This window comes from Streptomyces virginiae (genome assembly GCF_040638905.1).
Lineage (GTDB): Bacteria > Actinomycetota > Actinomycetes > Streptomycetales > Streptomycetaceae > Streptomyces > Streptomyces virginiae_B.
Genome location: NZ_JBEZYV010000017.1, coordinates 115,343 through 159,707 on the forward strand (window position 1 = coordinate 115,343; position 44,365 = coordinate 159,707).

Annotated in this window: 38 protein-coding genes and 2 pseudogenes (1 of these 40 only partly in view); 22 read left to right on the forward strand and 18 right to left on the reverse strand. The window is 72.5% G+C overall.

Features of this window, described 5'->3' with window-relative positions; translation table 11 throughout:
- Together AB0F82_RS23110 and AB0F82_RS23115 are read left to right on the forward strand one after the other, a co-directional pair.
- Positions 1 to 1,389, forward strand: the 3' portion of a protein-coding gene (locus tag AB0F82_RS23110) for an ABC transporter ATP-binding protein (RefSeq protein WP_362630871.1). It extends 633 nt beyond the left edge of the window; 1,389 of the gene's 2,022 nt are visible here — the last part of the coding sequence; the start codon falls outside the window, past its left edge; its stop codon occupies positions 1,387 to 1,389.
- A 109-nt stretch (positions 1,390 to 1,498) separates the two neighbouring features.
- On the forward strand, positions 1,499 to 3,715 hold the full coding sequence (locus AB0F82_RS23115) for a terpene synthase family protein (RefSeq protein ID WP_362630874.1): 2,217 nt from the start codon (positions 1,499 to 1,501) through the stop codon (positions 3,713 to 3,715).
- Between the two features lie 80 nt (positions 3,716 to 3,795).
- Here the strand turns inward: AB0F82_RS23115 and AB0F82_RS23120 are convergent, their stop codons facing one another.
- From AB0F82_RS23120 to AB0F82_RS23150, 7 genes are all read right to left on the reverse strand, one after another.
- Positions 3,796 to 5,040, reverse strand: coding sequence for a GNAT family N-acetyltransferase (locus AB0F82_RS23120; RefSeq protein WP_362630877.1), 1,245 nt, complete (start codon positions 5,038 to 5,040; stop codon positions 3,796 to 3,798).
- Positions 5,041 to 5,177: 137 nt separating this feature from the next.
- Complete coding sequence (locus AB0F82_RS23125; protein WP_362630880.1) at positions 5,178 to 6,410, reverse strand: YncE family protein; 1,233 nt, start codon at positions 6,408 to 6,410, stop codon at positions 5,178 to 5,180.
- A 152-nt stretch (positions 6,411 to 6,562) separates the two neighbouring features.
- Positions 6,563 to 7,714, reverse strand: coding sequence for an XdhC family protein (locus tag AB0F82_RS23130; protein WP_362630883.1), 1,152 nt, complete (start codon positions 7,712 to 7,714; stop codon positions 6,563 to 6,565).
- 107 nt (positions 7,715 to 7,821) lie between these two features.
- Entirely contained in the window at positions 7,822 to 9,285 is a 1,464-nt protein-coding gene (locus tag AB0F82_RS23135; RefSeq protein ID WP_362630886.1) for an NCS2 family permease, read from the reverse strand.
- 324 nt (positions 9,286 to 9,609) lie between these two features.
- A complete protein-coding gene (pucD, locus tag AB0F82_RS23140) occupies positions 9,610 to 12,009 on the reverse strand; it encodes a xanthine dehydrogenase subunit D (RefSeq protein WP_362630888.1) in 2,400 nt (799 codons plus the stop codon).
- A gap of 2 nt (positions 12,010 to 12,011) precedes the next feature.
- Positions 12,012 to 12,611 (reverse strand): (2Fe-2S)-binding protein, encoded by a 600-nt coding sequence (locus tag AB0F82_RS23145; RefSeq protein ID WP_356814146.1) that lies wholly within the window; start codon positions 12,609 to 12,611, stop codon positions 12,012 to 12,014.
- A gap of 2 nt (positions 12,612 to 12,613) precedes the next feature.
- On the reverse strand, positions 12,614 to 13,507 hold the full coding sequence (locus AB0F82_RS23150) for an FAD binding domain-containing protein (protein ID WP_356814147.1): 894 nt from the start codon (positions 13,505 to 13,507) through the stop codon (positions 12,614 to 12,616).
- A gap of 253 nt (positions 13,508 to 13,760) precedes the next feature.
- On the opposite strand from AB0F82_RS23150, the gene AB0F82_RS23155 reads away from it, so the two are divergent.
- Together AB0F82_RS23155 and AB0F82_RS23160 are read left to right on the forward strand one after the other, a co-directional pair.
- Entirely contained in the window at positions 13,761 to 15,440 is a 1,680-nt protein-coding gene (locus tag AB0F82_RS23155) for a PucR family transcriptional regulator (RefSeq protein WP_362630892.1), read from the forward strand.
- Between the two features lie 180 nt (positions 15,441 to 15,620).
- Complete coding sequence (locus AB0F82_RS23160; protein ID WP_362630951.1) at positions 15,621 to 16,409, forward strand: hypothetical protein; 789 nt, start codon at positions 15,621 to 15,623, stop codon at positions 16,407 to 16,409.
- Positions 16,410 to 16,591: 182 nt separating this feature from the next.
- On the opposite strand, the gene AB0F82_RS23165 is transcribed toward AB0F82_RS23160, so the two are convergent.
- Positions 16,592 to 17,287 (reverse strand): GntR family transcriptional regulator, encoded by a 696-nt coding sequence (locus AB0F82_RS23165; protein ID WP_436842136.1) that lies wholly within the window; start codon positions 17,285 to 17,287, stop codon positions 16,592 to 16,594.
- Positions 17,288 to 17,380: 93 nt separating this feature from the next.
- Here AB0F82_RS23165 and AB0F82_RS23170 point away from each other — a divergent pair, with 93 nt between their 5' ends.
- Entirely contained in the window at positions 17,381 to 18,241 is an 861-nt protein-coding gene (locus AB0F82_RS23170) for a (2Fe-2S)-binding protein (protein WP_362630897.1), read from the forward strand.
- Positions 18,242 to 18,439: 198 nt separating this feature from the next.
- Complete coding sequence (locus AB0F82_RS23175) at positions 18,440 to 19,498, forward strand: DUF2637 domain-containing protein (protein ID WP_362630900.1); 1,059 nt, start codon at positions 18,440 to 18,442, stop codon at positions 19,496 to 19,498.
- A gap of 43 nt (positions 19,499 to 19,541) precedes the next feature.
- On the opposite strand, the gene AB0F82_RS23180 is transcribed toward AB0F82_RS23175, so the two are convergent.
- The 4 genes from AB0F82_RS23180 to AB0F82_RS23195 form a co-directional block, all read right to left on the reverse strand.
- Positions 19,542 to 20,099 carry an ATP-binding protein gene (locus AB0F82_RS23180; protein WP_362630903.1) on the reverse strand — a complete coding sequence of 186 codons (558 nt, stop codon included), beginning with the start codon at positions 20,097 to 20,099 and terminating at the stop codon, positions 19,542 to 19,544.
- A gap of 31 nt (positions 20,100 to 20,130) precedes the next feature.
- Positions 20,131 to 21,873: a pyruvate dehydrogenase gene (locus AB0F82_RS23185; RefSeq protein WP_362630906.1), complete on the reverse strand. Its 1,743-nt coding sequence runs from the start codon at positions 21,871 to 21,873 to the stop codon at positions 20,131 to 20,133.
- A 28-nt stretch (positions 21,874 to 21,901) separates the two neighbouring features.
- Positions 21,902 to 23,773, reverse strand: coding sequence for a protein phosphatase 2C domain-containing protein (locus AB0F82_RS23190; RefSeq protein ID WP_362630909.1), 1,872 nt, complete (start codon positions 23,771 to 23,773; stop codon positions 21,902 to 21,904).
- Between the two features lie 100 nt (positions 23,774 to 23,873).
- Entirely contained in the window at positions 23,874 to 24,068 is a 195-nt protein-coding gene (locus tag AB0F82_RS23195; protein WP_362630911.1) for a hypothetical protein, read from the reverse strand.
- Positions 24,069 to 24,515: 447 nt separating this feature from the next.
- On the opposite strand from AB0F82_RS23195, the gene AB0F82_RS23200 reads away from it, so the two are divergent.
- The 4 genes and pseudogenes from AB0F82_RS23200 (at position 24,516) to AB0F82_RS23215 (ending at position 26,745) form a co-directional block, all read left to right on the forward strand.
- Positions 24,516 to 25,496: a helix-turn-helix domain-containing protein gene (locus AB0F82_RS23200; RefSeq protein ID WP_362630913.1), complete on the forward strand. Its 981-nt coding sequence runs from the start codon at positions 24,516 to 24,518 to the stop codon at positions 25,494 to 25,496.
- Between the two features lie 24 nt (positions 25,497 to 25,520).
- A pseudogene (locus AB0F82_RS23205) lies at positions 25,521 to 25,751 on the forward strand (DUF456 family protein); the annotation flags it as partial.
- A gap of 78 nt (positions 25,752 to 25,829) precedes the next feature.
- Positions 25,830 to 26,447: a GNAT family N-acetyltransferase gene (locus tag AB0F82_RS23210; protein ID WP_362630953.1), complete on the forward strand. Its 618-nt coding sequence runs from the start codon at positions 25,830 to 25,832 to the stop codon at positions 26,445 to 26,447.
- A 142-nt stretch (positions 26,448 to 26,589) separates the two neighbouring features.
- Positions 26,590 to 26,745, forward strand: a complete 156-nt coding sequence (locus AB0F82_RS23215; RefSeq protein WP_362630916.1) for a hypothetical protein — start codon at positions 26,590 to 26,592, stop codon at positions 26,743 to 26,745.
- A gap of 136 nt (positions 26,746 to 26,881) precedes the next feature.
- On the opposite strand, the gene AB0F82_RS23220 is transcribed toward AB0F82_RS23215, so the two are convergent.
- From AB0F82_RS23220 to AB0F82_RS23235, 4 genes are all read right to left on the reverse strand, one after another.
- The gene (locus AB0F82_RS23220; protein WP_362630918.1) at positions 26,882 to 28,468 is read right to left on the reverse strand and encodes a hypothetical protein; all 1,587 of its coding nucleotides are present in this window, start codon (positions 28,466 to 28,468) and stop codon (positions 26,882 to 26,884) included.
- A gap of 364 nt (positions 28,469 to 28,832) precedes the next feature.
- Positions 28,833 to 29,939 (reverse strand): ribosome small subunit-dependent GTPase A, encoded by a 1,107-nt coding sequence (rsgA, locus tag AB0F82_RS23225; protein WP_362630921.1) that lies wholly within the window; start codon positions 29,937 to 29,939, stop codon positions 28,833 to 28,835.
- Between the two features lie 316 nt (positions 29,940 to 30,255).
- A complete protein-coding gene (locus AB0F82_RS23230) occupies positions 30,256 to 30,798 on the reverse strand; it encodes a GNAT family N-acetyltransferase (protein WP_356815563.1) in 543 nt (180 codons plus the stop codon).
- A 9-nt stretch (positions 30,799 to 30,807) separates the two neighbouring features.
- On the reverse strand, positions 30,808 to 31,134 hold the full coding sequence (locus AB0F82_RS23235; protein ID WP_362630924.1) for a hypothetical protein: 327 nt from the start codon (positions 31,132 to 31,134) through the stop codon (positions 30,808 to 30,810).
- A 168-nt stretch (positions 31,135 to 31,302) separates the two neighbouring features.
- Between AB0F82_RS23235 and AB0F82_RS23240 the strand changes: the two genes are divergently transcribed.
- Positions 31,303 to 31,704 (forward strand): VOC family protein, encoded by a 402-nt coding sequence (locus AB0F82_RS23240; RefSeq protein WP_362630927.1) that lies wholly within the window; start codon positions 31,303 to 31,305, stop codon positions 31,702 to 31,704.
- On the opposite strand, the gene AB0F82_RS23245 is transcribed toward AB0F82_RS23240, so the two are convergent.
- Both AB0F82_RS23245 and AB0F82_RS23250 read right to left on the reverse strand, forming a co-directional pair.
- Entirely contained in the window at positions 31,635 to 32,369 is a 735-nt protein-coding gene (locus AB0F82_RS23245; RefSeq protein ID WP_362630930.1) for a helix-turn-helix domain-containing protein, read from the reverse strand. The two genes, AB0F82_RS23240 and AB0F82_RS23245, sit on opposite strands and share 70 nt — an antisense overlap.
- 109 nt (positions 32,370 to 32,478) lie before the next feature.
- The gene (locus tag AB0F82_RS23250; RefSeq protein ID WP_362630933.1) at positions 32,479 to 33,594 is read right to left on the reverse strand and encodes a YihY/virulence factor BrkB family protein; all 1,116 of its coding nucleotides are present in this window, start codon (positions 33,592 to 33,594) and stop codon (positions 32,479 to 32,481) included.
- 17 nt (positions 33,595 to 33,611) lie between these two features.
- Between AB0F82_RS23250 and AB0F82_RS23255 the strand changes: the two genes are divergently transcribed.
- The 11 genes and pseudogenes from AB0F82_RS23255 to AB0F82_RS23305 form a co-directional block, all read left to right on the forward strand.
- Positions 33,612 to 35,255: an acyl-CoA dehydrogenase family protein gene (locus AB0F82_RS23255; protein WP_362630936.1), complete on the forward strand. Its 1,644-nt coding sequence runs from the start codon at positions 33,612 to 33,614 to the stop codon at positions 35,253 to 35,255.
- Positions 35,256 to 35,635: 380 nt separating this feature from the next.
- Positions 35,636 to 36,898, forward strand: a complete 1,263-nt coding sequence (locus tag AB0F82_RS23260) for a GAF domain-containing protein (RefSeq protein WP_362630954.1) — start codon at positions 35,636 to 35,638, stop codon at positions 36,896 to 36,898.
- Positions 36,899 to 36,903: 5 nt separating this feature from the next.
- Positions 36,904 to 37,467 carry a GNAT family N-acetyltransferase gene (locus tag AB0F82_RS23265; protein ID WP_362630938.1) on the forward strand — a complete coding sequence of 188 codons (564 nt, stop codon included), beginning with the start codon at positions 36,904 to 36,906 and terminating at the stop codon, positions 37,465 to 37,467.
- A 646-nt stretch (positions 37,468 to 38,113) separates the two neighbouring features.
- Positions 38,114 to 38,290, forward strand: a complete 177-nt coding sequence (locus AB0F82_RS38735; protein ID WP_157840138.1) for a hypothetical protein — start codon at positions 38,114 to 38,116, stop codon at positions 38,288 to 38,290.
- Between the two features lie 141 nt (positions 38,291 to 38,431).
- A complete protein-coding gene (locus AB0F82_RS23275) occupies positions 38,432 to 40,138 on the forward strand; it encodes a nitrite/sulfite reductase (protein WP_362630940.1) in 1,707 nt (568 codons plus the stop codon).
- Positions 40,135 to 40,314: a hypothetical protein gene (locus tag AB0F82_RS23280; RefSeq protein ID WP_362630942.1), complete on the forward strand. Its 180-nt coding sequence runs from the start codon at positions 40,135 to 40,137 to the stop codon at positions 40,312 to 40,314. Before AB0F82_RS23275 ends, AB0F82_RS23280 begins: the two co-directional genes overlap by 4 nt.
- On the forward strand, positions 40,311 to 41,039 hold the full coding sequence (locus AB0F82_RS23285; RefSeq protein WP_362630943.1) for a phosphoadenylyl-sulfate reductase: 729 nt from the start codon (positions 40,311 to 40,313) through the stop codon (positions 41,037 to 41,039). Before AB0F82_RS23280 ends, AB0F82_RS23285 begins: the two co-directional genes overlap by 4 nt.
- Before the next feature lie 35 nt (positions 41,040 to 41,074).
- Positions 41,075 to 41,620: an adenylyl-sulfate kinase gene (gene cysC / locus AB0F82_RS23290; RefSeq protein ID WP_362630945.1), complete on the forward strand. Its 546-nt coding sequence runs from the start codon at positions 41,075 to 41,077 to the stop codon at positions 41,618 to 41,620.
- Positions 41,617 to 42,570 carry a sulfate adenylyltransferase subunit CysD gene (cysD, locus tag AB0F82_RS23295; protein ID WP_356813572.1) on the forward strand — a complete coding sequence of 318 codons (954 nt, stop codon included), beginning with the start codon at positions 41,617 to 41,619 and terminating at the stop codon, positions 42,568 to 42,570. The genes cysC and cysD overlap by 4 nt, the downstream gene beginning before the upstream one ends.
- 2 nt (positions 42,571 to 42,572) lie before the next feature.
- The gene (locus AB0F82_RS23300; RefSeq protein WP_362630947.1) at positions 42,573 to 43,919 is read left to right on the forward strand and encodes a sulfate adenylyltransferase subunit 1; all 1,347 of its coding nucleotides are present in this window, start codon (positions 42,573 to 42,575) and stop codon (positions 43,917 to 43,919) included.
- 188 nt (positions 43,920 to 44,107) lie between these two features.
- Positions 44,108 to 44,365, forward strand: a pseudogene (locus AB0F82_RS23305) (sulfate ABC transporter substrate-binding protein); the annotation flags it as partial.

Here is a 44,365-nt window from a genome sequence, read left to right on the forward strand (position 1 = left end):
CTGCTGCTGCCCATGCTGCTGCTGATCGCCGCCCCTCGCGGCTGGGGCGCGATGCGCGTGGCACAGCGCCGCTACCTGTCCGTCATCACCTGGGTCGAGCACGTACGGGCCGCCCGGCTCATCGGCCAGCTGCTGATCTCCCGTACGTCGGCCCCCGAGGTGCGGGTGCACGGCGTCGGCCGCTACCTGCTCGGCCACTACCGCAACATGGCCGAGGTCGCCGAGAGCGAGGCCACCCGCCTGGCCAAGGACAAGGCCGCCACCGAGCTGCTCGCCGCCGCGCTCTCCGGCGCCGCGGCGCTGATCACGTACGGGGCGATGATCGCCCTCATCGTCACCGGGCGGATGGACCTCGCCGTCGCCGGCACCGCCGTGATCGCGGTGCGCACCGGGTCGGCGAGTCTCGGCGCGCTGGTGGCCACCACCAACACCCTGCACGAGGAGTCCCTCTACGTACGGGACCTGGAACGGTTCGTCGCCGAGGCCGGGCGGCGGGCCATCCCCGACGGCGGGGTGCCCCTGCCGGAACGGCTGGGGACGGTGCGGCTGGAGGACGTCCGCTTCAGCTACCCCGACCGGGACGAACCCGCGCTCGACGGTGTCTCCCTCACCATCGAGGCGGGCACCGTCGTCGCGCTCGTCGGCGAGAACGGCTCCGGCAAGAGCACCCTGGTCAAACTGCTCGCGGGCCTGCACCTGCCCGACTCCGGTTCGCTGACCTGGGACGGGGTCGAGGTGCGGGGCGCCGACCGGGAGCAGGTCTTCGACCGGGTCGCGCTCCTCACCCAGGACTTCGAACGGTGGCCGGTGACCGCCCGCACCAACATCGCCATCGGCCGGCCCGGGGAGGGCGGGGCCGAGGAGGCGGTGGAGCGGGCGGCGGATGTGGTCGCCGCGGCCCGGTACGCGGGGGCCGACCGCGTGGTCGAGAAGCTCCCGAACGGCTACGAGACCCTGCTGGCGCGGGTGTTCAGGGGCGCCTCGGAGCTCTCCGGGGGGCAGTGGCAGAAGTTCGGGCTGGCCCGGACGCACTACCGGGACGCCCGCGTCATCGTCGTCGACGAGCCCACCTCCGCGTTGGACCCGGAGGCGGAGATCGCCGCCTTCGACAGTATCCGGGGGCTCGCCGGGCCGCAGCGCGCCGTCGTCCTCGTCACGCACCGGATGTCCGGCGTACGGTACGCCGACGTCATCTACGTGTTGCACGAGGGGCGGCTCGTCGAACAGGGCGGCCACGAGGAACTGCTGGCGCTCGGCGGCCGGTACGCGTCGATGTTCCGGATGCAGGCCGAACAGTTCGCCCAGCCCGACCCCCGGTCCCGGCGGTCCGGCTCCTCCCCCATCCCCCGGCAGACCGGCGCGTCGCCGACCGACACTTCCGTCACCTGATGCGGTGAACTCCTCCTTATCCCGGTGACACCACGGGTAGGGCCCTGCTGATCTCTTGCGGGGGCCGGGCCACCGGCCCCCGCACCTTTGACGAAGGGCCTGCCCCGCCGTGACGCAGCCGTTCCAACTGCCGGACTTCTACGTGCCGTACCCGGCGCGGCTGAACCCCCACCTGGAGGAGGCGCGGACCCACACCAAGCAGTGGGCGCGCGATTTCGCGATGCTGGAGGGTTCCGGCGTCTGGGGGGAGAGCGACCTCGACTCGCACGACTATGCGCTGCTCTGCTCGTACACCCACCCCGACTGCGACGCCGAGGTGTTGTCGCTGGTCACCGACTGGTACGTGTGGGTGTTCTTCTTCGACGACCACTTCCTGGAGACCTTCAAGCGCTCCCAGGACCGCGACGGCGCCAAGGCCTACCTCGACCGGCTGGCCGCCTTCATGCCGATGGACCTCGCCTGCGGCTTCCCCGAGCCCACCAACCCCGTGGAGGCCGGCCTCGCCGACCTGTGGCGGCGAACCGTTCCCTCGATGTCCGCCGACTGGCGGGAACGGTTCTCCCTGTCCACGAAGAACCTCCTCGACGAGTCGATGTGGGAGCTCGCCAACATCGGCATCGGACGGGTGGCCAACCCCCTCGAATACATCGAGATGCGCCGCAAGGTGGGCGGCGCCCCCTGGTCGGCCGGCCTCGTCGAGTACGTCGCCGGCGAGGTCCCCGCGCGCGTCGCGCACTCGCGCCCCCTCGGCGTGCTGCGGGACGCCTTCTCGGACGCGGTCCACATCCGCAACGACCTGTTCTCCTACGAGCGGGAGGTCACCGACGAGGGCGAACTCTCCAACGCCGTTCTGGTCCTGGAGACTTTCCTCGGCTGCACCACCCAGGAGGCCGCGGAGGTCTCCAACGACCTGCTGACCTCCCGCCTCCAGCAGTTCGAGCAGACCGCCCTGTGCGAACTGCCGCAGCTGTTCTCAGACTTCGCCCTGGAGCCCGCCGAGATCGCGGCCGTCCTCGCCTACACCAAAGGCCTCCAGGACTGGCAGTCCGGCGGCCACGAATGGCACATGGTCTCCAGCCGCTACATGAACAAGGAGGCCAGGGCGACCGCCCCGCTCACCCTGCCCTTCATGCCGTCCGGGCCGGGCACCAGCGCCCTCGACCTGCGGTCCGTGTTCACGCGGCGCTCGATGGAGCTGCGCCGACGCTCCTTCACCCACGTCCCCTTCGAACGCACCGGGCCCTCCGTGATCCCGGAGATCTACATGCCCCACCGGCTCTCCTTGAGCGCTCATCTGGCGCACGCGCGCGAGGAGTCGGTGGCCTGGGCCTGGCGCACGGGCCTGCTGGAGCCGCAGCCGGGCGATCCCGGTTCCACGATCTGGACCGAGGAGAAGCTGCGCGGCTACGACTTCGCGCTCTGCTCGGCCGGGCTCGACCCGGACGCCACGCCCGCCGAACTCACTCTCAGCGCCTGCTGGCTGACCTGGGGCACGTACGGCGACGACTACTACCCGGTGGTCTTTGCGGGAACCAAGGACCTGGCGGCGGCCAAGGCGGCCACGGCCCGGCTGATCGCCATGATCCCCGTCGACCACGCCGCGCAGCCGCAGCCGGCCACCGCGATGGAGCGCGGGCTGGCCGACCTGTGGGTGCGCACCAGTGCCGCCATGCCGGTGGAGCAGCGCACCGAGTTCCGGGCGACGCTGGTGGAGATGCTGGAGAGCTGGCTCTGGGAGGTGGACAACGCGGTCCACCACCGCATCCCGGACCCCGTGGACTACGCGGAGATGCGACGGCGCACCTTCGGCAGCCGCCTCACCATGTACCTGTGCCGGCTCGGCCACCAGGGCCGGGGCGTTCCCGAGGAGATCTACGCCTCGGGGACCATCCGCTCACTGGAGAACGCGGTCGCCGACGCGGCCTGCCTGATCAACGACATCTACTCCTATCAGAAGGAGGTGGAGTTCGAGGGTGAGGTCCACAACCACATCCTGGTCACGCGGAACTTCTTCGACATCGGCTACCCGGAGGCCCTGCACATCTGCCACGCGCTGATGACCCAGCGCACGGAGGAGTTCGAGCACATCGCGGCGAACCAGCTGCCGCTGCTCTACGACGACTGGAAGCTCGGCGCCGAGGCCCGGACCGCCCTGGACACGTACGTGCAGGAGCTGCGGGACTGGCACGCCGGCATCCTCAACTGGCACGCGGAGTGCCGCCGTTACCGGCCGGAGGACCTGCGCCGGCCCGACGGTGGCCTGTCCGCGGCGGTCCTCGGCGCCGGCTTCGGCATGGCGGCCGCCAGGCTCTCCCTGCCCGCGTGAGCCGGGCGGTGGGGGCGGACCCGCCCGCCCCCACCGCCGAGCCGCGCCCCGCCCGCCGCCCGCCGCCCGCCGCCCGCCGCCTAGAACTCGTCGGCTGTGTGCGGCAGTACGGGCGTGCGCAGGGCGTCGTCCAGGGCCGCCGCCGCCCCGGGCGTGTGCTCCTGCACCAGACCGGCCGCGACGAGGTCGGTGACCCTGGTCCCGCCCAGGTAGCAGGCGGCCAGTTCGCGCACGTCGAGGGCCAGATCGGCGGCGCCGTCCGCGTGCCCGTACGTCGCCCCGTCCGGCCCCGCCTTGAGCCGGAACCGCCCGGCGTTGTCGGGCAGCCGTACGTCATGCACCTCCAGCACCAGTTCCACCGGCGCTGCCCAGGACCGCGCGGTCAGCGCCGCGCGTACGTCGACCAGGCGCAGCCACAGCGCCGGGAACTGGGCGGTGACCCGCACCTGGTCCCGGTCGGCGGCGAAGTGCAGCAGCGGGTCGTCGGCCGGGCGGCCCCACGCGGAGACCTTTCCCGTGAGGTCGACGGCGGCCACGCACTCCCACAGGGCGGCGGCGACCGCCGGGGTGTCCGCCTCCAGCTCGTCGACCCGAACCAGGCCGGTGGTGCGGGCGGCGGTCCCCGCGGCCTCGCCGGCGGACTCGGGCTTCGTGCGGTAGAGGACGTACCCGGCGACGGGTTCGCCCGGTTCCCCCAGGACGATGATCCGGGGCGGACTCAACTCCTCATCCTCCTCGTCCTGTTCGGCGAGCCACTCCTCGCGCCAGCGCTCGGGACTGCGGCTGGGCCGGCCGGCCCGTCCGGCGCGGGCCGCCTCGTGGTGGGGGCCGATCACGTCGACGGCCTCGTCCGGGTCGACGAGCCGCAGCGGGCGCGGGTCCGGGTCGATGCGCAGGGCCAGCGGCCGAGTGGAGTCGATCTCGATGGTGGCGCCGGTGGTGGCTCCGCCGTAGCCGAAGCGGCCGTAGATGGCGGCCTCGGAGGCCCAGAGGGCGGCGATCGGGCGGCCGGTGTCGGTGGCGCGCCGCATCATCTGCGTCATCAGCCCGGTCAGCACGCCGCGGCGCCGGTGGGTGGGCGCGACGCAGACGAAGGTGAGCCCGGGGCAGGGCAGGTCCGCCCCGGGCACGGAGAGCCGGAAGTCGTGCGCGGCCATGAAGCCGACCAGGGCGTCCCCGTCGTAGGCGCCGATCCGGTCGCAGCGCGCGAGCAGCGCGTGGTGCCGCTCGCGGGCCTCCTTCTCGGGCCGGTCGTGGAAGACCAGGTAGGCGAGTTCCAGGGCGCGGTCGATGTCGGCCTCGGGTACCTCACGGATGTCCACCATGATCGGGAGACTAATCGGTCATCGAGGACCAGTCAGCCCATATTTGCTTGATCTGCGGGTTCGGCCGGTTTCCGCGCCTTGGTCCGAGGAATCAGCGGCCGACCGGGCGCCTGGCCAACGGCCGCCCGGTGGCCGGGCTACCGGGCGGCCGGACCGGCCCAGGAGGCCGGGACGCGGCCGAGCCGGACGCGCTGGGGGTGGTCCCCGACGGGTACGGACACCCGCTTGGCGCCGGTGGCGAAGTCGATGGCCGTCACCTGGTCGGTGCCGCTCTCGGAGATCACGCAGGCCGTCCCGTCACCGCTGACCGTGGCCCAGTAGGGCTTGGAAGCGGGAACGAGCGGCCCCTCGGCGAGGGTGGCGCGGTCCACGACCGTCGCGTAGTCGTCCATGGTGCCCGCGATGCACAGCTTCGCCCCGTCGGGGCTCATCGACATGCCGTGGTGCCGGGAGTCGTTGACCCAGGTGGTGCGGTCGGTGCTGGTGGCCGGGGCGGCGGGGAGGTCCTTGAGGCGGGTGATCCGGTCCGAGGCCACGTCGTACTCCAGGAAGCCGCCGAAGAAGGACACCTGGAAGTAGAGCTTCGACTCGTCGGGGCTGAAGGACACGGGGCGCACGGAGTCGGACAGGTCCTTGCGGCCGAAGGCGTCCAGCCGCTCCCGCATGTCGATCACCCGGACCGTGCGGAAATTCTGCGCGTCGACCACGGTGATCTTCCGGTCGCCCTTCGTCCAGTCGAGCCAGGGCGCGTCGAGGGCCGTGTTCACCTCGCCGATGGAGCTGTTCCACAGGTAGCGGCCGTCACGGGTGAAGGTGTTCTCGTGCGGCTTGTCGCCGGTACGGAAGGAGCCGGTCTGCCGCCCGGTGGCGATGTCCAGGACGTGAACGGTGTTGGAGGTGGAGGCGGAGACGGCGATGCGGGTCCCGTCCGGGGAGACCGCCATGTGGTCGGAGCGGAAACCGGAGACCGGGAAGCGCCAGTTGATCCGCCCGGAGGCCAGGTCGATGGAGACGACGTCGGCGAAGCTGGGGCGGGAGACGACGACCGCCGAGCCGTCCGGGGTGGTGAACATGTCGTCGACGAACTGGTCGTGGCCCTCGCCGGCGCTCTCCCGGATGCCGAGGAAGAAGGCGAGCCTGACCGGGTTGAGGTAGATCTCGTGGAGGCGCTCGCTCTTGTCGGGGATCACGTTGATCCGGCCGACCTTGGCGAAATCGCCGGTGGAGGCGAGGACGTCTGCCGTCCCCTCCCAGTTGTTGCCCACGAACAGCACCTCGCGCAGCCCGCCGGCCGCGGCGGGCGGGGCCGGCGGAGCGGCCGGGGCGGGCGTGAAGGCGGTCAGGAGGGCGGCCGCCGCCAGCACGCCCATTGTTCGTACGGTACGCAACATCCGCTCAACTCCGGTGTCAGGAAAGGACGGAGAGCGCACCCTCCGATTACCGGCGGGTAAAATAGGGGGAACGCCGAAAGGGCGCAACCCTCACGGGGAGCGCCCTTTTCTCACCTTCCGCCGTCACCCCTTCAAGCGACGGAGCCGATCCTGTCGATCACCGTGGTCGCGATGTCCGGGTGGATCGGGATGTGCGCGCCCGTGAGGGCCACGCCACTGCCGCCGCGGCGGTTCGCGACGATCTCGGCGGCGATGGACAGCGCGGTCTCCTCCGGGGAGCGGGCGCCGAGGTCCAGGCCGATCGGGGAGCGCAGCCGGGCCAGCTCGATCTCGGTGACACCGACGTCGCGCAGCCGCTTGTTGCGGTCCTCGTGGGTGCGGCGGGAGCCCATGGCGCCGACGTAGGCGACGGGCAGCTTGAGGGCCAGTTCCAGGAGCGGGACGTCGAACTTGGCGTCGTGGGTGAGCACGCACAGGACGGTCCGGCCGTCCACCCCGGTGCTCTCCAGGTAGCGGTGCGGCCAGTCCACGACGATCTCGTCGGCCTCGGGGAAACGGTTCTTCGTCGCGAAGACGGGCCGCGCGTCGCAGACGGTCACCCGGTAGCCGAGGAACTTGCCGATCCGCACGAGCGCGGAGGCGAAGTCGATGGCGCCGAAGACGATCATCCGCGGCGGCGGGACGCTGGACTCGACCAGCACCTTCAGCGGCTCTCCGCAGAGCCTGCCGTCGGCGCCGATCTCCAGCACGCCGGTCCGGCCGGCGTCGAGCATGGCGCGGGCCTCCTCGGCGATGGTGCGGTCCAGCTCCGGGTGTCCGCCGAGGCCGCCCCCGAAGGGGCCCTCCGTGCGGACGAGCACGGCGCGGCCCATCAGCTCGGCCGGCCCCTCGGCGATCCGGGCCAGCGCGGCGGCCTCACCGCGGGAGGCGGCGGCCAGCGCGGCCTCGAAGACCGCGCGTGAGGAAGAGCCCACGGGGACCGGGGTGACGAGGATGTCGATGATCCCGCCGCAGGTCAGACCCACGGCGAAAGCATCGTCGTCGCTGTAGCCGAAGCGCTCGCGGACGGTCTCGCCGTCCTGAAGCGACTGCCGGCACAGCTCGTACACCGCACCCTCCACGCATCCGCCGGAGACCGAGCCGATGGCCGTGCCCTCGCTGTCGACGGCGAGAGCGGCCCCGGGCTGCCGGGGTGCGCTGCCGCCCACCGCCACGACCGTGGCGACGGCGAAGTCACGTCCCTGCTCGACCCACCGGTTCAGCTCTTCGGCGATGTCCAGCATGTGCGGCCTCCTCGGAGGATTCGGTTCCAGTATGGGATACGTGGAGGGTGCGGGTGCTGCCGTGCACGACCGGCGGGGCCGGGGCGTACGGGCGGTACTACGGGGGGTCAGCCGACCCCGAGCCAGCTCTCGATCGGGTGGAGGGCGAAGAAGATCAGAAAGATTCCCGTCAGCGCCCACATGAAGGCGCCGATCTCCCGGGCCTTGCCCTGAGCGATCTTGATGGCGACGTAGGAGATGACGCCCGCGGCGACACCTGCGGTGATCGAGTAGGTGAACGGCATGATCACAACCGTCAGGAAGACGGGGATCGCGGTGGAGGCGTCCGCCCAGTCCACGTGGCGGGCGTTCTGCATCATCATCGCGCCGATGACGACCAGGGCCGCGGAGGCGACCTCACCCGGGACGATCTGCGTGATCGGGGTGAAGAAGAGGCAGGCGGCGAAGAACAGGCCGGTGACGACGGAGGCGAGACCCGTACGGGCACCCTCACCGACGCCCGTGGCGGACTCGACGAAGACGGTCTGGCCGGAGCCACCCGTGACGCCACCGATGGCGCCACCGGCGCCGTCGATGAACAGGGCCTTGGACAGACCCGGCATCCGGCCCTTGTCGTCGGCCAGCTTGGCCTCGGTGCCGACACCGATGATGGTGGCCATCGCGTCGAAGAAGCCGGCGAGCACCAGGGTGAAGACGATCATGCCGACCGTCATGTAGCCGACGTCGCCCCAGCCGCCGAAGGAGACCTCGCCGAAGAGCGAGAAGTCCGGCATCGAGATCGCGGAGCCGTCCAGCTCCGGCGGGCCGTTCTTCCAAGCCTTGGGGTCGATGTCCACGACGGCGTTGAGGATCGCGGCCAGGACGGTGCCGCCCACGATGCCGATCAGGATGGCGCCGGGCACCTTGCGGGCCTGGAGCATGAAGATGGCGATCAGGGTGATGGCGAAGAGCAGGACGGGCCAGCCGGACAGCTCACCTGTGGCGCCGAGCTGGACGGGCGGCATGAACTCCGCGCCGTTGCCGACGAAGCCGGCCTTCACGAAGCCGATCAGGGCGACGAAGAGGCCGATGCCCATGGTGATGGCATGCTTGAGCGCGAGGGGGATCGCATTCATGATCATCTCTCGGAGGCCGGTGACGACCAGGAGACAGATCACGACGCCGTAGACCACGCACATGCCCATGGCCTGCGGCCAGGTCATCTGGGGAGCCACCTGCGAGGCGAGCACACCGGACACGGAGAGTCCGGCGGCGAGCGCCAGCGGGACCTTGCCGACGAAGCCCATGAGCAGCGTGGTCACGGCGGCGGCGAAGGCCGTCGCCGTGATGATCGCCGAACCGTCCATGGTGGTTCCGGCGACGTCCTTGCCCGACAGGAGCAGGGGGTTGAGCAGGAGGATGTACGCCATGGCCATGAAGGTCGTGATACCGCCACGAACCTCGTTGCCGACGTTGGATCCTCTGTGGGTTATATGAAAGTAGCGGTCGAGCCAAGACTTGCCGGCGGGGTTCAGAGAGCCGTCGCCGGCTTCCTCCGCGGTGGTCTTGGGCTCCACAGACGACTGGGTCATGGTGCCTAACTCCCAAGGTTCAAAGGGGCACCCGCTTGGGGATTGGAGATGCGGGATTTGGGATGCTGCGTTTGGCTGCACGACCCGGGGTGACGGCCCGAGGCGACGCGAATGTTCACTGCGTGTACTGCGGGTAGTGCGGGGTGACCGCTTGTACTACATGGGGGTTTTCGCAGGGGTACTGCCGGCCGAAGGTGACCGCGAGCGGTGCGGTGCTTCGTGTACTCCGGGCGGTGCGGCGGTGAAGTGTGACGTTCCCGAGTCACACCGCCCGGAGGGTCCGAGGGGTCCGGGGGCCTCGCGGCCCCCGGACCGGAGTCCGTCCTAGAGGGTCCCGGTAAGGGCTTCCGGACGGATCGGGGTCTTGTTGAGCTCCAGCCCGGTCGCCTGCCGGATCGCCGCGAGGACGGCCGGGGTGGACGACAGGGTCGGGGCCTCGCCCAGACCGCGAAGGCCGTACGGCGCGTTCGGGTCGGCGAGCTCCAGGACGTCGACCGGGATGGTCGGGGTGTCGAGGATGGTCGGGATCAGGTAGTCCGTGAAGGAGGGGTTGCGCACCTTCGCGGTCTTCGGGTCCACGATGATCTCCTCCATGACCGCCACGCCGAGGCCCTGGGTGGTACCACCCTGGATCTGGCCGACCACGGAGAGCATGTTGAGGGCCTTGCCCACGTCCTGGGCGGTCGCCAGCTCGACGACCTTGACCAGGCCTAGCTCGGTGTCCACCTCGACGACCGCGCGGTGCGCGGCGAAGGTGTACTGGACGTGGCCGTCGCCCTGGCCGGTCTTCAGGTCGAAGGCGACCGTCGGACGGTGGCGGAACTCCAGCTCGAGGTCGATCGCCTCGCCCTCCAGGATGTCGGCGATGTCCGCGAGGACCTCACCGCCGTCGGTGACGACCTTGCCCCCCTCCAGGAGCAGCTCCGCGTGGGCCCAGGCCGGGTGGTAGGAGCCGTTCTTGCGGCGGCCCATCTCCAGCAGCGCCTCGCGGACGTGCTCGCAGGTGTTCTTCACGGCGCCACCGGTCATGTACGTCTGCCGCGAGGCGGACGTGGAACCGGCGGAGCCGACCTGCGTGTCGGCCGGGTGGATGGTCACCTGCGTGACGCCCAGCTCCGTACGGGCGATCTGCGCGTGGACGGTGACACCGCCCTGGCCGACCTCCGCCATGGCCGTGTGGACCATCGCGACGGGCTCGCCGTTGATGACCTCCAGGCGCACGCGGGCGGTGGAGTAGTCGTCGAAGCCCTCGGAGAAACCGACGTTCTTGATGCCGACCGCGTAGCCGACGCCGCGGACGACGCCCTCGCCGTGGGTGGTGTTCGACAGGCCGCCCGGCAGCGCGCGGACGTCCGCGCCCTCGCCGGCGGTCTCCCACTGCCGCTCCGGCGGCAGCGGGCGGGCCTTGACCCGGCGCAGCAGCTCCGCCACCGGCGCCGGGGAGTCCACGACCTGGCCGGTGGGCATGATCGTGCCCATCTCCATGGCGTTCAGCTGGCGGAACTCGACCGGGTCCATGCCCAGCTTCGCCGCGAGCTTGTCCATCTGGGCCTCGTACGCGAAGCAGGCCTGGACGGCGCCGAAGCCGCGCATCGCGCCGCAGGGCGGGTTGTTGGTGTAGAGCGCGATCGCCTCGATGTCGACGTCGTCGACGACGTACGGGCCGACGGACAGGGAGGACGCGTTGCCGACGACGGCCGGGGAGGCCGAGGCATAGGCACCGCCGTCGAGCACGATCCTGCACTTCATGTGCGTGATCTTGCCGTCCTTGGTGGCGCCGTGCTCGTACCAGAGCTTCGCCGGGTGGCGGTGCACGTGGCCGAAGAAGGACTCGAAGCGGTTGTAGACGATCTTGACCGGCTTGTTGGTCGCGAGGGCCAGCAGGCAGGCGTGGATCTGCATCGAGATGTCCTCGCGGCCACCGAAGGCACCGCCGACGCCGGAGAGCGTCATGCGTACCTTCTCCGGCGGCAGGCCCAGGACCGGGGCGATCTGCTGGAGGTCCGAGTGCAGCCACTGCGTGGCGACGTAGAGGTCGACACCGCCGTCCTCGGACGGCACGGCCAGGCCGGACTCCGGGCCGAGGAAGGCCTGGTCCTGCATGCCGAAGGTGTACTCGCCCTCGACGATGACGTCGGCGCGCTTGCGGGCCTCCTCCACGTTGCCGCGGATGATCGGCTGGCGGTGCACGATGTTGGGGTGCGGGACGTGACCGGAGTGGTGGTCGTCGCGGCCCTCGTGGATCAGCGGCGCGTCGGCGGCCAGGGCCGAGGCCTCGTCCGTGACGAGCGGCAGCTCCCGGTAGTCGATCTTGATCTTGGCGGCCGCGCGGCGGGCGGTCTCCGGGTGGTCGGCGGCCACGAGGGCCACCGGCTCACCGTGGTGGCGTACCCGGCCGTTGGCGAGGACCGGGGTGTCCTGGATCTCCAGGCCGTAGTTCTTCATCTCGGCCGGCAGGTCGTCGTAGGTGAGGACCGAGTAGACGCCCGGCAAGGCAAGCGCCTCGGAGATGTCGATGGAGACGATCTCGGCGTGGGCGACGGTGCTGCGCAGGGTCTGGCCCCACAGCATGTCCTCGTGCCACATGTCCGAGGAGTACGCGAACTCACCGGTGACCTTGAGGGTGCCGTCCGGGCGGAGCGTGGACTCGCCGATGCCCCCCTTGTTGTGCTTCTGGGTGACGTTCGTCGGCGTACCGGAGGGCACGGTGCGAGTGTTGGCCATGATCAGACAGCCTCTCCCTGACGGGCGGCCGCGAGGCGGACCGCGTCGAGGATCTTCTCGTAGCCCGTGCAGCGGCAGAGGTTGCCGGACAGGGCCTCACGGATGTCCTGGTCGGACGGGTCGGAGTTCTGCTCCAGGAGCGCGTCGGCCTGCACGAGCAGACCCGGGGTGCAGAAACCGCACTGGACGGCGCCGGCGTCGATGAACGCCTGCTGGATGTTGGAGAGCACGGCGCCCTCGCCGGTCTGCGAGTCGGTGCCCTTGGCGGACCACTGCCTGGCCTCGTCCGTGGACACGCCCTTGCCGCCGCCGCACGCGCCGGTGCCGCAGCCGTGGCCGTGCTCCTCGCGCTGCTTGGCGAAGTCGGCCAGGCCCTCGACGGTCACGACGTCGCGACCCTCGACCTGGCCGGCGGCCACCAGACAGGAACAGACCGGCACGCCGTCGAGGCGGACGGTGCAGGAACCGCACTCGCCCTGCTCGCACGCGTTCTTCGAGCCGGGCAGACCCAGGCGCTCACGCAGCACGTAGAGGAGGGACTCGCCCTCCCAGACGTCGTCGGCTTCCTGCTGACGACCGTTGACGGTGAAATTGACGCGCATGATTACGCAGCCCCTTCAAGCGAGCGGCCGTTCGTGCCGCGGTACTGCTCCCAGGTCCAGACGAGCTGGCGGCGAGCGAGGATGCCAACCGCGTGACGGCGGTACTTCGCCGTGCCACGGACGTCGTCGATCGGGTTGCACGCGGCGGAGGCGAGCTCACCGAACTGCTTGGCGATCGACGGGGTGATGACCTTGCCGTTGTCCCAGAAGCCGCCCTCTTCGAGCGCGGCGTTGAGGAACTCCTCGGCGGCCTTGGCCCGGACCGGGGTCGGGGCGGCCGAACCGATGCCCGTACGCACGGTGCGGGTGTCGGGGTGCAGGGCGAGGCCGAAGCCGCACACCGCGATGACCATCGCGTTGCGGGTGCCGACCTTCGAGTACTGCTGGGGGCCCGTGGCGTTCTTGATGTGGACCGACTTGATGAGCTCGTCGGCGGCCAGCGCGTTGCGCTTGACGCCGGTGTAGAACTCGTCGATCGGGATCATGCGCGAGCCGCGTACGGACTCGACCTCGACCTCGCAGCCCGCGGCCAGGAGGGCGGGGTGGGAGTCGCCGGCGGGCGAGGCGCAACCGAGGTTGCCGCCGACACCGCCGCGGTTGCGGATCTGCGGGGACGCGACCGTGTGCGAGGCGAGCGCGAGACCCGGCAGCGTGGTCCGCAGGTTCTCCATGATCTGGGTGTACGGGACGGAGGCGCCGAGCTCGGTGACCTCCTCGCCCACCTCCCACTCCCGCAGCAGCTCGATGCGGTTGAGGTCAAGGAGGTACTCCGGACGGCGGTGGTCGAAGTTGATCTCGACCATGATGTCGGTGCCACCCGCAATCGGCACAGCTGTGGGGAACTCGGCCTTAGCGGCGAGCGCCTCCTCCCAGCTGGCGGGGCGAAGGAAGTCCATGTCGGCTCTCTTCTTCTTAATCGGGTCGTTCACTTCAAGCCAGGAGGCCTGAGGGCCCTCGACTGGTCGTTCACGTGCTGTTAACGCGGTGTGGACTCAGTACACAAGCCGCCCGTCCCCCGGGTGCAGTCACCGAAACCATGAAGGAGTTGGCTGACGGCCTCCCTCGTCTTGTAGATTCGTATGAAAGGCAGGATGCGACGACCTGCCCGATTTCCAACGGCAACATTCGAGACAGATCGGCGGCGACATCATGCGGCTGCGCGCACTGCTGGAGACCGAGGCGCTGGGGCTGCGGCTGCTCGGCGGCGAGGACGAACTCGACCGTACGGTCCGCGGGGTCATGACGACCGACCTGCGCGATCCCAGCCGGTACCTGTCCGGGGGCGAGCTCGTCCTCACCGGGCTGGCCTGGAGGCGAAATTCAGCCGACTCCGAGCCGTTCGTACGAATCCTCGCGAGCGCCGGTGTCGCGGGCCTCGCCGCGGGCGAGGCGGAGCTGGGTGCCATCCCGGACGACCTCGTATCGGCCTGCCTGCGCAACCGGCTGCCGCTGTTCGCCGTGAACGAGGACGTTGCATTCGCCACGATCACCGAGTACGTCGTACGGCAGGTCTCGGGCGAGCGCGCCGGGGACCTGGCGGCCGTCGTGGACCGGCACCGCCGCCTGATGACGTCGGGTCCGGCGGGTGGCGGCCCCGACGTGGTGCTGGATCTCCTCACCACCGACCTCGACCTCCGGGCCTGGGTGCTGTCCCCCACCGGCCGGCAGATCGCCGGGGCGGGCGAGCCGCTGGCGCCGGGTATCTGTGCGGCCCTGGCGGGCGAGCACCTCGCGGCGGTCCGGACGGGCCGCAGAGGACCGCACCGGATCTCCATCCAGGGTATTACCTACTCGCTCTTCCCGATCAGGGGACACGGTCGCGGGGCGGCCGGTCCGACCGCCCGTGACGTGCGCGAAACGGTGCTCTCCGACTGGCTGCTGGCCGTCGAGGCGGACGCGGGCGACTGGCCGGCCGAGCGCCTGGACCTGCTCCAGGGCGTCACCCAGCTGATCGCCGTGGAGCGCGACCGGCGCGACGCCGCACGTACCGTGCGCCGCCGCCTCGCACAAGAGGTCCTGGAACTGGTCCAGACGGGTGCCGCGCCGGCCGAGATCGCCGCCCGCCTGCGGGTGGCGGCCCCGGTGCTGCTGCCCGGGCTGGGCGCCGCCCCGCACTGGCAGGTCGTCGTGGCACGGGTGGACTGGGAGAACGGGGACATCCCCGGCGGCCCGGTGGCCCAGTCGCTGCTGGAGGAGATCCTCGTCGACCCGTCGGTCTCGGGACCGGAGCCGTCCGACCGGATCGCGGTGGCCCACGCGGGTGACGAGGCCATCGCGCTCGTGCCGCTGCCCTCGCTCGCCGGGGACGCCGGCGAGGACAAGGGCCCTGCCACGGCCCTGCACGCCGACGAGCTGCTCGCGGTAGTACGCGAACCCCTGGCGGCCGGCCTGGCCGACGACGGCCGGCTCACCCTGGGCGTCAGCGCGGCCGTGCACTCCGCCGAGGGGCTGCGCGGGGCGCTGGAGGAGGCCCGGCACGCCCGCAGGGTCGCGGCGGCCCGTCCGGGCCGGGTCTGCGCGGCGGGCCACCACGAACTGGCCTCGCACGTGCTGCTGCTGCCGTTCGTCCCGGACGACGTGCGCCGCGCGTTCACGGCCCGGCTGCTGGACCCGCTGCGGGACTACGACCGGCGCCACCGGGCGGAGCTCATCCCGACCCTGGAGGCCTTCCTGGACTGCGACGGCTCCTGGACCCGCTGCGCGACGCGGTTGCACCTGCACGTCAACACGCTGCGCTACCGTGTCGGGCGAATCGAGCAGTTGACGGCGCGGGACCTTTCCCGGCTGGAGGACAAGCTCGACTTCTTCCTGGCACTGCGCATGAGCTGAGGAGATCCTCTCCGCCACCGGCCGCGGGATGGCCGGCGGCGCTGATGATCCGTCCGGACTTTGTGAAAGAGTTCACCCGACCCCTTGGCCGGAGCCTGCGATCCGTGCTCTCATTTCGCCCCAGGGCTCAACCATGTGCTGCTTGATTGCTTCGGGGAGGGCAATGTGGCGGATACCGCCATGTCGGGTGCCGGGTCTACCGGGGGAGACGACCCCCTCCAGCGGGCGATATGGCGGCTGCGCTCGCGCGGCTGTTGGACCGACGCGGCGGCCCTGCTGACGCCTCACGTCGGCAAGGCCGGCCAGGCGGCCGCCGCCGTGCAGCGCACCGCGCTGCTGGTCGAACGGTGCCTGTTCACCGGCCAGGGCTGGGCCGAGGCCGAGGACGCGCTGAGGGTCGCCGAGGCGGTCGCCCAGGACGACGACGACCGGGGCGCGGCGGCGTGCGAGCGGGGCCACCTGGCCTACGCCGCGACCGTGCTCGGCGTACGCGACCGGGCCGACGAGGCCCGTTCCGCGCTGGGCCGGGCCGCGGCCCTGCTGTCACCGGGCTCCCGGACCCGTCCGCTGCTGGACTTCCGCCGCGGCCTGGTCGCCGAGCACCTGGCGGACGCGCCGCAGTCGGCGCGGCCGGCGTACCACCGCGCCCACGCGGGGGCCGAGGCCCACGGCGACACCCTGCTGTTGTCCTTCACCTGGCGGCACCTGGCGGCGCTGGCCCTGCGGGACGGCGAGGTCGCCGAGGCCCGCAAGGGCTTTGCGGAGTCGCTGCGGATCCGGGAGGACCTGGGCTTCCTGATCGGTACCGCCCCGGCGCTGGCGGCACTGGCCGAGGCCGAGCCGGAACCGGAGGCCACCCGCCTGCGCGCGGAGGCCCGCCGCCTGTTCCACCTCCTGGGCGGCATCCCGACCTGGCTGGCGGACCAGCTCCACCCCGCCCCGTCGCCCGCCCCGTCGCCTGCGGCGTAGCCCGGCCCACTCCGCTCCCGCGCCTCGACGACTGTCCGGCGCTTCAGGTGTGGACCCCCGCACAACCGGCCCTGCCGGAGTTCGGGGCCCGGGCCCGGGGGCCAGGAGCGTAGCCGGGCGCAACGCGTTCGAGGACCGGGTCCGGGCGGGCCCGGTCCTGGAGTCGCTGAGCCCCGCAGGCGTCAGGCGCCGGCGAAGTGTTCTCGGACCAGGGCTTCGACCACCGGGAGGTCCCGCGCGATCAGCGCCTCCAGCAGCGCAGAGTGCTCGGCCGCGTCGGCGACGAGATCGGCCCGCCGGACCCGCGGAGCGCCCGGCAGGGGCCACTGGGACCGGCGGTGGAGTTCCTCCGCCACGTGCACCAGCTGGTCGTTGCCCGCCAGCCGCAGCACCGCCCGGTGGAAGGCCCGGTCCGCCTCCGCGTACCCCGGCAGGTCGCCCGCCGCGGCCGCCTCGGCCGTGGCGGCCGCGGCCGGGCGCAGGGCCTGCCAGTCGGCTTCCGGCACGGTCCGGGCCAGCCGCAGCATGACGGGCACTTCGAGCAGGGCCCGGACCTCCGCCAGGTCGGCGAGTTCCCGCGCGGTGCGCGACAGCACGCGGAAGCCACGGTTCGGCAGGCATTCCACCGCTCCCTCGACGGCCAGCTGCTGCATCGCCTCGCGCACAGGGGTGGCGGAGACCCCGAAGCGCTCCCCCAGCGCCGGGCCCGAGTAGATCTCCCCCGGCACCAGCTCGCCGTCGACCAGGGCGGCGCGCAGCGCGTCCAAGACCTGCCCGCGCACCGAATGGCGCAACACCTTCCGCCTTTGTGCCGGTACCCGGGCGTGGGCCGTTTCGTGCACTCGGTCCTCCTCCGGGTTTCGACCTGTCCAGAGAATAGGTGAAGCGCCACGCAACGGGTGGGTGCGGACCGACCACAATCAGGTAAGGTAAGGCTTACCTGTTAACGATCGTGTGATCGGTGGCCCGTCATGACCGTCTCGGCCCTCCCGCCTGTCGCCCCTGCCCCGCCCGGCTCCGCGGTGGCGGACGCGTACGCCCGGCTGGCGGAAGCGTACGGCGGCCTGCGGGTCGTCGAGCGGGCCGCGCACGAACCCTCCCCTCGCGGTGCGGGGTGGGTCGGCGCGGACGAGCTGGCGGCCGGCGGGGCCGCCCTCGACGCCTTCCTCGCCTCGGACGACGCCCAGGTCCTGAGGGACTACGGCACCCGGGCGCGGCCCGATGTGGTCGCGAGCTTCGGGCTGCACCGGTACGCGTGGCCCGCCTGCCTGCTGATCACGCTGCCGTGGTTCCTCGACCGGCGGGTCCCCCGGCTCCCGGTCTCCGAGGTCGCCTTCCACCGGACCCTCGGCCGGATGGCCGTGCACGTCGAAAGCTTCGCCTGCCTGCCGGACGACCCGGCGGCCGCCCTCCCCGGGGCCCGGGTCGTGCCCGACGAGGAGGCGCTGCGCGAAGAGGTGCGGGCTGCGGTGGCCCAGCACCTCGAACCCGTGCTGGAAGGTTTCGGCCCGCGCATGCGGCGCGGCCGCCGCGCCCTGTGGGGCATGGTGACCGACGAGGTCGTCGAGAGCCTCTGGTACGTCGGCCACCTGCTCGGCGAGGAGCGGCGGACGATGGCCGAACTGGAGGCACTGCTCCCCGGCTCGACGGCTCCGTACACCGGGGGCGCCGGCTTCCGCACGCTCTCGGGCCCCGACGGCCGGGAGCTGCCCACCCGGGACCGGGCCAGCTGCTGCTTCTTCTACACGATCCGGCCCGAGGACACCTGTGTCACCTGCCCCCGCACCTGCGACGCGGACCGCATCACCCGCCTGACGGCGGACGCCGCCTAACCCACCCGTAGCGGTGGCCGTAATCGAACACAACTCGACCCATACGGGCGCCAGTTCGAGATACAACACCCTATCCGGCGGGCCGCGCCCCCCAATGGCGTCCACTTGCCCCGAAACCCGCGTGCACCGCGCACCGGCTACGCCACTATGGCGCCCGGAAAGCCGCACAGCCGCATACGCGAGGCAAGGGACATCCGCATGAGACTGACCGACATATCGCTGGACTGGCTGCTGCCCGGCAGCCTGCTGATCCTGGGCGTACTTGCGGCGGTTGCGGTATTGGCACGGGGCAAGCGCGAGAGCGAGAAGGCCGCGGCCGACGACAGCTGGGAGCGCAGCGAGGAGCGGCGGCGGCGCAAGGAGGCCGTCTACGGGACGGCCTCGTACGTCCTGCTCTTCTGCTGCGCGGCGGTGGCCGCCGCGCTCTCCTTCCACGGACTGGTCGGCTTCGGCCGGCAGAACCTCAACCTCTCCGGGGGCTGGGAGTACCTGGTGCCCTTCGGCCTCGACGGCGCCGCCATGTTCTGTTCGGTGCTCGCCGTCCGCGAGGCCAGCCACGGCGACGCGGCCCTCGGTTCGCGCATGCTGGTCTGGCTGTTCGCGGGCGCGGCCGCCTGGTTCAACTGGGTGCACGCTCCGCGCGGTCTGGGTCACGACGGCGCTCCGCAGTTCTTCGCGGGGATGTCCCTCTCGGCGGCCGTCCTGTTCGACCGCGCCCTCAAGCAGACCCGCCGGGCGGCGCTGCGCGAACAGGGGCTGATTCCGCGGCCGTTGCCGCAGATCCGGATGGTCCGCTGGCTGCGGGCCCCCCGGGAGACCTTCGGCGCGTGGTCCCTCATGCTGCTGGAGGGGGTGCGCACCCTCGACGAGGCCGTGGACGAGGTGCGCGAGGACAAGAAGGAGCGGGAGCAGGACCGGCACCGCAGGCGCGACCAGAACCGGCTCGACCGGGCGCGCATCAAGGCGCTGGGCCGGCAGAACCGGGCGTTCGGGCGGTCCCGCGGCCGCCAGGTCGAGCTTCCGGAACTGACGCAGGGAGCGGGCTCCGCGCCGGTCGGCGCGGAGCCGGCCATACCGGATTCGGGACAGCTGCCGCTACGCCGCCGGCCCTCACTGCAGGCCGTCAACCACACCGAATCCACTGACGTGACCGGCGCCCGGACGGTGGACCTCACCGCCGAGGACGACACCCAGACCATTCCCCGGCTGGACTCGCTGGAGCGCAAACTGAAGGACCTGGAGCAGCAGTTCGGCTGACCGGTCCCGACGTGAAGGGGACACCCCCGCAGGGCCCGCCGGTTCAGGCGGGCCCTGCGGCGTACGGGGCTTCGCGGCGCCCGTCGAGTTCGAACCACACCACCTTGCCGGCACCCAGGGCGAGCGCGTCCACGCCCCAGTCGTCGGCCAGCGCCTCCACCAGCACCAGGCCCCGGCCGTGCGTACCGTCGTCGGCGGTCGGTACGTACGGCCGGGGCCGGCGTGCGGCGTGGTCGCGGACCTCCACCCGTAACCGGGCGGCGGTGAGGCTCGCGGACACCTCGGCGCCGCGGTCGGTGTGGACGAGCGCGTTCGTGACGATTTCCGTGATCAGCAGTTCGGCCACGTCCGTGGCCTCGGTCCGGCACCGGTGGCGCATCAGCTCCCTGAGGGCCCGCCGGACTTCGCCCACCGCCTTCAGGTCGGCGCGGCGCACGCTCCGGCTGATGCGCACGGTGTCCACCGCTTCCCCGTCCTCGGCCGTGGAGGGTTCGCGCGGTACCGGCGCCCCTCTCCTCCACAGCTTCCCCGTCTTCGCCCCCACCCGCACGGCGGTGTCCCTCCCGTGTCCGTTGCTCTCGAACAGGCCTACGGGATGCATGCCCTCCGGGCGGATCCGCACTCCTGCGGGCTTACGGGCGGGGCACGTTGCGGAGGTTGGATCGAGCCATCTGGATCATCCGTCCCACCCCGCCGTCGAGCACGATCTTGCTGGCGGACAGTGCGAATCCGGTCACCATTTCGGCGCTGATCCTCGGTGGGATCGACAGGGCGTTGGGGTCGGTCACCACGTCCACCAGAGCGGGTCCGCGATGCCGGAAAGCGTCCTTCAAAGCACCGGTGAGCTGCTTGGGCTTCTCCACGCGGACCCCGTAGGCGCCCGCCGCGCGGGCGATCGCGGCGAAGTCCGGGTTCTTGTTCTCCGTCCCGTAGGAGGGAAGGCCGGAAACCAGCATCTCCAACTCGACCATGCCGAGCGATGAGTTGTTGAAGAGGACCACTTTGACGGGCAGGTCGTACTGCACCAGGGTGAGGAAATCTCCCATCAGCATGGAGAAACCGCCGTCACCCGACATCGACACCACTTGACGGCCGCGGTCGGTGAACTGTGCGCCGATCGCCTGGGGGAGGGCGTTGGCCATCGAGCCGTGGCTGAACGACCCGATGATGCGCCGCTTGCCGTTCGGGGAAAGATAGCGTGCCGCCCACACATTGCACATGCCCGTGTCGACCGTGAACACCGCGTCCTCGTCGGCCAGTTCGTCGAGGACGGAGGCCACGTACTCGGGGTGGATCGGCGTGTGCTTCTCGACCTTGCGGGTGTAGGCCTTCACCACCCCCTCCAGGGCGTCCGCGTGCTTCTTCAGCATCCGGTCCAGGAAGCGGCGGTCCGTCTTGGTCCTCACCCGCGCGTTCAGGGCGCGCAGGGTCTCCCGTGCGTCTCCCCACACGGCGAGGTCCAGCTGGGAGCGCCGTCCGAGGTGTTCGGGGCGGATGTCCACCTGGACGATCTTCACGTCGTCGGGCAGGAAGGCGTTGTACGGGAAGTCCGTGCCGAGCAGGATCAGCAGGTCGCACTCGTGGGTGGCCTCGTAGGCCGCGCCGTAGCCGAGCAGCCCGCTCATGCCGACGTCGTAGGGGTTGTCGTACTGGATCCACTCCTTGCCGCGCAGGGCGTGCCCGACCGGGGCCTTGACCCGTTCGGCGAACTCCATCACCTCGGCGTGCGCCCCGGCCGTGCCGCTGCCGCAGAAGAGCGTGACCCGGTCGGCCTCGTCGACGAGGCGGACCAGCTTCTCGATCTCGCCGTCGCCGGGGCGCACCGTCGGCCGGGCGGTGACGAGGGCGTGCTCCACCGCCTTCTCCGGGGCGGGCTGGGAGGCGATGTCCCCGGGCAGCGCGACCACGCTGACCCCGCTGCGGCCGATGGCGTGCTGCACGGCGGTCTGCAGCAGCCGGGGCATCTGCTGCGGGTTGGAGATCAGCTCGCTGTAGTGGCTGCACTCGCGGAAGAGCTGGTCGGGGTGGGTCTCCTGGAAGTAGCCGAGGCCGATTTCACTGGAGGGGATGTGCGAGGCCAGCGCGAGGACCGGTGCCATCGAGCGCTGGGCGTCGTACAGCCCGTTGATCAGGTGCAGGTTCCCCGGGCCGCAGGATCCGGCGCAGGCGGCGAGGCGGCCGGTGATCTGGGCCTCGGCGCCCGCCGCGAAGGCGGCCGTCTCCTCGTGGCGGACCTGGATCCACTCGATGTCACCGGTCCGGCGGATCGCGTCCACCACGGGGTTGAGGCTGTCGCCGACCACCCCGTACATACGGCGCACGCCGGCGCGCACGAGGATGTCGACGAACTGTTCCGCCACGTTCTGCTTCGCCATGCCTCCCATCCAGCCATGCCCGCGCCGGTTACGCCTCCCAGACTGCGGCGGCCGTGCGGTCGTCGGCGTAGCCCTTGAGGCGGAGCTGGGTGTCCGCGAGGAACGCGGCGAGGCCGGGCGGCTCCGGCTCGCCCCAGCGGGCGGCGAGCTCCGCCTGGAGGGCGGCCTCCTCCCGCATCGGCTCCGCCAGGCCGCCGGAGCACAGGAGCAGGGTGTCCCCGGGCCTGGCCACGGAGGCCCGGAAGCGGAAGGGGCTGCCGGGCTCCCCGGGCGCCTCGTCGGCTCCGTCGGCGGGGGCGGGGGTCGGCGCGGGTGCGGCCGGAGCGGCGGGAACGGCCGGTTCCAGGTCCTGCCATTGGCCCGAGCGGAGCCGGAAGAGTCCGCCCGCGCCGGAGCCGAAGCACACCCGGGTACGGCATTCGGGGTCCACCGGCAGCAGCAGTCCGCGCAGTCCCGCCGTGTACTCCTCCTCCGCGAGCCCCAGCTCTGCGGCGCGGGCCCGCAGGCGCCCGTAGCCCCGGTCGGTGAGCCGCTGCAGGCCCGAGCGCAGGGCGTCTCGGCGGCCGGCCCGGATGTCGTCGGCCAGCCGGCCCTGGCTGCGGCCGACGGCCGCGGCGACCGTGCGGCACAGGTCGGCGGCGGCCTCGGCGGCGCCGGGCGCGGCCCGGTCCCCGCCGGCGAGGGCCACCAGGACCAGGGCGTCGTCGCCGCTGCCGAAGCGGGCGGTGAGGAGGAAGTCCCGGCGCATCTCGCCGCGGTAGCGGGCGGAGTCCCCGCGCAGGGAGGCGGCGCGGAGGGTGTAGCCGCCGTAGCGGGCTCCCTCCAGGACGGTGTCCGGGACCAGGCCGTCGAGGGCGGCCGGGTCCGCGGGCGGGAGCCCGCCCGGTTCGGCGGCGTAGGTGGGTGCGCGGTCGCCGAGGTGCCGCACCTCGGGCCGCTGCCGCGGCGCGGTGACGTCCGCGGCGTCCTGGGCGTCCGGCCCGGGTGCGCGTACGGGGGCGGGCGCCGGACCGGGGCGGGGCGCGGGCTGCGGGACCTCCTCGGTGCGGTCTTCCGGGCGCGGCGCCCGGGCGCGCGGGGTGGGCAGCTCCGGGCCGGGCGCCGGCGGCACCTCGACGCCCCCGAGGGCGTAGCCGGTGGCGCCGCCGGTACGGGGATCGCGCGGCTGGGCCCCGTGCCAGGGCGGCGCCGCAGGCGGTGGCGGGCCGTACCGCTCGCCGGGCGGTGCGGCGGCCTCCGCGGTGGGCGGCGCGACCGGCGGTGGCCCGGACGGCGGCGCGGCGGGCGCGCCGGAAGCGACTCCGCGGGCGGGCGGCGGTGCAAACGGCCCGAACCCCGGGCCGGGCGTAGCCCCTTCCGCGCCGGGCGGTGCCGCGGCCTCCGCGGTGGGCGGCGGGACCCGCGGTGGCCCGGCCGGCGCGCCGGGAGCCGCGGCCGGAGGCGGCGGCGGACCGTGCGTCTCGCCGGCCAACGGCACCTGCACCGCCGGCTGGTCGAGCGCACGGTGCGGGGGCTGCGCCGGGGCGCTCCGCTCGGCAGGCGGCGCGGCCGGGGCCGCGGGCAGGCCGTCGGGGGCCGGGCGCGGCGCGGGCACCGGCCCCGCCGCCGGTCGCCGCGGGGGCTCCCGGCGGGCCGCGTCGGGCAGCGGTGGCCGTGCGGGCAGCACGGCGTCCGGCTCCGGTCGCGGGGCCGGCAACGGCCCGCGCCCCGGCCCGGGCCCGAACTCCGCCTCCCGTACCGGCTCCTGCGGCACGGGGGGCGGCGCCTCGGCCGGTTCCGCCGTCAGGCCCGCCGCCGACCGGAACCGGTTGTCGAGGGTGTCCCCCGGGTCGGGTGCCGGCCCCGCGTCCGGGTCCTCGTAGAGCTTCTGCCACCAGTCGTCCGCGCCCTGCTGACTCATGCCCTCATTCTCGGCCTCCGGTGGGGGCCGAAAACGCCGAATGCGCGAAAAGGGTCCACCGGCCGCCGCCCGGTGGACCCTTCCGTCCCGCCCGTACGGATCAGCGGACGTCGTACGCCCGCACGACCGCCTGGATGGCCGTGGGGCCCTTCGCGTCGGTCGGTTCGACCCTCGGCGAGGCCTGGGCGACGGCTCCGAGGGAGCCGGGGGCGAGGGAGCGGTCGGCGTCGCGGGGCGGGGGCGGGGTGCTGCGCGCCACGTTCACGGCTGCGTCGTGGACCGCGATGAGCGGCACCTTCTGGGTGTGGGCGTCGTCGTCGCCCTGCCGGACGAGCCAGTGACGTCGAAGAGTTCGGCCGGCGGCGAGCGCCGCGACTTCGGGGTGCGAGCGGCTGGGAGCCGTCCGCGCGCGGCATCGCGATGGCGGCTGGTGCGGCGGGGCGCTCCGTCGGCCCACTGCTGCGCCGTCGACGGGCCGACGACGGTGACGGCGAGGACGGCCGCTGTGGCCGCCCCGATCGCCGTGCGCGGATATGGTGCGCATCGCTCTCCCCGGTTGAATTCCGGCCAACTGCTGCATTGCACGGCAAAGCTGCCGCGTAAATGGCTTCTGACCTACGGATGTTGGTGCTGCGGTGGCGCAACCTTGGCACAGGGGCGGGGGGTGCGGCGATGATGTCGGCGGCGGGTTTGCGCCGTGGCCGCTTCCCGCCGGGCGTCGTGTCGAAAGGTGGTGGACGGGTTGCTGGGTGCCATAGGCCTGGACGAGGGCCAGGAGTCCGCGTACCGCGCGCTGGTGGCGCTGGGCGCGGCCGAGGTCCCCGACCTCGCGCACCGGCTGACCCTGCCGGTGCCGCAGACCGAACGGGCCTTGCGCCACTTGGAGCGGCACGGGCTGGCGGCGCAGTCCTCGGCGCGGCCGGGGCGCTGGGTGGCGGCCCCGCCGGGGGTGGCGCTCGGGGCCCTGCTGACCCAGCAGCGGCACGAGCTGGAACAGGCGGAGCGGGCGGCGGCGCTGCTGGCGGAGGAGTACCGGGCGGAGGCGGCCGAACGGGCGGTGCACGACCTCGTGGAGGTGGTGCAGGGCGCGAGCGCGGTGGCGCACCGCTTCCACCAGCTCCGACTGGGCGCCGAGAAGGAGGTGTGCGCGCTGGTCAGCGGCCGTCGCCCCCAGGTGGTGAGGGGTACGGACAACGAGGCGGAGGACCGGGCATCGGTGCGCGGGGTCGACCACCGGGTGGTGATCGAGCGGGAGGTGCTGACCCTGCCGAGCGGGATCCGGGAGGCGTCGACGGCGCTGGCCCGGGGCGAGCAGGTCCGGGTGACGGCGGAGGTCCCGACGAGGCTGGTGATAGCGGACCGGACCCTCGCCATGGTCCCGCTGACGGCGCGCGGAGCGGAGCCCGCGGCGCTGGTGGTGCACGCGTCCGGGCTGCTGGAGTCCCTGACGGGGCTGTTCGAGGCGGTGTGGCGGGAGTCGCTGCCGTTGCGGCTGGGGGCGGCAGGTGCGGCGGAGGAGGCCGGGGGCGTCCCCGACGCCACGGATCTGGAGATCCTCTCGCTGCTGCTGGCAGGGATGACGGACGCGAGCGTGGCCAAGCACCTGGAGCTGGGTCTGCGGACGGTGCAGCGGCGGGTCAAGGGCCTGATGGAGCTGTCGGGGGTGACGACCCGGCTGCAGCTGGGCTGGCACGCGTACGAACGTGGCTGGGTGGCCCGGTAGCCACTGGTCGGGCACGCTGGGCGGGTGGACGTGCCGCAGCTGCTCCTGGTGGGTCTGGTGCTGCTGCTCGGGCTGGTCGGGGTACTGGTTCCGGGTGTGCCCGGGACCTGGCTGGTGTGGGCCGGACTGCTGTGGTGGGCGCTGCACGAGCGGTCGGCGCCGGCGTGGTCGCTGCTGGTCGCGGCGACGGCCCTGCTGCTCGTGGTCCAGGCGGTGAAGTGGCAGCTGCCGCCGCGGCGGCCCCGCGGACTTGGCCCTGCCGCCGCTGTACTTCCTGCTGGCGGGCGCCGGCGAGGGGGCCCGCCCCCCAGTCAAGATCATCAAGGGTGCAGAATGACCCGTATGCCCATGACGAACGCTCCGAAGACGGCAACGATCGACGATGCCCGCATGGTCGGCCGCACGCTGGCCGCCGCCTTCGAGGACGACCCGATGATGCGCTGGTTCTTCCCCGACGACGCCTCTCGCGAGGCGGGAATGAGCCGCTACTTCACCACGCTGTTCACCCGGCAGTACGTCCATCACGGCGTGTGCGAGCGCACCGACGCCGCGGCCTCCTTCTGGGTGGCGCCCGAGGGCCGGGCGAAGGCCGTGCCCGACGCGGAGACCGTCCAGGAGCTCCAGGACATCCTCGGCGACCGGGCCGGGCTGTTCCGCGAGGCCGTCGAGGAGGCCGTGCAGCACGCCCCGACCGAGCCGCACTGGTACCTGGCGGTGATCGGCGCCGACCCCGCCGCCCGCGGCCAGGGGCACGGGGCGGCCCTGCTGCGCTCGGGTCTGGCGCAGGCCGACGCGGCGGGCCTGCCGGTGTACCTGGAGTCCTCCAAGCCCGACAACCTGCCCTTCTACGAGCACTTCGGCTTCACCGTGCTCGGGCAAGCGCGGCTCCCCGGAGGCGGCCCGGCCCTGTGGGCGATGCGCCGCGCACCACGCACCCCGGCCGGGGCCTGACACCGCCGCCCGGTGCCGGCCGCCGCCGGCCCGGCACCGGGCACGGCGCCCGGGTTCCCGAGCCGGGGACGGTCCCGGCGAACAGGGCTACGCTCGAAGGCCCTGAGGCCTGCCGCTGTCACCGTCCCGCCGGGGAGCCGCCATGGACACGCCCGCACCGAACACACCCGCCGAGCCGGTGGACGACGCCGGCGAGCCGGCCTGCCTGCTGCACCTCGTCTGCGACGCATGCGGATGCCTCGACCCCGGCCGCGCCACCCCCGACTGCCCCCGGTGCGGCGCCCCGTTCGACCACTAGACCGTTTCCTTCAGACCGCTTCCTCCAGGTCATCGGGGCCGCCGGTCGATGCCGGCGGGCAACGGGCGGCGCCCCGGGCAGCGGACCGCTGGGGGCCGTTCCCGGGGCGCCGTGTCGTACGGGCCGCGCCGGTGGATCAGTTCGTCTGGTACACGCCGAAGATGTCGACCACGAGGTCGATGTCGTCCCAGCCCCGGTTCCAGAAGTCGACGATGCCGTTGTCCCCCATGCCGGCCTGGACCAGGTTCGGGACGGTCTCGGACCGCTTCCAGTTCAGGTTGGAGGAGTTGGGCGGGGTGGGCCAGCCGGCCCAGCCGCCCTGGTAGGCGCTCAGCGTGTTCGGGTCCGGGGAGACCGTGAGGTACCCCTCGCCCCGGGTGTTGGTGACCGTCGTGTTCAGCACGTAGGCCGTGTTGGCGGGGCGCTGGGTGGACAGCGGCATGTAGATGTAGCCCTGGCCCTCCAGCGGGCCCCACTCCCAGTCCGAGCTGTCACGGGTGTCGAGCAGACGCTCCGGGACGAAGGGCAGGTAGGCGCCCCGGCTGCCGACGCGGTAGTAGCCGACGACGTCGACGATCACGTCGGTGCCGCTCCAGGCGCCGTTGCGGAAGTTGACCGAGCCGTCGGGGCCGACCGGCACGATCACGGAGTTCGCGACCGTCTGGCCGGCGCGGAAGTTGACGTTGGACGTGATCGGGACACTGCCCCCGCTGGGGAACACCGTCAGGTGGCCGGCCTCGCGCGGGTTCGTGACCGTCACGTTCAGCGCGACCGCCGTGGCGTCGTCCGGGATGCCGTCCCGGCCGGCGAACTTGGTGCCGAAAGTGGCCTGCCCGCGGACCTGGCCCTGCGCGGTGCCCGTGCCGTTGCGGGTGTCGACGAAGCGCGACGGGTTGATCGGCGTGTAGCCGCTGGACGTGGTCCGGGTGAAGTAGCCGGTGACGTCGGCGATCAGGTCGACCGACTCCCAGCCGCCGTTGTACAGGTCGACGTAGCCGTTCCTGTCGACCGGCACGATGACCAGGTTCGGGACGGTCTGCCCCTTGGCGAAGTTGACGTTCGACGTGTTCGGACGCTCACTGCCCTCGGGCCAGACCGTCACGTGGCCGGCGCTGTTGGTGTTGGTGGCGGTGACGTTGAGCACCACGGCCGTGACCCCCGTGGGGATGTCGCCGTTGCCGGAGATCCTCACCCGGGTGGTGCCGTACGCGGGGATCTTGGCCTTCGGCCCGCCCGTGCCGTTGCGGGTGTCCAGGAGACGGGTCGGCTTGTACGGCGTGAAGTCGGAACCCGGCGTGACGACGGCGAGCGAGTTGCTGCCCCGCTCGCCCGTACCGTCCTTCAAGGTGACCTTGATCGTGTAGGCGCCGATCTCCGAATAGGAGTGGGCCACGGTCTGGTTGGTGGGACCGTAGGTGTCGAACACGTCGTAGCTGCCGTCGCCCCACTCGATGAACGCCGAGATCTGGGCGTCCGGGTCGATGCTGACGGCGAGGCTCAGGCTGATCCCGCGGGCGCTGGTGCCCTTGGCGGACAGCCCGACCGTCGGCTCCGAGGCGGCGCTCCCCTGCGCCTGGGCGTCGCCCTTGCCGGCGGGCCGGACGGTACGCTCGGCGGCGCTCGTGAAGGTGCTGAAGTTCGACGCCGCGGCCTTGCCGAGGTCCGCGTCCGGAGCGCTCACCCCGTGCGCGTCGGGCTTGGCCGGGCCGTCGGCCTGGGCCATGCCAGGGACGAGACCTACGCCGGCCGCGATGACGGCGGCGGAAACTATGAGTCGGCGATTGCGCACCGGCCCCCCATTTTCTGTTGATGCTTGAACGGGTTCGAAAGCTCGCCCAGAGTACACAGGGAACGGGCCGGTTGATCACCCAATACCGGCGCGGGAAGGACCGGCCCAGGTCCCGCCCAGCGAGGCCGAACTCGGCTGCCTCCGCTCCCGGCACCCGGGGCGTCCGGCCGGTGGACGCGGCCGGGCAACCGCGGGTGAACCCGGTGGGGTTCTTCCCCTTCCACGCGTGGGGGCTCTGAGCGGCCACCCCGGGCCGCCCCGCCGTCGGGCCGGGCAGCCCGGCGGCGGGGCGGTCGGATCAGACCCGGTTGCCGCGCTTGGCGGAGTAGTTGGCCCGGCCCTCCGCCGACTTCAGCCGCCAGTCGCGGCGGATCTCCGACCGCAGCCGGGCGTCCGTCTTCGCCACGATCCGCTGGTTCTCCCGCAGGAGCTTGCGATAGCTCTCCAGACGCCGCTCCGGCAGGGCCCCCGATTCCAACGCGGCGAGCACCGCGCATCCCGGCTCCGCCTCGTGGGCGCAGTCGTGGAAGCGGCACTGCGCGGCGTAGTCCTCGATCTCGGAGAAGACCTGCCCGACGCCCGCCTCCGCGTCGAACAGCCCGACGCCGCGCAGGCCCGGGGTGTCGATGAGGACCCCTCCGCCCGGCAGGACGAGGAGGTTGCGGGTGGTCGTGGTGTGACGGCCCTTCCCGTCGACGTCACGGGTGGCCTGGACCTCCATGGCCTCCGTGCCGAGCAGCGCGTTCGCCAGGGTGGACTTGCCCGCGCCGGAGACGCCCAGCAGGACGCTGGTGCCGTCGGCGACGATCGCACCCAGGACGTCGGTGCCCTCCCCGGTGTGGGAGGAGACGGTGAGGACCTGGACGCCCGGGGCGGTGGTCTCCACGTCCTGGACCAGGTGGCCGAGGGTGACCGGGTCCGGGACGAGGTCCGCCTTGGTGAGGACGATCAGCGGCTGCGCCCCCGACTCCCAGGCCAGGGCCAGGAAGCGCTCGATGCGCCCCAGGTCGAGCTCCACGGCGAGGGATACCGCGATGATCACGTGGTCGACGTTCGCGGCGAGGATCTGCCCCTCGGACCGCTGCGACGAGGTGGAGCGCACGAAGGCGGTCCGGCGCGGCAGGTATGCCTTCACGTACCGCGGGTTGCCCGCGGTCTCGACTGCGGCCCAGTCCCCGGTGCAGATGACGCGCAGCGGGTCGTGGGGGGTGACGAAGGCGGTGTCGGCGCGGACGATGCCGTCGGCGGTCAGTACGTCGCACTGACCGCGGTCGACGCGTACGACACGGCCGGGTACGAGGCCCTGCTCGGCGTACGGGATGAACTCGGCCGCCCACGCGTCGTCCCAGCCGAGGGGGGCGAGGGTGTGCGAGAGCGAGGCCTGCGGGAAAGCGGAGAAAGACAAGGGGAACCCTTCACAGGGTGGCCCCGGCCGCACGCGCCCGCCCTGCGGCGGCACGCGAAGAGAGGTGTGAGGTCAGCCGGAGACCACGGAGGTCACATCGATGGTCTTCTGAGTGCGGGCAGCGCCCTGCGCAATGACAGTCATCAATGAACTCACCTCCGGGTCATACACGTTGCCGTGGTCCCTCACCGCTCGGCGGGAACGTCCCCACCGTAACAAGCACGCTCGCGTCGGGGCCACTCCTTTTCCCCGAGACGTTTCCCGGGACGTTTCCCGCGGCGTTTCCCGGGAGGTTCTCCGCGCCGTTTCCGCCTCGTCAGCCGAGTGCCCCGCCGAGGCGCCGGGCCAGCACCTGTCCCGGCCAGTCCCCGGACAGGAAGCGGTCGGTGGGCGTGAAGCCGCTGCGTTCGTAGAACGCGACCAGTTCGCCCCCGCCGCCCGCCCAGCAGTCGACCCGCAGGAGGGTGATGCCGGCCCTCAGGGTCTCCTCGGCGGCGTGCGCCAGCAGTGCCGCGCCGATGCCCCGGCCGGCGTGCCGCCGGTCGGAGACCAGCAGCCGCACGTACCGCTCTGGCTCCCCGGCCGGTGCGATCGGCAGCTGCGGGCTGGGCCCGGAGTCCAGCACCAGGGCTCCGACGGGCACCCCGTCCAGCTCCGCGACGTACGGGGTGTTCTCGGTGGTGTAGCGCTCCACCCGCTCCGTGCCGCCGGGCCGCCGCGAGTACGGGACCGTGCCCCACTGCTCGGTGTTCCCGCGGGCGTTCATCCAGGCCACGGCGGAGTCGAGCATGTCCAGCAGGGCCGGTGCGTCCGCCGGGCCGCCCGGTCGGATCCGTATCGTGTGTGCGCTGTCGTTCATTCCGGAAGCCTATGCGCGGAAGCGGACCGGCAGGTGCTTGACGCCGTTGGTGAAGTCCGAGCGCAGCCTCCGGACTTCGCCGGTGAGCTCGAAGTCGGTGTGGTGGCGCAGGAGTTCCCGGGTCAGCGCCTTGATCCGGGTGCGGGCCAGGCCCGCGCCCAGGCAGAAGTGCGGTCCCCCACCGAGGGCGAGGTGCTCGTTGGGCGTACGGCGGATGTCGGGCCCGCACGGCCGGGGGCGGGGCGGCCCGGGAGCCGCCGCGCCGGGTGTCCGCCGTCCGCCCGGCGGCGGGCGTCGACGGGCCGGAACGCGGCAGGGGCGGCGCCGTCCCCGCACTCGTACCGGCTTCCCGACACAGCAAGCGCGCATATCTGACGCACCGTCAATCCTCGTGCGCTGCCCGGTCCGGGACGCGGGGCAGCCGGTGCTGCCGGCGGGCAGGACCGGGTGGACGGTGTCCGTTTCGTTCAAGACCGCGGAGCCCGGGATGCCTAGCCTGCCGGTATGACTCCACGATTCGACATGATCGGCATGGTCGTCTCCGACATGGCCGCCTCGCTCGCCTTCTACCGCCGCCTCGGCCTGGACGTGCCGGCCGAGGCCGACGGCCTCCCCCACGTCGAGGCCACGCTCCCGGGAGGGCTGCGCATCGGCTGGGACACCGAGGAGACCGTCCGGTCCTTCGACCCGTCCTGGACCCCGCCCACCGGCGAGGGCCGCCGGGACCTGGCCTTCCTGTGCGACTCCCCCGCCGAGGTGGACGCCCTGTACGACGACCTGACCCGGACCGGCTACCGAGGCCATCTGAAGCCCTGGGACGCCTTCTGGGGGCAGCGCTACGCCGTGGTCCTCGACCCGGACGGCTGCGGCGTCTCCCTCTTCGCCCCGGCGGCGCCCCCCGAGTAGGCGGTCAGCGTGGTCCCGGCCAGCGCGCGCACCTCGCGCGCGAGGTGGGCCTGGTCGGCGTAGCCGGCCGCGTGCGCCACCTCGGCGTACGGCAGGCCCCCGTCCGCCAGGGCCAGGGCCCGGCGCAGGCGCAGGATGCGGCCGAGCTTGCGCGGTCCGTACCCGAAGGCGTCCAGGGAGCGCCGGTGCAGCTGCCGCTCCCCCAGCCCCGCCGCGGCCGCGATCGCGGCCACCGGCTGCCCGGCCCGCAGCCGGGCTACGACCTCGGCGGCCAAGGTGTCGGCCGGCCCGGTGTCGGCCGCGCGGGCCCGGGCCACTGCTTCGAGGCCTGCGCGCGGGTCCCCGTACGCCGCCACCAGTCCGGTGAGGCGGCGTACCTCCCGGGCGGGCCACAGGTCGGCGAGCGCGACCCGCCGGTCCCGCAGGACGTGCGCCGGTACGCCGAGCAGCGCGGGCGCGGTACCGGGCGCGAGCCGGATCCCGGCGACGGCCCCGGCGTGCACTTCCCCGGCGGGATGGGGTCCTGTGTCGGGCCCCGCCACGAGGAGCCGTCCGCCGGCCCAGAGCAGGTCCATGCACCCGTCGGGCAGCACCACGCCGGCGCCGCCCTCGACCTGCCACAGCACGGCTCCCGGCACGCCGGCCGACGCTGTCTCCTCGTACACGGCTCCAGGCTACGCCCGCCCCTCTCGTGCGATCGGCCCGGCCGAGCCGCCGTGCGCCCTGGCCCGCCTCGCCCCGCCCCGCCGCCCCGGCCGCCCCCCGCTCGGGCTGTCAGTGCTTGCGCAGGCGCGAGTGGTAGTCCTCGGGCGGCAGGAACTTCGACCAGCGTTCCGGGAACTCCGACGGCATGTCGTCGTCCTCGTCGTCCTCCGACTCACCCTCCGCCATCGCCCGCCAGGCGGCGGCCCGCGCGATCAGCTGCGCGGCCTCCGCCTCCCGGATCCGCTCGTTCGCCTCGCGCGCCGCCGCCGTGGCCACCGACGGCCAGACGCGGTCGATGGCGGCGTTCACGGCCGCGCCGACGAGCACCGCGAAGGCCGAGATGCCGATCCAGAGGAGGACGGCGACGGGCGCGGCCAGGGAGCCGTAGATGGTCGGCCCCTCCACGGTGTTGGTGAGGTAGATCCGCAGCAGGAACGAGCCCAGCACCCACATGGCCAGTGCCACCAGCGCGCCCGGCACGTCCTCGATCCACGGCGAGCGCACGGGCACGGACACGTGGTAGAGCGTCGTCAGGAAGGCGATGGACAGCAGGGTCACGGTCGGCCAGTACAGGACGGCGATCACCTCGGTGCCCCACGGCACGAGCCGGACGACGGCGTCCGGGCCGACCACCATCAGCGGCAGCACGATGGCGCCGATCAGCAGGGCGATGACGTAGAGCAGGAAGGCCAGCAGCCGGGTCTTGACGATGCCGCGGTGGCCGTCGAGCCCGTACATCACGGTGATGGTGTCGATGAAGACGTTGACGGCGCGGGATCCCGACCACAGGGCGAAGGCGAATCCGAGGGAGATCAGGTCGGGCCGGCCACTGCGGGTGACGTCGTCCAGGAGGGGTCTGGCGATGTCGTTGACGCCGCGGTCGGACAGGACCGTGCCGACAGCGCGCAGGATGTTCTCCTCGATGCTCTCGACGGTACGGGTGTCCGTCCACCCGTCGACGTAGCCGAGCAGGCCCAGCAGGCCCAGGAAGAGCGGGGGCAGCGAGAGCAGGGTGAAGAACGCCGCCTCGGCCGCGAGCCCGAGGATCCGGTACTCGATGCACGAGTTGACGGTGTCCTTCAACAGCAGCCAGCCCATCTTCCGCTTCGAGACGTTGCGGTAGAGGGCGCGGGCCCGGTGGAGCCGTCCTGGGATCCGCTCGGGTGTTTCTTTTGCTGGCTGCACGTCCTTACGGTATCCGCATGGCAGCCACCACCCACACAGTCAGCAACCAGGCCCCGCCCCTGGTGGGCTACGACGTCTACGGCGGCGATCGGGCCCTCACCGAGGGCGTCGAGCGTCACCTGGCGTCCGCGGCTCCCGAACTCCTCGGCGAGGTACGGGCGGAGCTCGCGGACCTCGGGCGCGCGGCCGGTTCCGCGCAGGCCCAGGAATGGGGCGCGCAGGCGAACGAGAACCCTCCGAAACTGCGCACGCACGACCGGTACGGGAACCGTATCGACGAGGTGGAGTTCCACCCGGCCTGGCACCGGCTGCTCGGGCACGCGGTGTCCTCCGGGCTGACCGACGCCTGGGGCCGGCCGGCCGGGCACCTGCGCCGCGCCGCCGGGTTCTTCCTGTGGTCGCAGGCGGAGGCCGGCCACGGTTGCCCCGTCTCGATGACGCACGCGGCCGTGCCGGCCCTGCGGGCCGATCCGTCGATCGCAGCCGAGTGGGAGCCGCGGCTGACCTCGCACGTGTACGAGGAGGGCCTGCGGCCGGCGGCGCGGAAGGCCGGCGTGCTCTTCGGCATGGGGATGACCGAGAAGCAGGGCGGCAGCGACGTACGGGCCAACACGACGGCCGCCGTGCCGCTGGGCGCGTCCGGCGAGTACCTGCTGACCGGGCACAAATGGTTCTGTTCGGCGCCGATGTGCGACGGCTTCCTGGTGCTGGCACAGGCTCCGGGCGGGCTGACCTGCTTCCTGGTGCCGCGGGTGCTGGAGGACGGCACGCGCAACGTCTTCGCGATCCAGCGGCTGAAGGACAAGCTGGGCAACAAGTCGAACGCGTCGAGCGAGGTCGAGTTCGACGGGACGTGGGCGCGACGGGTCGGCGAGGAGGGCCGCGGGGTGCGGACCATCATCGAGATGGTCGCGGCGACCCGGCTGGACTGCGTCATCGGCTCGGCCGCGCTGATGCGGCAGTCGCTGACGCAGGCGGTGCACCATGCGGAGCACCGCTCTGCTTTCGGAGCACCGCTCATCGACCAGCCGCTGATGCGCAACGTGCTCGCGGACCTCACCCTGGAGTCGGAGGCCGCCACCACCCTGACGCTGCGCCTGGCCGCCGCCTATGACGCCGGGACCGAGCAGGAGAAAGCCTTCCTGCGCCTGGCCGTGCCCGCCGCGAAGTACTGGGTGACGAAGCGGTGTACGCCGATGGTGGCCGAAGCCCTGGAGTGTCTGGGTGGCAACGGCTACGTCGAGGAGTCCGGGCTGCCGAGACTGCTGCGCGAATCCCCGCTCAACTCCATCTGGGAGGGCTCGGGCAACGTCCAGGCCCTGGACGTGCTGCGCGCCCTCCAGCGGGAGCCGCAGGCGCTGAACGCCTTCCTCCAGGAGGTGGGCCTGGCCCGGGGCGCCGACCACCGGCTGGATTCGGCCATCAAGGACCTGCTGACGGATCTCGCCGATCTGGAGGGCATCGAGGCGCGGGCCCGCCGGGTCGTGGAGCGCATGGCTCTGGTGCTGCAGGGATCGCTGCTGGTCCGATGGGCTCCGCCGGAGGTCGCGGACGCCTTCTGCGCCTCGCGGCTGGGCGGTGACTGGGGTACGGCCTTCGGCACGCTGCCGCACAGCCTGGATCTGCGCGCGGTCGTGGAACGGGCGCGGATCGCGCGCTAGGGAGGAGCCCCCGTCGGGCTCCCCTGCGGTCCCCAAACCGCTCCGAGCCGGGATCCGGGCCCGTCGACCGGCCCAGAGGTGGCGCCGCGCCGACTCGGCACCACCCCTGATCCGAAGCCCCGAGGAGGAGCTGTCACGCCGCTCGGGCGGCGTGCGGACATTTTCGGTCGGGCGGACGGAACTTGGCGAGGGTTGCATACCGTTGCAACCTGTGAGTCGGCAGCCGCCCGTCGGGGGCGCCGGGGGGAAGCGGTTCGAGGCGCCGCGGACCGGCACCTGGGGAACCGCCGGGCGGCCGGCGTCGTACGTCCTGTTCGCACGGGGAGGTTCCGGTGGCCGACACCACAGGCATCACGGTCGATGTGGCACGCATCTCGGCCATGCACCCTCGGGAGGCCACGCGCCTGCTCAAGGGGGTGCGCGCGGCCGCGCTGGCGGGCGCCCGCCCGCCGGCCGCGCCCCGGCCGGAGATCGCGGAGTCCTGGCGCCGCATGCTGGCCCGCGGGGTGCACCCGGACCGGGACGCGCGCTCGCGGATGCTGTCGGCCGCCGAGACGGAGGAGCGGCGCCACGTCTCCCCGCTGCGGGAGGTCCTTCCCGTGCTGCGGGAGGGCCTGCTGCCCGCGCTCGACGGGGCGCTCCACATCATGGTCGTCGCGGACGCGGACGGGAGGCTGCTGTGGCGGGAGGGCCACACGTCCATCCTGCGCAAGGCGGACCGGCTCGGTTTCGCGGTCGGGGCCGACTGGGACGAGGCCGTCGTCGGCACGAACGGTGTGGGGACCGCCCTGGTGGCCCGGCGGCCGGTCCAGGTGTTCTCGGCGGAGCACTTCGTCTCCAGCCACCACGACTGGACCTGCGCCGGGGCGCCCGTGCGCGACCCGCGAGACGGCCGGCTGCTGGGCGTGGTCGACGTCAGCGGGCCGCTGGCCACCATGCATCCGGCGACGCTGGCCTGGGTGAGCTCGGTGGCCCGGCTCGCGGAACGGGAGCTGCGGATCCGGCACCTGGAGTCGCTGGAGCGGCTGCGGGCGGTGGCGGCCCCGCTGCTGGCCCGGCTGCCCGGACGGGCGCTGGCCGTGGACCCGCACGGCTGGACGGCCGCGGTGACGGGGCTGGCCCCGGCGGACCGGATCCCCCTGCCGAAGGACTTCGCGCCGGGCCGGGTGTGGCTGCCGCAGCTCGGCGACTGTGTGGCAGAGCCGCTGCCCGGCGGCTGGCTGCTGCGGGTCGCGCCGGACCGTACGGGCACGGCCGCGACCCGGGTCGTACTGGACCTCAGCCGGTCGGGTTCCTGGTCGGCGACGGTGTACGGGTCGTCCGGGAGCTGGTCGCAGGAGCTGAGCCCGCGCCACGCGGAGCTGCTGTTCCTGCTGGCGGAGAGCCCGCGGGGGCGCTCGGCGGCGGAGCTGTCGGCGGAGGTGTTCGGTGACCCGGCCCGTACGGTGACGGTGCGGGCGGAGCTGTCGCGCGTACGCCGCCACCTCGCGGGCGTCCTGGCCCACCGGCCGTACCGCTTCGCGGAGGACGTCGAGGTGGAGCTGCTCCGCCCCGAGGACCCGGCCGCGCTGCTCCCGCACTCCACCGCCCCGGCGGTGGTCCGGGCCCGCCTGGGCCGGACGGGACCCGGCATGATTCCCTGAGCTGCATGAGCACCATCACACTCACCACCTGGTCGCTGGAGATGACCTCTCCGGCGGACCTCGTCCCGGCGGCTCCGGCGGGCCCGGAGATATCCATCGTGCGGTCGGAGGTGCCCTCCCCCGAGTTCAGCCGCTTCCTCTACGCCTCGGTGGGCGGCGACATCCACTGGACGGACCGGCTGTCCCTGACCCGCGCGCAATGGGTTGAACAGCTCGGCCGGCCGGGGGTGGAGACGTGGGTGGCGTACGACCGCGGCACGCCGGCCGGGTACGTGGAGCTCGACCCGCAGGACGACGGCGCGGTGGAGATCATGTACTTCGGCCTGCTCCCCGACTTCCGCGGCCGCCGCATCGGGGGGCACCTGCTGTCCGTGGGCGTGGAACGGGCGTGGGACCTCGCGTCGCGCTGGCCGCAGCGCGAGCCGACCCGCCGGGTGTGGGTCCACACCTGCAGCCAGGACGGCCCGACGGCGATGGCGAACTACCAGCGGCGCGGCTTCAAGGTCTTCAGGACGGATACGGAAGAGAAGGAAGAGACCCCGACCCCGGGCCCCTGGCCGGGCGCGTAGCCGCTGGGCGTGCCCCGCGGATCGCCTCCGGCGGCGGGCCGGTGGCCGCCGCTGCCCTGGCCGGGCGCTGCCGCTGCTCCCCGGCTGCGGGCCGGTGGCCGCGCCTCAATCGCCGGCGGGGCTGGGGTGTGGTCCCCGGCCGGGAGCGTGGCCCTCGGGCCGGTGCTGGTGGTGGCTTCGGGTGGAGTGGTGCCCCTCCGGGGGCTCTCCTCGGCTCGGCGCGTTCGGGCATGTCCCGGCTGCACCCGGTGGTTGCGCCTCGTCCTGCGGGGAGCCCCCGGAGTGTCCCCACCCCACGGCCCCCGGGTACGTGGCGGGGCGGCCCCGCCGGGGTGGGGGTGTGGGGACGGTGGGGGGTGTCCCCGCAGGACGAGCGCGCACCGCCGGGTACGGCCGAGACGGGCAGTCCCGCGCGAGCCGAGGAGACGCCCCCCGGCGGCCCCGCGCCCCCACCCCCCGTGCCGACCCCGGCCGGGGACACCAGACCCAGCCCCGCCGGCGATTGAGGCGCGGCCACCGGCCCGCAGCCGGAGAACAAGGGCAGCACCCGGCCGGGGGAATGGGGCGTGACCCCCGTCACCTCGTCCCATCATGCGGGACGACTTCGTCCGTATCGTGGACAGTAGTGGACTCCTCCAATCGGCCCATGACACGCTTCCGCCATGAATGGAGCTGGAATTGCCTTGGTGAGTCGGCGGCACGTCGACCTCGGCCGCATGTCCAGCGCCATCTGTCCGGCGTGCTGACGGAACCAGCAACCGCCGCACATCGCCGCAATCCCGGCATCGTCGCCGTGGAAGTGTCGATCATCGCAGTCCCCTGAAGGCCGAACACCGCCCTGTCCGCCGGTCACCCCGGCAAAGGCGCGGGCAATCGGCCGCACCCGCTCAGCGTCCAGGGGTCACGCCAACCCCACCCGCTGCACCCGCCCCTGCCCTGAGCCGCCCAAGAAGGACGTACCGCCATGGCCGCCACCCCCGAAACGCCCGCAGCAGCACCCGCAGCCGCCGCGCGCCGCAAGACCGGCCGTCACCGCGGCGAGGGTCAGTGGGCCGTCGGACACCACACGCCCCTCAACGGCAACGAGCAGTTCAAGAAGGACGACGACGGTCTCAATGTGCGGACACGCATTGAGACGATCTACGCCCACCGGGGCTTCGACTCCATCGACCCCAACGACCTGCGCGGCCGCATGCGCTGGTGGGGTCTGTACACCCAGCGCAAGCCCGGGATCGACGGCGGCAAGACCGCGATCCTGGAGCCGGAGGAGCTGGACGACAAGTACTTCATGCTGCGCGTGCGCATCGACGGCGGCCGGCTGACCACCGAGCAGCTGCGCGTCATCGGCGAGATCTCCGAGGAGTTCGCGCGCGGCACCGCCGACCTCACCGACCGCCAGAACGTGCAGTACCACTGGATCCGGATCGAGGACGTCCCGGAGATCTGGCGCCGCCTGGAAGCCGTCGGCCTGTCCACCACCGAGGCCTGCGGTGACACGCCCCGCGTCATCCTCGGCTCGCCCGTCGCCGGCATCGCCCAGGACGAGATCATCGACGGCACGCCCGCCATCGACGAGATCTACCGCCGCATCGTGGGCAACAAGGACTTCTCCAACCTGCCCCGCAAGTTCAAGTCCGCGATCTCCGGCTCGCCGCTGCTCGACGTGGCGCACGAGATCAACGACGTCGCGTTCGTCGGCGTGAACCACCCCGAGCACGGCCCCGGCTTCGACGTCTGGGTCGGCGGCGGCCTGTCCACCAACCCCAAGCTCGGTGTGCGCCTGGGCACCTGGGTCTCGCTCGAGGAGGTCCCCGACGTCTACGAGGGCGTCATCTCGATCTTCCGCGACTACGGCTACCGCCGGCTGCGCACCCGCGCCCGCCTGAAGTTCCTCGTCGCCGACTGGGGTCCGGCCAAGTTCCGCCAGGTCCTGGAGGACGAGTACCTGGAGCGGAAGCTGACCGACGGCCCTGCGCCCGAGCAGCCCTCCGGCCAGTGGCGCGACCACGTCGGCGTCCACCAGCAGCAGGACGGCAAGTTCTACGTCGGCTTCGCGCCCCGCGTGGGCCGCGTGGACGGCGCCACCCTGACCAAGATCGCGGACATCGCGGAACAGCACGGCTCCGGCCGCCTGCGCACCACCGCCGAGCAGAAGATGATCGTCCTCGACATCGAGGCCGACCGGGTCGACTCGGTCGTCGAGGCGCTGGAGGCCCTGGACCTGCGGGTCAAGCCGTCTCCGTTCCGGCGCGGCACGATGGCCTGCACCGGCATCGAGTTCTGCAAGCTGGCCATCGTCGAGACCAAGGCGCGCGGCGCCTCGCTCATCGACGAGCTGGAGCGCCGTCTGCCGGACTTCGCCGAGCCGATCACCATCAACATCAACGGCTGCCCGAACGCCTGCGCCCGTATCCAGGTGGCGGACATCGGTCTCAAGGGACAGCTGGTCCTGGACGACGACGGCAACCAGGTGGAGGGCTACCAGGTCCACCTGGGCGGTGCCCTCGGCCTGGAGGCCGGCTTCGGCCGCAAGGTCCGCGGCCTCAAGGTCACCTCGGCCGGTCTCCCCGACTACGTCGAGCGGGTCGTCAAGAGCTACGAGGAGCAGCGCGAGGACGGCGAGCGCTTCGCGGCCTGGGTGGCCCGCGCGGACGAGAAGAGCCTCTCGTGAGCGAGCGAGCCGCACCGTTCTACTGCCCGTACTGCGGCGACGAGGACCTGCTCCCCCACGAGACGGGCCACGGGGCGTGGGAATGCAGGGCCTGCAACCGCGCCTTCCAGCTGAAGTACCTCGGGCTGCTGTCCCGGGGCGTTGGGACGAACTCAGCGGGAGGGGACGAGATATGACCGCCACGCAAGACGCCAGTCTCAAGAACGCCGGCCTGAAGGCCGCGACGCTCAAGGACGTGGCCGAGCAGGCCGGCCGCGAGCTGGAGGACGCCTCCGCGCTCGACATCCTGCGCTGGGCGGCCGACACGTTCGGCGGGAAGTTCGCCGTGACCTCCTCCATGGAGGACGCGGTCGTCGCCCACCTGGCCTCGCGGGTCTTCCCCGGTGTGGACGTGGTCTTCCTCGACACGGGCTACCACTTCGAGGAGACCATCGGCACCCGGGACGCGGTCGACGCGGTGATGGACGTCAACGTCATCACGCTGACCCCGCGGCAGACCGTGGCTGAGCAAGACGCCGAGTACGGGCCGAAGCTGCACGACCGGGACCCCGACCTGTGCTGCGCGCTGCGCAAGGTCAAGCCGCTCGAAGAAGGCCTGACGGCGTACGACGCGTGGGCGACGGGCCTGCGCCGCGACGAGTCCCCGACCCGGGCGAACACCCCGGTGGTCGGCTGGGACGAGAAGCGGCAGAAGGTCAAGGTCTCACCGATCGCCCGCTGGACGCAGGACGACGTGGACGCGTACGTCGCCGAGCACGGCGTACTCACCAACCCGCTGCTGATGGACGGCTACGCCTCCGTCGGCTGCGCCCCCTGCACCCGCCGCGTGGCGGAGGGCGAGGACGCGCGGTCCGGCCGCTGGGCCGGGCGGGGCAAGACCGAGTGCGGACTGCACGGCTGATGACGACCAGCGAAGAACTTACGGAGACAGAGCAGATGAGCGTGAGCGACCAGGGCGCCACCGTGTGGCTGACCGGGCTGCCGAGCGCGGGCAAGACCACCATCGCCTACGCGCTGGCCGAGCGGCTGCGGGCCGAGGGCCACCGCGTGGAGGTGCTCGACGGGGACGAGATCCGCGAGTTCCTCTCCGCCGGCCTGGGCTTCAGCCGCGAGGACCGGCACACCAACGTGCAGCGGATCGGCTTCGTCGCCGAACTCCTCGCGAGCAACGGCGTCAAGGCGCTGGTGCCGGTGATCGCGCCGTTCGCCGACAGCCGCGAGGCCGTCCGCAAGCGGCACGCGGCCGCGGCGACGGAGTACCTCGAAGTGCACGTGGCCACCCCGGTCGAGGTGTGCTCCGAGCGTGACGTGAAGGGTCTGTACGCCAAGCAGGCGGCGGGCGAGATCTCCGGTCTGACCGGGGTCGACGACCCGTACGAGGCGCCGGAGTCCCCGGACCTCCGTATCGAGTCGCACACGCAGTCCGTGCAGGAGTCGGCCTCGGCCCTGCACGCGCTGCTCACCGAGAGGGGTCTGGCATGACGACGACCGTCGCACACGTCCACGACGCTGCGAACAATTCTTCTGGGTCCGCGCCCTACGCGCTGTCGCACCTCGACGCCCTCGAGTCCGAGGCCGTGCACATCTTCCGCGAGGTGGCGGGCGAGTTCGAGAAGCCGGTGATCCTCTTCTCCGGCGGCAAGGACTCCATCGTCATGCTGCACCTGGCGTTGAAGGCGTTCGCGCCGGCGCCGGTGCCGTTCGCGCTGCTGCACGTCGACACGGGCCACAACTTCCCCGAGGTGCTGGAGTACCGCGACCGCACCGTCGCCGAGCACGGTCTGCGCCTGCACGTGGCGTCCGTCCAGGACTACATCGACGCCGGCAAGCTGCGCGAGCGCCCGGACGGCACCCGCAACCCGCTGCAGACGGTGCCGCTGACCGAGGCCATCCAGAGCCTCAGGTTCGACGCCGTCTTCGGCGGCGGCCGCCGCGACGAGGAGAAGGCCCGCGCCAAGGAGCGGGTGTTCAGCCTGCGCGACGAGTTCTCGCAGTGGGACCCGCGCCGCCAGCGCCCTGAGCTCTGGCAGCTCTACAACGGCCGCCACGCGCCCGGCGAGCACGTGCGCGTCTTCCCGCTCTCCAACTGGACCGAGCTGGACGTGTGGCAGTACATCGCCCGCGAGGGCATCGAGCTGCCGGAGATCTACTTCGCCCACGAGCGCGAGGTCTTCAAGCGCAACGGCATGTGGCTGACGGCCGGCGAGTGGGGCGGCCCCAAGGAGGGCGAGACGCCCGAGTCGCGGCTCGTCCGCTACCGCACCGTCGGCGACATGTCCTGCACCGGCGCCGTCGACTCCGACGCGGTCACGCTCGACGCCGTGATCGCCGAGATCGCCGTCTCCCGTCTCACCGAGCGGGGCGCGACCCGCGCCGACGACAAGATGTCCGAGGCCGCGATGGAAGACCGCAAGCGCGAAGGGTACTTCTAGAAATGACCAGCACCACCGAGCAGTTCGCCGACCTGTCGGCGACCACCCTGCTGCGCTTCGCGACCGCCGGTTCCGTCGACGACGGCAAGTCCACCCTGGTGGGCCGGCTGCTGCACGACTCCAAGTCGGTCCTGACCGACCAGATGGAGGCCGTCGAGGCCGTCTCCGCCCAGCGCGGTCAGGAGGCTCCCGACCTCGCGCTGCTCACCGACGGCCTGCGGGCCGAGCGGGAGCAGGGCATCACCATCGACGTCGCGTACCGCTACTTCGCCACCGCGCGCCGCCGGTTCATCCTCGCCGACACCCCCGGCCACGTGCAGTACACCCGGAACATGGTGACCGGGGCCTCCACCGCCGACCTGGCGGTGGTCCTGGTCGACGCCCGCAACGGCGTGATCGAGCAGACCCGTCGGCACGCGGCCGTCGCGGCGCTGCTGCGCGTCCCGCACGTGGTCCTCGCCGTGAACAAGATGGACCTCGTCGGCTACCAGGAGCCGGTCTTCGCGGCGATCGCGCAGGAGTTCACCGCCTACGCCTCGGACCTGGGCGTCCCGGAGATCACCGCGATCCCGATCTCGGCCCTGGCCGGTGACAACGTGGTGGAGCCGTCCGCGAACATGGACTGGTATGGCGGCCCGACGGTGCTGGAGCACCTGGAGACCGTCCCGGTCAGCCACGACCTCACCGCCTGCCCGGCGCGTTTCCCCGTGCAGTACGTGATCCGCCCGCAGTCCGCGGAGCACCCCGACTACCGGGGCTACGCGGGCCAGATCGCCTCCGGCGTGCTGCGCGTCGGCGAGGCCGTCACGGTCCTGCCGTCGGGCCGTACCTCGGTGATCGAGGGCATCGACGCGCTGGGCGAGCCGGTGGACATCGCCTGGGCCCCGCAGTCGGTGACGGTGCGGCTGAAGGACGACATCGACATCTCGCGCGGCGACCTGATCGCACCGTCCGCGAGCGCCCCCGCGACCACCCAGGACGTCGTCGCGACGGTGTGCCACGTGGCGGACCAGCCCCTCGCCGTGGGCGCCCGGGTGTTGATCAAGCACACGACCCGCACGGTCAAGGCGATCGTCAAGGAGATCCCCTCGCGGCTGACGCTGGACGACCTGTCCCAGCACCCGGAGCCCGGGCAGCTGGTGGCGAACGACATCGGCCTCGTGGTCGTCCGTACCGCCGAGCCCCTCGCGCTCGACGCGTACGCCGACTCCCGCCGTACCGGATCCTTCCTGCTGATCGACCCGGCGGACGGGACCACCCTGGCGGCGGGCATGGCGGGCGAGTCCTTCGCCTCCCGGGCCGAGTCCGCCGAGGACGTCCGGCCGGACGAGGACGGGTGGGACTTCTAGATGTTCGCCGATCTCTACTCGACCTTCGCGAAGGAGGGCGGCCGCGTGGGCAGCGGCGCCCTCGGCAGCGGCCAGGGAGGCGTGGCGCGATGTGCGCGATGACCGTCCGCCACGCGCCGTACCCGCCCCCGCTCCACAGACGAGAATCCGCGCCGTAGAACGACGGCGCGGCGAGAGGAAGCCCTCCCGTGCCTGCCACCGGTTCCGCCCGTAAGACCCTGCGCCGCGGCCTCGCCGCCGCCGCTGCCCTGCCGCTCCTGATCGGTGCCCTCGCCTCGTGCGGCTACGGCTCCCAGGCCGAAGACAAGGGCGACGGCAAGGCGAACGCCCTCGCTGCGGACGGCAGGAAGTTGTCGGCCGCCGAGGTCCGTATCGGGTACTTCCCGAACCTGACGCACGCCACCGCGCTCGTCGGCCTCCAGGAAGGCCTGATCGAGAAGGAACTG

Excerpts from the sequence above, each read along its gene's own strand:
- AB0F82_RS23120 (WP_362630877.1), bottom strand. The coding sequence starts at position 5,040 with ATGGTGGACATCCGTGAGGTACCCGAGGCCGACATCGACCGCGCCCTG.
- AB0F82_RS23125 (WP_362630880.1), bottom strand. The coding sequence starts at position 6,410 with ATGGGCGTGCTGGCGGCGGCCGCCCTCCTGACCGCCTTCACGCCCGCC.
- AB0F82_RS23130 (WP_362630883.1), bottom strand. The coding sequence starts at position 7,714 with ATGCTGGACATCGCCGAAGAGCTGAACCGGTGGGTCGAGCAGGGACGT.
- AB0F82_RS23135 (WP_362630886.1), bottom strand. The coding sequence starts at position 9,285 with ATGACCCAGTCGTCTGTGGAGCCCAAGACCACCGCGGAGGAAGCCGGC.
- pucD (WP_362630888.1), bottom strand. The coding sequence starts at position 12,009 with ATGGCCAACACTCGCACCGTGCCCTCCGGTACGCCGACGAACGTCACC.
- AB0F82_RS23145 (WP_356814146.1), bottom strand. The coding sequence starts at position 12,611 with ATGCGCGTCAATTTCACCGTCAACGGTCGTCAGCAGGAAGCCGACGAC.
- AB0F82_RS23150 (WP_356814147.1), bottom strand. The coding sequence starts at position 13,507 with ATGGACTTCCTTCGCCCCGCCAGCTGGGAGGAGGCGCTCGCCGCTAAG.
- AB0F82_RS23155 (WP_362630892.1), top strand. The coding sequence starts at position 13,761 with ATGCGGCTGCGCGCACTGCTGGAGACCGAGGCGCTGGGGCTGCGGCTG.
- AB0F82_RS23160 (WP_362630951.1), top strand. The coding sequence starts at position 15,621 with ATGTCGGGTGCCGGGTCTACCGGGGGAGACGACCCCCTCCAGCGGGCG.
- AB0F82_RS23170 (WP_362630897.1), top strand. The coding sequence starts at position 17,381 with ATGACCGTCTCGGCCCTCCCGCCTGTCGCCCCTGCCCCGCCCGGCTCC.
- AB0F82_RS23175 (WP_362630900.1), top strand. The coding sequence starts at position 18,440 with ATGAGACTGACCGACATATCGCTGGACTGGCTGCTGCCCGGCAGCCTG.
- AB0F82_RS23180 (WP_362630903.1), bottom strand. The coding sequence starts at position 20,099 with ATGCATCCCGTAGGCCTGTTCGAGAGCAACGGACACGGGAGGGACACC.
- AB0F82_RS23185 (WP_362630906.1), bottom strand. The coding sequence starts at position 21,873 with ATGGCGAAGCAGAACGTGGCGGAACAGTTCGTCGACATCCTCGTGCGC.
- AB0F82_RS23190 (WP_362630909.1), bottom strand. The coding sequence starts at position 23,773 with ATGAGTCAGCAGGGCGCGGACGACTGGTGGCAGAAGCTCTACGAGGAC.
- AB0F82_RS23210 (WP_362630953.1), top strand. The coding sequence starts at position 25,830 with ATGACCCGTATGCCCATGACGAACGCTCCGAAGACGGCAACGATCGAC.
- AB0F82_RS23215 (WP_362630916.1), top strand. The coding sequence starts at position 26,590 with ATGGACACGCCCGCACCGAACACACCCGCCGAGCCGGTGGACGACGCC.
- AB0F82_RS23220 (WP_362630918.1), bottom strand. The coding sequence starts at position 28,468 with ATGGCCCAGGCCGACGGCCCGGCCAAGCCCGACGCGCACGGGGTGAGC.
- AB0F82_RS23230 (WP_356815563.1), bottom strand. The coding sequence starts at position 30,798 with ATGAACGACAGCGCACACACGATACGGATCCGACCGGGCGGCCCGGCG.
- AB0F82_RS23240 (WP_362630927.1), top strand. The coding sequence starts at position 31,303 with ATGACTCCACGATTCGACATGATCGGCATGGTCGTCTCCGACATGGCC.
- AB0F82_RS23255 (WP_362630936.1), top strand. The coding sequence starts at position 33,612 with ATGGCAGCCACCACCCACACAGTCAGCAACCAGGCCCCGCCCCTGGTG.
- AB0F82_RS23260 (WP_362630954.1), top strand. The coding sequence starts at position 35,636 with ATGCACCCTCGGGAGGCCACGCGCCTGCTCAAGGGGGTGCGCGCGGCC.
- AB0F82_RS23265 (WP_362630938.1), top strand. The coding sequence starts at position 36,904 with ATGAGCACCATCACACTCACCACCTGGTCGCTGGAGATGACCTCTCCG.
- AB0F82_RS38735 (WP_157840138.1), top strand. The coding sequence starts at position 38,114 with ATGACACGCTTCCGCCATGAATGGAGCTGGAATTGCCTTGGTGAGTCG.
- AB0F82_RS23275 (WP_362630940.1), top strand. The coding sequence starts at position 38,432 with ATGGCCGCCACCCCCGAAACGCCCGCAGCAGCACCCGCAGCCGCCGCG.
- AB0F82_RS23285 (WP_362630943.1), top strand. The coding sequence starts at position 40,311 with ATGACCGCCACGCAAGACGCCAGTCTCAAGAACGCCGGCCTGAAGGCC.
- cysC (WP_362630945.1), top strand. The coding sequence starts at position 41,075 with ATGAGCGTGAGCGACCAGGGCGCCACCGTGTGGCTGACCGGGCTGCCG.
- cysD (WP_356813572.1), top strand. The coding sequence starts at position 41,617 with ATGACGACGACCGTCGCACACGTCCACGACGCTGCGAACAATTCTTCT.
- AB0F82_RS23300 (WP_362630947.1), top strand. The coding sequence starts at position 42,573 with ATGACCAGCACCACCGAGCAGTTCGCCGACCTGTCGGCGACCACCCTG.